The sequence below is a fragment of the Bradyrhizobium sp. Arg816 genome (assembly GCF_029989365.1).
GTDB lineage: Bacteria > Pseudomonadota > Alphaproteobacteria > Rhizobiales > Xanthobacteraceae > Bradyrhizobium.
The window spans coordinates 1-55928 of record NZ_JAPRAQ010000025.1 but is presented as its reverse complement, the minus strand read 5'-3'; the positions used below and the strand labels follow the sequence as shown (position 1 = coordinate 55928).

The window sequence follows — 55928 nt, the reverse complement described above, 5'->3', positions numbered from 1 at the left end:
TCGCGCCGATCGTTCCCTATATGCTGCTGGTGCTCATTCTGATCGTTCGCCCCATGGGCCTGATGGGGACGCGCGAGTCATGACCGCCAAACCGATTTCGACATCGAAGCCCGCCGGCGACGGCCTGCGCTTCTACGGCGTCTGGCTGATCGGCATCGCCGCGCTGATCGTCCTGCCGCTGATCTTCTCCTCCGGCGGCTCGCTGACGTCCTTCAGCCTGATCGGCATCGCGATCGTCTTCGCGCTCTCCTACAACATCCTGCTCGGCCAGACCGGCCTGCTGTCGTTCGGTCACGCCGTTCACTATGGTCTTGGCGGTTTCGCGGCCTGCCACATGATGAATGCGGTGGTGTCGCACGGCTGGCCGATCCCGCTGCCGTTCATTCCGCTGTTCGGCGGGATCGGCGGTCTCGTCTTCGCGATCATCATCGGCTGGGTCATGACCAAGCGCGCCGGCACCGTGTTCGCGATGATCTCGCTCGGCATCGGCGAATTGGTGGCGTCGTCCTCGCTGATCCTGCGCTCGGTGTTCGGCGGCGAAGCCGGCATCACAACGGATCGCACGGCGTTGCCCAAGATGTTCGGCTGGTCGTTCGGGCCGCAGGTTCAGGTCTATTACGTCATCGCGTTCTGGCTGGTGCTGTCGGCGATTGCGATGTACGCGCTGACGCGGACGCCGCTGGGGCGGATCAGCAATGCCGTCCGCGACAATCCCGAGCGTGTCCAGTTCATCGGCTACGATCCTCACGTCGTGCGCTATCTCGCTTATTGCTTTGCCGGGTTCTTCGCGGGCGTCGCCGGCGGACTGACCGCGATCAATTTCGAGATCGCGAACTCCGCGCTGCTCGGTGCGATCCAGTCCGGTCTGGTGCTGTTCTCCACCTTCATCGGCGGCATCGCCTATTTCTTCGGGCCGATCCTCGGCGCGATCCTGGTAACCTATCTCCAGCTCGGGCTGACAGGCCTCACCAGTGTCTGGCAGCTCTATTTCGGCATCATCTTCATCGGCATCGTGATGTTCGCGCCGGGCGGTATCGCCGGCCTGTTGATGATGCACCGGCCGCTGGTTCGCGCCGGAACGCTGTGGACGGTGATCCCGTCCTATCTCGTCGCTGTTGTGCCGACCGTGGCGCTCGCCTGCGGCGTCATCCTCACCATCGAGACGGTCGCGCGCTATTCCGGCGGCGACCCGATCAACCTGTTTGGCATTCCCTTCAATGCGAAATCCCCGGTGACGTGGGTTGCCGCAGCCGTCCTCGTCGTCGGCGGCGCGTTCGTCGCGCGGCTGACCTGGCGGAGGATCGCGGACGCGTGGGACAGGGCTGCGACGGTCGCCCGTGACCGGGGGTATCTGGCATGAGCGGAGCGGTATCTGGCATGAGCGGAGCGGTGCCCGGAAAAAGCGCAGCCATCGAAGTCCGCGCCGTCGAAAAACGCTTCGGCAATGTCGGCATCATCCGCGACCTCAACCTCAGCGTCGCGAAAGGCGAGCGTCACGCCGTCATCGGCCCGAACGGCGCAGGGAAATCCACGACGTTCAATCTGATCAGCGGCCACATCAAGCCGACCTCGGGCGAGGTGAAGCTGAACGGCGATGTGATCTCCGGCCTGCGGCCGTTCGAGATCAACCGGCGCGGCCTGTCGCGCTCGTTCCAGGTCACCAACGTGTTCGCCCGCATGTCGGTCTGGGAGAACGTCCGCTGTGCCGTGCTGTGGGCGACGGGGCATCGCTACGCCTTCTGGAAGAACGTCGACAGCCTGCCGGAAGTGCGCGAGCGCACGGCCCAGATCCTGGACGACATTCATCTCACCCATCGCCGCGATGTTCCGGCGGGCCTTCTCACCTACGCCGAGCAGCGCGAGCTCGAGATCGGCATCACCATCGCGAGCGGGGCCACGGTCGTCATGCTCGACGAGCCGACCGCCGGCATGAGCCACGCCGAAACCGACCGCGCGGTGTCGCTGATCCGGCGGCTGACCGAGGGCAAGACCCTGGTCATCGTCGAGCACGACATGAGCGTGGTGTTCGGCCTTGCCGATCGCATCTCCGTGCTGGTCTACGGCCACATCATCGCATCGGGCACGCCGGAAGAGATCCGGCGCGACCCGAAGGTCAAGGAAGCCTATCTCGGCGAGGAAGCGCACTGATGCTCGAGGTCAGGGATCTCCACGCCTATTACGGCAAGAGCCACATCCTCCAGGGCGTCGACCTCGATGTCGCCGCAGGTGAGGTCGTGAGCCTGCTCGGCCGCAACGGCGTCGGCCGCTCCACCACGGTCAAGGCGATCATGGGCGAGGTCGCGCCGCAGGGCACGATCCGCTTCAAGGGCAAGGACATCGCCGGCCTTCCGAGCCACAAGATCGCGCGCCTCGGCCTCGGCTATGTCCCTGAGCATCGCGATATCTTCCCGAGCCTGACGGTTCGCCAAAACCTCCTGCTCGGCGTCAAGGACACGCGCCGTCCCGGCAAATGGCGGCTCCAGGACATGCTCGACATGTTCCCCAATCTCGCCGCGCGCGCCGATACGGCCGCGGGCGTGCTTTCGGGCGGCGAGAAGCAGATGCTCACCACCTGCCGGACGCTGATGGGCGATCCGGACCTGATCATGATCGACGAGCCGACCGAAGGTCTCGCCCCGCTGATCGTGCAGCAGGTCGGCGATCTCATCGCCCGCATCGCGCAGGCCGGCGTCGCAATCCTGCTCGTCGAGCAGAAGCTCTCGATCGCGATGCGGATCTCGAAGCGCGTCTACATCATGGGCCACGGCCGCGTCGTGTTCGAGGGGACGCCGGACGAGCTCAAGGCCAATGCCGCCGTGCGCCAGGAATGGCTCGAGGTCTGACGCGTGGCTCGAAGTCTGACGCTCACATTGTCGTGTGACGCGCGCGCAAAATAGAACGGCTGCAAGCTGCGCATACGCATCTGAATTCTTCGCTACATCTCACGCTTCATAATCAAGGTATCGTCGCGCTCGCCGGCATCGCAATCGATACGGCCGATGATAACCAAGAAGAAAGTGGAGGGCGCCGGCGGCAGCCTGTGAGCTCGCGCGTCGATGCGTCTTGCCTGGGAAGGAGATGCCGAGCATGCCGGGAAGACAACTGGTCCGTGGAGTCATTGCTCTGCTTGGGGCGCTGGGCGCAGCTTCGGCCGCGACGGCCGGAAACTACGACACCGGCGCGACCGACACGTCGATCAAGCTCGGGCAGACCATGCCCTACTCGGGACCGGCTTCCGCCTATTCCGCGATTGGCCGCGCCGAGATCGCCTATTTCAAGATGCTCAACGACAAGGGCGGCATCAACGGCCGCAAGGTCGAGCTCCTCAGCATGGACGACGCCTATTCGCCGGCGAAGACGGTGGAGCAGGTGCGGCGCCTCGCCGAGAGTGACGAGGTGCTGGCGATGTTCTCGATGCTCGGCACCGGTCCCAACATCGCCGCGCAGAAATACCTCAACGCCAAGAAGATTCCGCAGCTGTTCCCGTCGAGCGGCGCCAGCCGCTGGAACGATCCGCAGCATTTTCCCTGGACCACCGGTTCGCAGCCGACCTACCGCACGGAAGGCCGCATCTATGCCAAGTGGATTGTTGCGAACAAGCCGAATGCCAAAATCGCCGTCATCACGCCGAACGAAGATCCCGGGCGCGACTATCTCGCCGGCTTCAAGGAAGGGTTAGGGGAGCACGTCAACCAGATCGTGTCGGAGGCCACCTACGAGACATCGGATCCGACGGTGGACTCCCAGATCGTCAAGTTCAAGGCTGCCGGCGCCGATGTTGTCTTCAACGAGTGCACGCCGAAATTCGCAGCGCAGGCGATCAAGAAGATCGCGGAGCTCGGCTGGAAGCCGCAGATCATTCTGCCGGCGGTCTCCAACTCGGTCGGCTCCGTGCTGGTGCCGGCCGGGCTCGATAATGCTGTCGGCATCGTCACCGGCGCCTTCCAGAAGGATCCCGGCGATCCGCGCTGGGCCGATGATCCCGGCATGAAGGCCTGGCGCGACTGGATGAAGACGTACAATTCGGGCGCTGATCCGGCCGACATCTTCAATGTCACCGGCTACACCATGGCGCAGATGATGGAGCTGGTGCTGCAGCGCGCCGGCAACGACCTCACGCGCGCCAATTTGATGAAGCAGACGCAGTCGTTCAGGGATGTCGAATTGCCGATGCTGCTGCCGGGCATCAAGCTCAACACCTCGGCCGAGCAGGTGACGCCTATCCGGCAGTTGCAGATGGCGCGCTTCAACGGCAAGTCCTGGGAGCTGTTCGGCGACGTGATCGGCGAATAGGATCGACGTCAATGTGACGGACGGGCTGGCACCAGCCTTGCCCGCCTGTCCTGCCCGCCTGTCTTGTCCCGCAGTTGCTTCCTCCAACCACAGTGAAACGACGATGACACCGACCGGCCCCCTCAGCGGTATCCGCGTTCTCGATCTGACGAGCGTGCTGTTCGGCCCCTACGCCGCGCAGATGCTCGGCGATTGGGGCGCCGATGTCATCAAGGTCGAGCCGCCCGCGGGCGATACCTGGCGCTACACCGGCGTGTTCCGGAACCGCGGCATGAGCGGCCAGTTCATGGCCGTCAACCGCAACAAGCGCAGCCTTGCGCTCGACCTGAAGCATCCCGACGGCAAGGCGGCGCTGGCGCGACTGATCCCGACGGTCGATGCGCTCGTCACCAATGTGCGACCCGCCGCGATGGCGCGGCTCGGCTTCGGTTATGAAGCCTGCGCAAAACTCAATCCGCGTTTAATTTACGCCGCGGCGACCGGCTTCGGGCAGGACGGGCCGTGGGCAGCGCGCCCTGCATTCGACGAAATCATCCAGGCGGCTTCAGGCCTTGCGTCATCGATCGGATCGGACGAGGAGCCGGAATTTGTTCCGAGCCTGATCGGCGACAAGATCTGTGCAATGGCGATGGTCGGTGCGGTGTCTGCGGCTCTGTTCCGGCGCGAGCGCAGCGGGCAGGGCCAGATGGTCGAGGTGCCGATGCTGGAAACGATCGCGGGCTTCAACAGTATCGAGATGCTGGGCGGGCACGCGTTCGATCCGCCGATCGGCCCGACCGGCTACAAGCGGATGAAGAACCGGCGCCCGGTGCAGACCAAGGACGGCTGGCTGACGATGCTGCCTTACTCCGGAGACAATTGGTGCGCCTTCTTCGAGGCTGTCGGCCGCCCCGAACTGATCGAGGAGCTCGGGGTGCGCGATCCCGTGCTTCGTTCCCAGAACATCGACAAAGTCTACGACCGCATGAGCGAGATCGGGCCGACCCGCACCACCGCGGAGTGGGAGGAGCTATTGCTGCGGCTGGACGTGCCGCACACCGCCTTCGCCCGGCTCACCGAGATCGGCGAGCAGCCGCATCTCGCCGCCGTCGCGCTGTTTGCGGATATCGATCATCCCTCGGAAGGCCGAATCCGGCAGGCGCGGCCCGCGACGAAATTCTCGGAAAGCCCGGCCGGCATCCATCGCATGGCGCCGCGCCTCGGCGAGCACTCGCGTGAGGTGCTGCGCGAGGCCGGCCTGAGCGATGCGGAAATCCAGGCCGCGGTCGACAGCAAGGCGGTCGGGGTCGCGTCTTGAGCCGGCCGGTGTTCAGGAACCGTCGCGCATCTCTGTGATGACGGTCACATCCTGCGGTCTCGGGCGGGCCTAGCGTAGGTCTGTTCATCTTCGCCCCGGATACGGTCATGACCGCCACCGACTTTGCTTTCGTTTTGCGCAAGCTGGGTCTTGCCGCTGCCCTCATCTGCGTCCTCCTGAGCGTTACCGTGTTCGCGGTCCTGCTGATCGTGGAGCACGAACCGGTCGGGCAGGCTGCCGCGCACGCTCTGCCGCTCATGGTGTATGCGCTGTTCGGCCTGTTCGGCGCTGCAATGACACGGCTGATCGGGCGCCGAACCCCCTAGCCGGACATTGTGCCGCAGCGATTCGTGACCAGCCCCGGGCCAGCCCCGGCCCCAGGCCACCTTCCGCCTGCGCGAGCCCTCGTATATGAGAGATTTGCCGCCTGATAGGTCCGAATATTGCCGGATACGGAACGCAAGGTGGCTGGGAATTCTTAATCCAAAGATCGCAATCTGACGTGATCGACGGAAGGCGCGGACTGGTACTGGACCGGGGAATGGCATGAAAGACCTGATGACGACGGCGCAATCCACCACGGCGATGCGGCGTTGGCGGCCCCCCGGACTTGCTGTGCTCGCAACGGCCGTTGCCCTGACGGCGCTGATCGGAAGCGCCGAGGCGGCCAAGCAGGCCCGCCAGCCGGCCGAGGCGGTGGCGCCGCGCGAGGCCGGCGAGCCGATCATGGCGATCGTGTCGATCAAGAGCCAGCAGGTCACTTTCTACGATTCCGACGGCTGGATCCTGCGCGCGCCGGTGTCCACCGGCACCACGGGACGCGAGACGCCGGCCGGCGTCTTCGCCGTCGTCGAGAAGGACAAGGACCACCGCTCGACCATGTATGACGATGCCTGGATGCCCAACATGCAGCGCATCACCTGGAATGGCATCGCGCTGCATGGCGGGCCGCTGCCGGGCTATGCCGCTTCGCACGGCTGCGTGCGGATGCCCTTCGGCTTTGCCGAGGGGCTGTTCGACAAGACCAACATCGGCATGCGCGTGATCATCTCGCCGAACGACGCGGCCCCGATCGATTTCACTCATCCCTCGCTGTTCGTGCCGAAGCGCGAGGCCATCGCGGCCGTGCCGGGCCGGGCCGACAAGCTCTCCGCTGAAGCCGAGGAGGCGGTCCAGGCTGCCGCCGAGGCCAAGAAGGCTGCGGCCGCGGCCGCGAAGGAGGCCGCGTCGCTTCCCGCGTCGCTGCGCAAGCTGGAACAGCAGAAGGCCAAGGCCGATTCCGAGCTCGCCTTCGCCGACAAGAAGATCGCGGCCGCCAAGACCGATCAGGCGCGGGCGCAGGCCGAGGAGCTGAAGCAGAAGGTTGCGACCAAGGCCGCCGACGCTGCGTCGGCGCTCGATGCCGCCAAGGCCGCCGCGCAGCCGAAGCGCGACGCCGTTGCTGTCACCAAGGAGGCCGCAAAGGTCGCGGCAAGCAGGAAGGCCGACGCCGTGACGGCTGCAACCGACGCCAAGCTCGCCCTCGAGCCGGTGTCCGTTTACATCAGCCGCGCGACGCAGAAGCTCTACGTGCGGCGGAACACGCACAAGCCGGCGCCGGATGGCGGCGGCGAAGTGTTCGACACCAGCATCGAGGTGCCCGTCACCATCCGCAATCCCGACCAGCCGCTCGGCACGCACATCTTCACCGCGATGGCGAAGACCGATACCAGCCTGCGCTGGAGCGTGGTCACGATCGAGGACAGCGACAACGCCAAGGACGCGCTCGACCGCATCACCATTCCGCAGGACGTCTGGGATCGCGTCGGGCCGACGGCATTGCCGCGTTCGTCGATCATCATCTCCGACGAGCCGCTGAGCGCCGAGACCAACTACCGCACCGAGTTCGTCGCGGTGCTGAGCAATCATCCGCAGGGTGGCTTCATCACCCGCAAGCCGACCGCGCCGCCCCCGATGGAAATGGCAAGCGACGAGGGCTGGGGCAATGGCGGCAACGGCTTCGGCTTCTTCTTCCAGCAGCCGAACCCGCAGCCCGTGAATCCGCGCCGCCGCGGCCAGTATCAGTATTATCAGCCGGCGCAGCCGATGCAGCGGGGCTTTTGGTAGGACGCCGCACGCGTTGGGCCGCCGTCGTCGCCTGAGCTGAACATAGCTGTCGTCGGCGACCGCAGCGGCGCCGACGACGGGCATTCCGGCTGTCTACTGTGGACCCGTCGACATGCCCTGCAACTGCCGAAGCGGATTGAGCGGGCCAAGCGGGATCAGCTCGAAGCTCATGAGATGAGCCTGGCCCAGGGGCAGCTTTTCGAGCATGTCATGAGCGGCCGCGATATCCGTGACGTTCAGGATGAACGCGACGCCGACACGATTTTGCAGCGAGTACCACTGGTCGATTTTGCCATCGAGATAGAGCTTCACCGTCTCGCGCACTTCCGTCGGCAGGATGGCGCGCGCGGCCGCGGCATCGGCGCCGGGGTTGATCGTGCCGATTGCAAGAATGCGAGTGGTCGGTGTCGGTGGCGTGGGTGACTGCGCGCGTCCGGGGACGGCGTAGGTCAGGCACAGGGCGAATGCCAGGAGACCGGCAGCGAGTGTAAGCTTCATTTGAAATCCTCCATGTCACGAGGTTTACGCTCTTCATTTAGTCATGCTTCGCCGGCAGCGATTTGCCGCACGTTGCATCGCCGCCGTGGAACGGCGGCGATGCGGGCCGGTTCGGAAGGTTGATGGAAGCGTCGCGTGTCGGCCCGACGCGCGGTCACTTGCCCTGGATGAGCATGCCCAGCGGCGCGAGCGGACCCACCTGCATCAGCTCGTAGGTGGCGAAGCCGTCGGTGACGAGCGGCAATGCTTCCACGGTCGCCTTGGCCTGTTCGATGGATTCGACGTTCATCAGGAAGACCACGCCTGGCTTGTCCTGGCGAAACCAGAACTGCTCGATCTTCCCGTCGAGATACAGCTTGAGCGTGGCCGGCACTTCCCTCGGCATGATCTGCTGCCGCTGCTCCGGTGTCGGTGCCTTGCCGATGGTGCCGATGGCGATGACTTTCATGTGGGCTCCTTTGGATTGCTGGTTGTCAGTGGACGGCATCGGATCAAAAGGACCTCTCGCAATGTTGGCAGAAACGCCATTTTTAGAGGCGTTTGCGCCATAGCTTCCTAGAGCGCGCATCTGGAATAGCGTTGTTTATTCAGATGATTGCTTCTATCTATCGATCGCTATGAAGGAATTCGTTCCGGTTGCCGTTGCATCGCAAGCTAGGCTTGCTTCCGTTCGAACGGTATTGTCGTAAACGACAACTTTGAGAGCGTTTCCGCCATGCGCATTCAATTGCTCGCCCTGGAGGGATTTTGGGACACCGGGCTGACCGTGACGCTCGATGCGTTCACGATCGCCAACAATTTCGCAGCCGCCCAAACGGGCGGAGCGCCCCATTTCGATGTCTCAATTGTCGGCGTGCGGAAGAAGGTCCGATCCGGGCAGGGCTTTGCGATCCCCGTCAAATCGGTAACGTCCGATCTGAAGCCGGACTGGGTCATCGTGCCGGCGTTGAATACCAGCCGGCCGGAACAGCTGATTCCGGCGCTCGACCGGCGCGATGTCAGAGAGGCAGTGAAACAGCTCCAGTCCTGGTACGCCGAGGGCGCGCGCATCGCCGCGTCCTGCATCGGTACCTTCGTGCTGGCGGAGGCGGCGCTGCTTGATGGACGGGACGCGACCACAACGTGGTGGCTGTCCCCCTTGTTTCGCCAACGCTACCCCAATGTTCGTCTCGATGAGACACGCATGCTGGTGACATCGGACCGCGTCGTCACGGCGGGCGCTGCGATGGGGCATCTCGATCTTGCGCTGTGGTTCATACGCCAGGCGAGCCCCGAGCTCGCGGCCGTCGTGTCGCGTTATCTGCTCGCCGACCTGCGCTCCCTGCAGGCGCCCTTCATCATTCCCAATCACCTCGCGCAGGCCGATCCGCTCATCCAGCGTTTCGAGCGCTGGGCGCGCGAGCATCTCAAGCAAGGGTTTTCGCTGCAGGACGCTGCCAGTGCGCTCGCGACGAGCGCACGCACCTTGCAGCGCCGGTGCGAGTCGGTGCTCGGTAAGTCTCCGCTCTCCTACTTTCAGGATCTGCGAGTCGAGCGCGCGCAGTCGCTGCTGCATGGCAGTGGTCTCGACGTCGATGCGATCGCCGCCGAGGTCGGCTATGAGGACGGCGCGACGCTCCGGACGCTCTTGCGGGAACGGCTTGGACGCGGCGTGCGCGAGCTTCGCGCAAACCTGCGCTGAGGGCCCGCACCTACTACCGCGCCTCGATCACGATCGCCTGAATTTTGCCTTCGACCGCTCCGGACCCATGGCGCGATCGGAGCGCCTCGGCGACGAGGTCGGTTGCTGCCTGAAGCTTGCTGGCATCCCTGGCCTCGATCTCGTTTCGAAGCGGCGTTCCCTGGCAGTATGCGAACGCCACATACTCGGCCGACGGCGCGCGGCTCACCGCAGCAAGCGTTTCGATCGAGATGTGGCGGAAGCCCGCTTGTTCCAGGTCGACTCTGATAATGGCCTTGTCGTGATAGCCATGCGGCGTTCGCACCATGAAACGGGGCGGATCATCGGGAAACAGTTTTCCGAGCGCGGCGGTGGCGTCATCAGCGAACACGTTCTCCTCGATGCGGTCCCAGACGTTGAATACGAACGTGCCTTCCGGCCGCAATACCCGCTTTGCCTCGGCATAGCCTTTGACACGGTCGGGAAAGAACATGACGCCGAACTGGCAGCAGACCGCGTCGAACGCGGCGTCGCCAAAGGGCAGGGCGGTGGCATCCGCCTGACGCCATGTCATGCGCGGGTCCTCACCCTGGCGCTGCGCCGCGATCGCGAGCATCGGCTCGTTGAGATCGGTTGCGACGTAACGGATGCCGGGAGGCCGCGCCGCGGTCACAGCCCGCGTAAGGGCGCCGGTACCTGCCGCGGTTTCCAGTATCGTCGACGGGGAAAGAGCCGCGATACGCTTCGCGATGTCGGCGGCGTAGTGGGCAAAGATCAGCGGGACGAGATACTCGTCGTAGATTTTCGGAATCGAGCCGGCAAAAACCTTGTCAGTGTCGGACATGCTTGCCTCGCTGAAGGTTCGGACACGAGCTTCATGCTACCATGGATGTGGTCTCACTACACCAGCAGCCTCTTCCTGGCGCAAGCCGGCGATCGGAGCTACGATTTCGCTCCGCCGACCTCGCGGATCGCCCGCGTTCCGTCCCAGGTCATGGCTGCCTGCCGGACCTTCTCGAAGAACGGCCCCTTGGTGCCGCTGATGTCGGAGATCTCGATCACCGTGCCCGGGTGGGCCTGCGTGTCGAAATAGGCAAAGCGCCCCCTGTCGCCGCCGATCTGGCCCTCATGGCCGACCTTGTAGCCGAGCCCGATCGCCTTGTCGTAGAGCGCCCGGTAGTCATGGCTCCAGTAGGACATGTGCTGCAGGCCTTCGTGGCCGGCGTCGAGGAACTCCCTGTACAGCGAGGGGGCGTCGTTGCGCTGCTGGATCAGCTCGATCTGAAGATCGCCGGAATTGGCCAGCGCAATGCTCATCTCGACCGCGGAATCCCGGCCGCGATGGCGGAACCAGTCGGTCTTGACGCGGTCCATGTAGTACCAGGGACCGACGCCCATCACCTCGATCCAGTGCTTCATCGCGGCGTGAATATCCCGCACCACATATCCGTTCTGGCGCACCGCGCCGAAGATGCGGCTCATGCCCGCGCTCCTGTTGTCGTGTTGCTCACTTGACTTCGATCCCCGCATCCTTGGCAACCTGCTTCCAGGCCGCGATGTCGCGGGCGTTGATGTCGCGCTGCTCGTCGCCCGGCACGAATTGAGGCGTGATGCCGAGCCCCAGAAGCTTCTCCTTCACCTCGGTATCGCCGAGCGCGTCCTTCAGCGCCACCGACAATTTCTGTGCGATCGGCGACGCGAGACCCGCAGGCGCATACATCGCCCAGGACAGGCTGCGGTCGAACGGTACGCCCTGTTCTTTGTAGCTCGCGATATCGGGCAGGCTTGGCGAGCGCTCGCCACAGGCGGCCAGCGCCTTGATCGAACCGTCCTTCACCAGCGGCGTTGCGGTCGCCACGTCGAGTGTCGCCAGCGAGATGTGGCCGCCGAGCAGGTCGCCGGCGAGCTTTGCGATGCCGTTGAACGGCACGTGCTCCATCTTGATGCCGGTCTGCTGCATCAGGATTTCCGCGCAGAACTGCCCGGTCGACCCGATGCCCCAGCTGCCATACTGGATCGCCTCGCCCTTCTTGGCCAGTGCGATCAGGCCCTTGATGTCATTGGCGGCAAAACCCTTGGTCGCCACCAGAATGATCGAGGAGACGCCGACGCGCCCGATCGTCGTAAAATCCTTGATCGAATCGTAGGGCAGTTTCGGATAGATCGCCGGCGCCAGCACATGCGTGGTCATGCCGCCGACGGTGATGGTGTAGCCGTCATTCGCAGAAGTCGCGACCATTTGCGTGCCGAGCGTGCCGGCAGCGCCGGTGTGGTTCTCGATATAGATGCTCTGTCCGAGCGTCTTGCCCATCTTGTCGGCGAGCAGCCGGCCGACGACGTCGCCGCCGCCGCCGGCCGCGTAGGGCAATAGCATCCTGATCTTGCGTGTCGGGTAGACGGCGGGATCTTCGGCGTGCGATGGCAGCGCCATCGACAGCAATGCGAGAAACGAAAGCGTGACGGTGCGCTGCATCATGATGGCATTCCCCTAATCCTCGAAACGAAATCTGTAGGCATGGCCGTGCCGGATCACGCGCCCGGCGGTCGGCGCTGGAAAATGGCCGGTGAGGAGATAGCTCGGCGTGTCCGCGAGCTCTTCCAGCAGCGCCATCCGCGTCGCGACCGCGGCGGCCGGATCGACGTCGGCGGCGTTCGACAGCCACGGCGCGGCGCACTGGATGGGATGGTGGATGACGTCGCCCGACATCACCGCATGATCGTGGCTGCCATTGAGGTGGATCTGCATGTTGCCGGCGGTGTGGCCGGGTGCTGGGGCGAAGCGCAGGGCGGCGTCGCGATCGTCGAACAGGCGATGGTCGGTCTCGACCAATTCGGCGAGGCCGGCGGCGACCACCGGCAACACGGAATCCTCGAACGAGCCGTGGTTCACGGGGTTCTTCGGCGCGGCATTGTGCGCTGCCTCGAAGTGACGATATTCGGCGCGTGCCATCAGATAGCGCGCCCTGGGGAAGGTCGGTACCCAGCGGCCGTCCACGAGGCGCGTGTTCCAGCCGACGTGGTCGACATGCAGATGCGTGCACATCACGAAGTCGACCTCTTCAGGGGCGACGCCGAGCGCCCGCATGTTTGCGAGGTAAGGCTGGTTGAGGTTGTTCCACACAGGAACGCGCGGCCGGGGCTTGTGATTGCCGCAGCAGGTGTCGACGATGGCGGTCCAGCGCGGCGTGCGGACGAGATAGGAGTGGTGGCTGAGGATGAAGCGGCCGGTCTCCGGCTCGATATAGCGATGATCGAGCCAGCTCCGGTTCTCCGCGATCACGGCGTCGGTGACGTTGGCGAACAGCCAAGTCTTGTCGAAGGCAAGCGAAGGGATCTCGCTGACGAGATCCACCCGCATGCTGCCGATCTTGACCTGCCGCATGCTTTAGTTCTTCAGGAGGTCGCCGAACGGCACCCAGCGCGTGCCGTCGAAGCGGATGAGCTGAAGGCTCGTCATCGGCGTGTAATGCTCGGGCGAATTGTTGACCGCTGTGCCGTTGATCAGCATCGGCAGGCGCACGTTTTTGAGCGTCGTCGCCTGCTTCATCACATTCGCGCGGGTGAGGTCGTTTCCTGAGGCCTTCAGCACTGTCACCAGCGTCTGCGCGATGGTGTAGCCATAGACATTCAGCCAGTCGCTCTTGTTGGCGTCGGGCAGGTACTTGTCCATGAACGCCAGCCATTCCTTATAACCGGCATCGTCCTTCGATGCGGGATCGGTGGCGTCTTTCAGGTACTGGCTGGAGATCACGCCGGTGGAATTGTCCTTGCCGGCCGGCTCCAGCACGCCGCTGATCGAGGCCGAGACGTTGGAGATGATGGTCGTGGGCTTCCAGCCGATCTCGCCGATCTTGCGGATCGCCTGCGCGGCAAATTTCGGCGTCGCCGCCACCAGCACGACCTCCGCGCCGGCAGTCTTCAGTTGCAGGATTTGGGTGTCGACGGTCGGTGCCGAGGTCTCGTAGGCCGCGCGCGCGACAATGGCCTCGCCGCTGCCGAGCCCTTCCTCCAACGCCTTCAGATAATCCTTGCCGAGATCGTCGTTCTGGTAGAGCACGCCGATCTTCGCATTGGCATGGCTCGCCTTGATGTATTTGGCGTAGGCGATCGCCTCGTCGCGATAGGTCGGCTGCCAGCCGACGGTCCACGGAAAGTTCTTGGGATCGTCCCATTTCGCGGCGCCAGAGCCCAGGAAGAGCTGCGGCACCTTGCGGTCGTTGAGATATTTGTGCACGGCGCTGTTGGTCGGCGTGCCAACGCCGCCGAAGATCAGCAGCACCTCCTCGCTCTCGACCAGCCGTCGCGTCTGCTCCACCGTCTTCGGCGGGCTGTAGGCATCATCGGCGATGATCATCTGGATGCGGCGCCCGTTGACGCCGCCGTCGTCGTTCACCTTGCGGAAATAGGCCTCCGCCGATTTCGCGATCTGCGCGAAGGCCGAGACCGGTCCGCTCAGCGGCGCCGTGGTGCCGATCTTGATCGTCTTGTCGTCGGCGCCGGGATCGTACTTGCTTTGGGCAGAGGCGGTGCCGGCTGCGAGCAGCGGCAACAGGATGCAGGCCGCACGAAGGCAAAGGCGGGCAAAGCGCGCCATGAGGTCGTCTCCCCAAAATCGCTCTCCGCCTCTCATTGGAGCGGAGTTGAAACGCGAGAACAGCGCCCGAAGCGGACTTGCGGGCCGCGATCGTTGCCGCCAGACTGGCGAAACGAACGATCGTTCGTACGGTTGACTAGCGAACGATCGTTCGTTAGTCAAGCCATATGGCTGTCCACACCTCCAGCGCGGCGGAAGCGGCTGCGCCCACGACCCGCGAGCGCATCCTCTCCGAAGCGCTCAATCTGTTCGCGCAGAGCGGCTATGGCGGCGCCTCGATGCGCGAGCTTGCACGGCGCGTCGGTATCCGCGAGAGCAGCCTCTACAATCATTTCTCCGGCAAGGCCGCGATCCTCGAAGCGATCGTGGCCGAGCACGGCCCCGCCAGTTCGGCGAGCCGATTGGAAGAGCCGCGCTACAAGCAGCTCGCGCGCCAGCCCGCTGCGTTTTGCCGCCAGTTCGCGCTTGATCTCGTCGAGCAATGGTCCGACCCGCGCGAGCATCAGTTCCAGAAAGTCATCACGGCCGAGCGTAACCGCGTGCCGGGTATCCGCGCCAAATTCGCCGACCATTTCTACGCGCGCGAGCAGAGCATGATGACCGATTACTTCCGCGGCTTTGCGCTTGCGGGCTTGGTCAAGACGCCCGATCCCCGTGAGACCGCGCGGTTGTTCGCGGCCGGCCTGATTTATATCCGCCTCGAGCATTACGTGATGGGCGCGACGCCCTCGCCACGGCCGAATGTGATCGAGGCGATCGACCGCTATCTCGCCTTCTTCCTGTCGCTGATTGCGGCGGGCAACGACGAAGACAACAAGAAACGAAAACCCAAGGGAGAGACGCGTGGCAAGGCTGCCCCTGATTGATCCGGAGACGACGGGCGGCGACATCCGCGCCTCGTTCGACCGCATGCCGGTCAAGCTCAACATCTTTCGCATGATGGCCCATGCCGAGGCCAACATGATCCCGGCGATGCGGCTCGGCAATTCGATCCTGCACAAGCAGAAGCTTTCAGCGGTCAACCGCGAGCTGCTGATCCTCCAGGCGGCGCAGCTCGAAGGCGGCGCCTATGAATGGCGCCAGCACGTGCCGATCGCGCTCGGCGTCGGCTGCACGCAAGGCCAGATCGATGCCGTCGAGCGCAGCGACTACGATGCCGCCGCGCTAAGCGAGGCTGAGCGTGCCTTGCTGAAGTTCGGCCGAGAGGTGGTGGAGAATGTTCGCGTGCCCGAGGCGACCTTCACTGTCGCGCGAAAACATTTCAGCGACCAGGAGATCGTCGAATCCATCGTCGCACTCGGCTTCTACATGATGATGGCGCGCCTCACCGAGGCGACCGAGACCGATCTCGATCCCGCGGCCGGCATGAAGGTCTATGACGGCGGCAGGAAGTAGGGCGGCTGAGATGGCGGAAATCGAGAGCAAGCCGGAACGCTACGTCCGTCCGCCGAGCGCGGAGTCATTGGGCGAGGCGCCGGGCAGGGAGCGCCTGAAAGGGCGCCGCATCCTGATCGTCGGCGGCGGCCAGCGCGTGTTCGATGCGGCCACCGATCCGATCGGCAATGGCCGCGCCATGAGCATCTTGTGCGCACGCGAGGGCGCGAAGGTGGCGGTGGCCGACCTTAACCACACCTCTGCCCGGCAGACCGTCAAGCACATCACCGACGAAGGCGGCGAGGGTTTTGCCATTGCGGCCGACGTGACGTCGGAGGCCGACGTCCAGGGCATGATCGAGGAGGCTCATCGCGCCATGGGCGGCCTCGACGGCATGGTGCTGAACATCGGCACCTTCGGCAAGACTGGGCTCGACGCCGTTAGTCCCGAGGAGTGGAACAGGATCTACGACGTCAACGTCCGCGGTCCCATGCTCTGTTGCCGCGCGGCGATGCCGAAATTCGACAATGGCGGCGCCATCGTCTTCATCTCCTCGATCGCCGCGCTGAAAGCGGGATCGCAGATGGCGGTGTACGACTCTTCAAAAGCCGCGCTCGGCGGCCTGATGCGCAACATCGCCCATCTCGGATCGCGCCGCGGCATCCGCGCCAATCTCGTCTATCCCGGCCTCGTCGATACCCCCAACGGCCGCGAAGCCGGCGCCGGCCGCCCCTCGCGCGGCAAGGGCCACGTCCCCTTCGGCCGCCAGGCGACTGCATGGGAGATCGCCTATGCCGTACTGTTCTTCCTGTCGGATGAAAGCGTCTACGTCACCGCGCAAACGCTCGCGGTCGATAGCGGCCTGAGCGGGATGTGAGACGCCAGCGCAATCCGGCGCCGCGGGATTCGATGCCCCGACGAAGCAGAACTTTTGCTTTATTGCGGTGAGTCCGCATTCGTCGGAGTTTGCGATGCGCTCATCTGCTCGAGTGCTTCCAGGAGGGCCTCGCAGGCCCGCTCGGCCTCGGCGAAGGTACTGAAGGGGGAGCCGCCAAGCTTGATCGCGGACTTGTTTTCTTCGACGGGTCGCCATGAGGCAACCAGGCCCGGCTTTCCATGAAGGCCAGGACCGGTGCGGCTTTCGTTACTGATCACAAACGAAAATCCGCTGCTGCACGCCATCCAGATTTCAAGTGCGTTCACCGGAGTCTCGACGCGAGTAAAATGCAGGGCCATGTCTCTCTCCAGAGTTTGCTCCGCAGAATTGGCCACGGGTGCAAGCCATCAGTGCCTACCTGTGCGAATCCCGGGCAGCCGCAAGATCCGAGTTCTCTGATCCCTCGGCTCGCCATGCCGTCAAATCGCCCGGGAGCAGAATGGGATCGCTCTCAACCCGCTTGTTGCGGCTGACCCCTAAGCCAATGAGTCCGCCCAATACCAACGCGGAGCCTGCAATCATCAACCAGTACGGCAAGTTGAACACGGGCATTGCAATTCTCCCACTCAGAGGAGCGCGTTACGCAATTGCCTGGCCGAAGCGCGAGCCGAATACCTTCAGGTAAGTGTCTGGATTATGCGGCACTCCAAGCTTCGTGCAAGGTACCCAAAAGGGGTAGATTTCTGACCTAAATTGCCGCCGGCGGGGGCAAGGGGAAGCGGCCGCTCAGTTGGCCGACGCCAGCTTCCATAATCCGGGAGCACAACCTCATCGCGCGAGCTGCCCCGAGATCGCGTTGCGCTCCATCCGGGACGAACTCAGGCGCGAGCGCCGCACAATCGCGCGACGGGATGAAACTGCCGGGCAATTTTTGCAGCGTTGTGCGAAGTCCGCGCGCTACGACAAGGAAAGCCGACGGAAATCAACTGCGCTTTCGCTGGCACAAGAATTGCTGAATGCTTCCGCGCAATGATCACAGGAACGAAGCCGTGACCAACGTCAGGTACACCGTCCCGCCGAACTGGACCGCAGGCTCCGACAAGACAGGCGCGAGCAAGAACAAGAATCCGAACGATCCGAACATGCTGACGACGGGCGCCTATGGCAACGCGTTCGAGCTGTTGCTCGACAATCGGACCAACAGCGACGGCACCACCACGGAGACGCTGACCTACAAGAGCTACAGCGGCAAGACCAACGGCAGCTTCTCCGCCACCGCCGAGACGGGGACGGGAGCCGATCTCGGCAGTGCCTACCAGGCGCTGCTCGCCACGCTTCAGGCCAATGGCGAGATGGACGACAAGACCGCCGCGCAGCTCGACGACGCCATGGGCCAGCTCGACACCAAATCCGAGAGCGGCGCCAAGGATGCCGAAGTGTCCGGCGGCGGCCTGCTGGTGCAGTCCGGCGGCCCGGTCTATTTCAACGGCATCTCCGCCTATCAGAACCAGTTCGTGGATTCGCTCGTCAACGAGCTGAGCACCAGGCTGAACCTCGACGCCAAGGCGTGACGGCAATTCATCGCTGGTGAAACCGGTTGGCAAAGCCGGCCCAACCCGCGCATGATGCGCGGGCGATCTCGGCCACATGCCTTCCCGGATAAACTCAAGACATGAAAACCACGCTGCTGAAGTCCGAAGACTACACCCGCTCGCCCTGGAAGAACGGTGGCGGCATCTTCACCGATATCGCGGATGCGCATCGCGCCGACGCGCCGGCGAAGGATTGGGACAGCCTGCTCTGGCGCTTTGCGTCCACGCCGATCGTGGCGCCCGGTCCCTTCTCCTACATGCCCGGCATCGACCGGCTGCAAATGGTCGTCGGCGGGCACGGGCTCGTGCTGAAGTCGCCCAGCCAGGACTTCGACGAGCGCGAACCTTTTACGACGGTGCGCTTCCCGGGCGAGCTCGAGATCGTGACCGCACTCGAGGCGGGTCCCGTCGAGGTCGTCAACCTGATGGCCCGACGCGGCGCGGCGGAGATCGAGCTGCTGGCACTCAGGGAACCCGGCGAGCGGCCTTTGTCCGCCGGCACGCATCTGGTTTACGCGGTTTCCGGCGATTGCAGCATTCGTCTCAATAGCGAAGATATTGTCATCCCCACCGGCTGCACGCTGAAGGTCGAGCTGACCGAGGCGTCCAGGTTGGGACTCGTCTCGGGGCTGGCGGTGCTGGGCTCGATTCAGCTCGTCGGCTAGATCGCAACCGCCGGGCGAATGCGCATAATCCATGCACCTGGCTAGGTTGACGCCGCGGCGCCGGAACACGATATCTGCCCTGATCATGCGGACCGCCGCGCAAGCCACGATATGAACGGGCAGGATATGACCGCGCCAGACCAAAATCGCCCCACCACGCTGTCCGACGGCGTCGTCGACTGGCTGACCAACGGCACGCGCGACGAGCGCTTCATCGACAACATCTTTGCCGAGATGTGCATCCGCCTCCAGCAGGCGGGCATTCCGCTCAAGCGGTCGACGATGCACGTCCGGATCCAGCATCCACAATGGCTCGGCGCCGCCTTCATGTGGTTGGATGGCATGCGCGAGGCGAAGATCTCGCGGGTCGACTTCGACGTGCTCGAGCGATCCGAGTTCATCGGCAGCCCTGTCAGCGAAATGCTGGACGGTGCGAGCGAACTCCGCGAGAACCTCGAAGGCGATCCGTCGCTCGGCCGCAGGCACGCGGTCTATGACGAGATGCGCGCGAAAGGTCTGACCGACTACGTCGCCTGGCCGCTCCATCACACACTCGGCAAGCGCCATCTCGTCACCTTCGCGACCGATCGCCCCGGCGGCTTCGACGACGCGCATCTAGTTGCGCTCAAGAACCTGCTGCCGGTGCTGGCGCTGGTCAGCGAGATCCGCATCAAGAACCGTCTGGCGCGCACGCTGCTGGAGACCTATGTCGGGTCGCATGCCGGCGAGCTGATCCTGGCCGGCGCGACCCGGCGCGGCACCGGCACCACCGTGCGTGCCGCGATCATGATCTGCGACCTCCGCGATTTCACGAAGATCTCCGACAACTGGCCGCGCGATGACGTCATCGATCTGCTCAACGACTATTTCGACGCGATGTCGGAGCCGATCGTGCGGCACGGCGGCGAAATCCTGAAATTCATCGGCGATGGCCTGCTCGCCATTTTCCCGCTCAGCGAGCCCAGCGCCTGCGCAAATCTGCTTCGCGCCGTGACTGAAGCCCGGCAGGCCATGGCTGCGCTGAACGAACGGAACAACGGGACCGGCCGCGCGCCGCTGAATTACGGCATCGGCGTCCACGTCGGCGACGTCATGTACGGCAATATCGGATCGTCCAGCCGGCTCGATTTCACCGTCATCGGTCCCGCCGTCAACATGGCCTCCCGTCTCGAAGCCCTGACCAAGCAGCTGGGACGACCGGTGCTGCTCTCGCGCGCGTTCGCCGAGCTGGTCGAGCGGGAGTTCGAGCTCGAGCATGTCGGCAAATACGAGGTGCGCGGTTTCAGCGATCCGATCGAGCTGTTTGCGTTTCACGGTTGAGGCGGGATGCTCGTCGCCGCCGGATCGTTGAAATCTCGCTGACGCAAGATCGTTGATGACCCGCGCGCCGCCAATTGCGCGGCGTGCGGAGAAATCCCGCCCCTCATTGGCAACGCCGAGCTTGCCATCGTCCCGCACACGCCGGCGGTCCCCGAACGGTCGCCATCGCTGCCCGTCATGGCCTCGATGTGCCGTGATTGACGGTGCATGCGTCCGTCGCTGTGACGTCGATCCTGTTCCGGAATCGGGCGATCGCGCAAAACGCACAATTGCCGGGGTACGTCCGCTGCACGCGACACAAGTCGTGCTTATGGGCAATTCGGACGCGTTGTTGAAAGATATGTTCGCGCAGGACGGCTAGGTTGGCTTCACTGGCGGCGTTGCGATTGGTGCCGCAAGATTTGGTCGAGGACAGTCGATGCGGCTGCCTCGATGCAACAGAAAAGGTGATCGACACATCGGACGCGACCACAAGAGGAGACGCCAATGCCAAACTGTTCCCAAGTTTCTGGAAGTCGAACCGCTCGCTGTGCCGCGTGCGACGGCAAGTTTGGCCTGGTCCGCTACTACTCTTGGCGAAAGCCCCTTTGCTCGAAAAAGTGCGTCGAACGTTTGGCGGCACGCCGGCAGGGTGAGCGCGACTGGTTTGGTCGATTTCCGTCAGTTGTCGACATGTTCTCAGAAAACCGCGCGAGGCGCCTATGACCATGCAGATGTCACAACGAGGAAAGGAATATCTCGAGACGGCGCAGAGCCTGCTGCGCGCGGCCCGGACCATGACGGACATCGCGGTCGCGGCCCGACTCGAGATGCTGGCCAATGACTATCAGCGGCGCGCCGAAAAGGCATCAAGCGTCGATGCGGCGAGGTCATCGGCGCGTTCGGCCGGCACGCGATACGAATCGTACCCGTGATTGCGGGTTGCGCGGCGAGCCGGTCGCCCAACCAGGGCAGGGCCGTCTGGTCAGTTTCCTCTCTTGCCACCCGTGGAGCCGATATGGGCGAAGTTGTTCGACTGGTCACAAGGGCCGAGCGCGAGCGTGCGCGGCTGATCCGCGAAGCACGCGCCATTTATGACGCCGTGTTTCCGCCGGCCGATCCCGACGGCGAGCGGCCCGTCGAGCCGCGGTCGACCACTCGGGCGGCGACGCAGAGCCCGAGCACGTCGAAGGAGCTCTTGTGACATGATCAAGATCATTGCCGTGCTCTGCAGCCTCGCGTCGCCGACGGATTGCCGCGAGCAGATCGTCACGACCTCGGATTTCGCTGACGTGACGATGCAGTCCTGTCTGATGGGAGCGCCACAGCTTGCCGAATGGATGACGCAGCACCCAGCCGAACGTCTTGCGGCGTGGCGCTGCTCGATCGGCAAGCAGGAGGCGCGCAGGGGAGCGTAGGGTGCGAGGAGCCCTGTTGCCAATATAGGAATGTGCGAATACGTTGGTCCCAGGTCCGCCCAAACGTTCCTTCGACTGGCCGCGCGTTCATGCCAAAATTCCTTCGCATCGGAGTCCATCAGTCGAACGTATCGGGATACACGTCGAAGGCGTGGTGTGTCAGGCGCGTCGGCTCGGCGGTTTTCCTGAAGTGGGGCGCCGTGGAGGTCCAAGGCACCGGCGCCGGGCGCAAGGTCTACTGGACGCGCACGCCGCAGGAGAAGACGATTCGGTGCGGCACGGCGCAACGTGCCCAGGATTACGCAAAGGCCGCGATCGGGCGGCGACGTAGCCATCGCTATGAGCCGCTGGCCGGAGTTATCGCGCTCCAGCGCCGATCCGCCGAGCGCGGCACCGATCTCAAGCAGGCGCTCGCCACCATCCTGATCGTGGATATCGTCGGCTCCACCGCAAAGGCCGCGAAGCTCGGCGATGCGCGCTGGACCAAGGTGATGGGCCACTATTACGCAGCCGTCCGCAAGGAGCTGAAGAGCTCGCGCGGAAAGGAAGTCGTGACGACGGGCGACGGCGTGCTGGCGACGTTCAAGGCGCCGGCTGCCGGGATCAGCTGCGCGACCGCGATCCAGAAGGCCGTGCGCACGCTGGGGCTAGAGATCAGGGTCGGCCTGCATGCGGGCGAGTACACGATCAGCGGCGGCGAAATGGTCGGTCTCGCCTTCCATATCGGCACCCGCGTCGCCGCGAAAGCGCGGGCCGGCGAAGTGTTGGTCTCGAGCGCGGTCAAGGATTTGCTGAAGGCGCAATCGACGATCAGCTTCAGGGATCACGGCATGCACCAGCTCAAGGGCGTGCCGGAGCGGTGGAGGCTGTATCGGGTAGAGGCTTGAGGCGTCCGGCAAGGGTGGACACCGGTCCGCCGTCGTGCTGCGCCGGCACGGCTTCAATGATGCGGCAGAATTTCGCCGAGGAATTTTTTGGTGCGCTCGTGCTGCGGGGCCTTGAAGAAGATTTCCGGCTCCGCCTCCTCGACGATCCGTCCCTCCGCCATGAAGATCACGCGGTCGGCGACCTGCCGGGCGAAGCCCATTTCATGGGTGACGCAGATCATGGTCATGCCGTCGGTCGCAAGCCCGATCATGGTGTCGAGCACCTCCTTGACCATTTCGGGGTCGAGCGCCGAGGTCGGCTCGTCGAACAGCATCACTTTGGGCTCCATGCACAGCGCCCGGGCGATCGCCGCGCGCTGCTGCTGGCCGCCGGACAATTGCGCCGGGTATTTGTCCGCCTGGTTGAGGATTTTCACACGGTCGAGCAGCCGCCGCGCGGTCTCCTCCGCCGCCGGGCGCGGAATGCCGCGAGAGCGGATCGGCGCCAGCGTGCAGTTCTCCAGCACCGTCATGTGCGGGAACAGGTTGAATTGCTGGAACACCATGCCGACCTCGCGGCGCACCGCATCGACGGCCTTGCCTTGGCTGCCCAGATGGACGCCGTCGACGACGATCTCGCCCTTCTGGTAACTCTCCAGCGCATTGATGCAGCGGATCAGGGTGGATTTGCCTGACCCGGACGGCCCGCACAGCACGATCTTCTCGCTTGCACGGACCGCCAGGTTGATGTCGGTCAGCACCTGGTACGTGCCGTACCATTTGTTGACACCGCGCATCGCGATCATCGTGTCCGCCGTGATTGCGACCGACTTGGCTGCGACCGACATGGCACTCTCCCTTAGCTGACGGTGAAGGGGATTCCGGGAATGCTGTCGGGAAAGGCCGGCAGCGGGTTGTTCATCCACTTCGGATAGATCCTGGCCCATTCACCGCTGGCGATGATATTGTCGATGAAGCCGTTGACGAAGGCGTTGATCTCCTTCTCGCCGAGCCGCGTGCAGGCGCCGTTATAGAGTTTGGTGAATTCGAGCTTGTTCTCGTAAGTGCCGGGTTTGGATTCGTTGAGGCGTGGAACGTAGAAGATGTTGCCGCCCACCGCCTGCACCTGCCCGGACAGCAGCGCCTGCATGGTCGGCGCATCGCCGTCGAAGCGGCGGATGGTGGTGCCGGGCGGCGCTGCCTTGGTCACGTCGGTGTCCTGCACGCTGCCGCGCGCGACGCCGATGACGTATTTGCCCATGTCGGCCGGCGATTTGATCTCCATCTCCTTCGGCGCGATGAAGGTGATGATGTTGGCGCCATAGGGCTTCGAGAACTGCACCGCCTTGGCGCGCTCGGGCAGCATCGCCATGGTCGCAAACAGGATGTCGACGCGTCCCGACGTCAGCGCCGGGATGCGATTGGCGACGGCCAGCGGTGTGAATTCTGTGGCTACGCCGAGCTCTTTTGCGAACAGCTCGGACAGGTCGGCATCGAGGCCCTCCTGCTTGCCCGAGGAATTGACGAACCCCCAGGGCGGATTGTCGCCCTGGATCCCGATCAGCACCTTGCCGCGCGCCTTGATCTCCGAAGGCGTCACCGCGTAGGCGGCGCGCGACAACACGAACGGCGAGGCGATCGCGGCGGCGCCGAGCGCCAGCATGTGGCGGCGATTGAACCGGGTTGTCCTGCTCTTGGTCATCATTCCCTCCTCTGTGTTGAATTCCTCATCGTGCGGCGGTGACGAGCCGCCGCTCCAGCCACGCGCCATAGAGCGAAAGCGGCCAGCACAGCGCGAAATAGAGCGCGCAGACCAGGCCGAGCACGAGCAGCGGCTTGAAGTTCTGGTTGGAGACGATGGTCCCGGCGCGCATCAGCTCGGTGAAGCCGATGATGGCGGCAAGCGAGGTGCCCTTGATCAGCTGCACCAGGAACCCGATCGTCGCGGGCAGCGAGATGCGGATCGCCTGCGGCAGCACGACATCCTTCATCCGGTCGAGATAGCCGAGGCTGAGCGCCTTGGCGGCCTCGACCTGGCCGCGCGGCACCGCTTCGATCGAGCCGCGCCAGATCTCGCCGAGAAAGGCGCCGGCATGCAGGGTGAAGCCGATCGAGACGGAGACCCAGGGATCGAGCTTCAGCCCGGCGAGCGCGAGCCCGTAATAGACGACGAACAGCTGCATCAGCAGCGGCGTGCCCTGGAACAGCGCGATGTAGGCGGCCGCGCCGCGTTCGAGCCAGCGCCGGCCCGACGTACGTGCCAGCGCGACGCCGAGGCCGGCGACCGAGCCGAGCGCGAAGCCGATCGCGGACAGCGCCAGCGTCCATTTCAGGCCGCTGAGCAGGAACAGGAACTGGTTCTTGTCCATGCGCCGTCCTCACTTCACGGGATAGAGCAGGAAGCGCGCGTTGATCCGCGCGAACATCTGCATCAGCATCCACGACATCGCGAGATAGAGCAGCGTGACGACGCCATAGACCTCGAAGCTGCGGAACGTATTTGTCTCGATCGCCTGTCCGACCGAGGTCAGCTCATAGGCCGAGATCGCCGATGCGATGCTCGTCGTCAGCGTCAGCATGATGAACTGGCTGGTCAGCGAGGGGAAAATCGCGCGCAGCGCCGGCTTCAGCACGATCAGGCGAAAGATCAGCGTCCGGCTCAGGCCGAGTGCCAGTCCCGCCTCGACCTGCCCCTTGTTGATCGACTGCACGCCGCCGCGAATGATCTCGATCGCATAGGCGCCGCCGTTGACGCCGAGCGCGATGATCGCGGTCAGCGTCGGATCGAGGCGGATGCCGACCATCGGCAGCGCGAAGAAGACGAAGTAGATCTGGCCGAGGAATGGCGTGTTGCGGATCGCCTCGACGAAGGCGATGACGAGCCAGCGCAGCGGCGCGAGCCGGGAATCGCGCAGCAGCACGCCGCCGATCCCGATGATCAGCGCCAGCACCATGCCCGACAGCGCCAGGCCGAGCGTGCCGGCACAGCCCCAGAGTAGCTCCGGCAGGCCCTCGATCACGGGTCCGAAATCGAACTTGTAGTTCACCTCGCTCCTCCCTCCGGGCCGCCCTCTTGGCGTGGCCGGGCCGCCCTCTTGGCGTGGCTTGGCCCGTTCGCGTCTGTCCGACTAGGTCGTTGCCTGCTCGCCTTGCCCGAGCGCCGCGTAGCGCTCGCGCAGGTCGATGCGCCGTCGCGCAGTCGCGGCCTCTGCGATCGCGAGCGTCACCAGCAGGCTTCGTGCGCCGTCCTCGACCGGTTGCAGCGATGGCGTCACGCCGCGCACCACGTCGCGGAAATGATCGAGCTGCGCGACGTAAGGATCGATCGACGCCGCATGATTGGCCTGCGCCCGGATCGGCCTGTTCCAGTCCTGCGCGCCGCCTTCCTGTGTCCATTGATCGAGACTTGGGAATTCGATCGCGCCGCGGCGGCCCATCAGGCGGTAGCTGCTCTGGCCGCTGAACGGAAACTCCGGCGCCTCGCCGAGACCCTGTTCCATCGTCCATGGCGTCACCGCGCAGTCGCTGAGGAAGAACGTCCCGAGCGCGCCGTTCTCGAACTCGAGCAGTGCGGCGGCGGTGTCCTCGACCGCGAAGCCGCGCTGCCGGTTCGCGGCGATGGCCTCCACGGCGACGATCTCGCCGACCGCAAAGCGCAGGAAGTCGATCTCGTGGATCAGATTGATCAGGATCGGCCCGCCACCGGCTTGCGACCGCCAGGGCGCCGCCTTGAAATAGTCGGCCGGCTTGTGCGTGGCCCAGATCGCCGAGACGCCGACGACATCTCCGATACGGCCCTCGCCAAGCAGCGCCTTGAGCGCCTTCACCTGCCTATGATGGCGACGGTGATGCCCGACCAGCGACCGGATGCCGGCTTTGCGGACCTCCGCGATCAGGCCGGCGGCGGTCTCGAGCGTATCGGTGACCGGCTTTTCGATCAGGATATGGATGCCGGCCCGCGCGCATGCGATGCCGTTCTCGGCGTGGAGCTGATTGGGCGATGCGATGATCACGGCCTCGGGCCGCGCCTCGTCGAGCAGCTTCCGGTAATCCGCGAAGACGCGTGCGCCGGGCTGCTCGGCTGCGACCTGCTCGGCGTTGACATCGGCGATGCCGGCGAGCTCGTAATCGCCGTGCTCGGCCAGCTTGCGCAGATGCTTGCGCCCGATCAATCCCGCGCCGATCACGCCAATCCTGATTTTTGTCATCTCGTGCATTCCGTTGGGTTTAGGCCCAGCCGTGACAGTCGCGGCGTCTGGCGCCGCGAGCGTGGCCTTCGAGCAGGTTCCTGGTTGCATTGAACGCCGTGGCGATCCGCTCTCTTGCGTCGAGCGCCGGCAACGGCATCTCGACGCTGAGAGCGGCATCAGTGGGCAGTGCCTCCAGCAGTGCGCCGAGGGGCAGAGCACCGTCGCCGGGCGGTAGCCGTCCCGCGCGCGCCTCGGCGATGACGGCCGCGTCCGTTGCCGGCGCTTCGGCGGCGGCATCACAGAGTTGCGCGGCGCGAAGCCAATGGTCGGGAAGCGGGATCAGATCGGCGGCGCGGCCGCCGGAGCGCGCCAGGTGCAACGCGTCGACCAGGATGGAGCCGTTGGTCTGCCCTGCGTCGCGGATGACCGCCGCGGCCTGCGCCAAATTGCCGATCGCGCGCCAGCGCATGAATTCGAGGTCGACGCGCAAGCCGAAGGAGCCGGCGAGTTGACAGAGCTCGGCGAAACGCGCGCTGAGCCGGGACCGATCCGGATCGTCGCCCGAAGCGATGATCGCGGTGGCGCCGAGATCGGCGCCGGCTTCGAGACAGGCTGCGAGCGAGGAGATGTCGATGGCGGGCTTGAGCTGGACCAGCTCGATGTCGCTGACCCGCACGCCCTCGCCGTCAAGCACGCGCTTCAGCGCGCGGTGGGCCTCGGTGCCGACCTGCGTCGGATAGGCCGGCCCGTCGATGGTTGCCGGGATGAAGCGTAGCGCGACGGCGGCAAACCCGGCCCGCGCCGCCTCGGCAACCAGCGCCGTGGGCGCAAGCTCCAACGCGGTGAGGTGGGCAAGGCCGAGCGCGGTCATGGCCTGCGTCCCTGCACGGGCATTCCCGGCAGTCGCTGCTGTCGGGAGCTGGCGCGGCGGTCGCCGATCAAGCGCATGTGTCTCCTCCCTCCTAATTAATCCATAGGTTAATTGATAATTATCCAATCGGATAATTGATGTCAAGTGCCCGCGATTGCGCTATGGAGGAAGGGCGAGGCCGCGACAGGCCGCCGCGAAGGACCAAAGGGCCAGATGCCAGGTGTGAAGAAGCAGCCCGTCCGGGCGGCGAAGCCGGTGCCGATCAAGCGGCGTGACCGCGAGCGGACGCGGCAGGAGATCCTCGACATCGCCTTCGAGGAGTTCGCCGAGAACGGCTTGTCCGGCGGCAACACCGACGCCATCGCCGCCCGCGCCAACATCACCAAGCGGCTGATCTTCTACTACTTCAACTCGAAGGAAGAGCTGTTCACCGCGGTGCTGGAGATGGCCTATGCGGAGATGCGCGCCGCCGAGGAGGATCTGCATCTCGAGGCGCTCGAGCCGGAGGCTGCGATCCGCCGGCTTGCCGAGTTCACCTTCGATTTCCACCAGGACCATCCGCAATTCGTCCGCCTCGTCAGCATCGAGAACATCCATCGCGGACGGCACATGGCCATCAGCCGCAGGCTCAAGGAGATGACGCAGCCGAGCATCAGCCAGATTGCCAAGGTGCTGGAGCGCGGCGCGGCCTGCGGTGCGATCCGGCCCGGCATCGATCCGGTCGAGCTGCACATGACGCTGAATGCGCTGAGCTTCTTCGCGGTCGCCAACCGTCACACCTTCGAGGCGCAATTCGCCTTCGACATGTCCTCGCCGAAGGCGAGGGCGCAGCGCCGCGCCGAGATCGCCGATCTGCTGTGGCGTTGTGTGCGGGGGGATTGAACGGCGGGAGCGGGCAGGGCCGCCCGGCGTGCCTTCAAAGCTCCCGTCCAATCAAGCGGTCCGCGGAAAATCGCCCGCCGCCTCGAAACGACATGTGCAGGGCAACGAGGCCCATCAGGAACGGGTACTCCATGCCGCGATCGATCCAGGCCCATTTGGGGTAATGGATCAGGCAGATCATCGCCATCTGCACGGCGACCATCGGCGCGACGAGGCGAGTGAACAGCCCCGCGGCGAGCATGATGGCCCCGATGGTTTCCAGCAGCATCACGAAATAGCCGAACGCCACCGGGGCCGGAAAATGCAATGAATTGGTGATGAAATTGATGGAGCTCGCGAACGGATTGGCCATGGCGCCGTGGGACTCGCCGAGCAGTTTCGGCAAGCCGTGCGTGAACAGGATCAATCCGAAGGCAACGCGCAGAACCGCATAGGAAACGGGATTGGCGATCTCGTAGACATTGCGCAAGCCAGGCAACAGCAGGACGCGGGGCTGCGCCGCGGAGCCCCGCCCGTGATCGCATCGCTCATGGTCATGATCTCCAGACGATGCGGCTTCAGATGATGCCGCCATTGGCGCGCAGGATCTGGCCGTTGATCCAGCCGCCGTCGGGCCCGACCAGGAACGAGATCGCGCGCGCGATGTCGTCGGGTTCGCCGAGACGATGGAGAGGCGTCCGGTCGATGATCGGCGAGATGTTGTGCTGGTTGGCGTTGTGGAACAGCTCGGTGTTGACGGGGCCCGGCGCGATCGCGTTGACGGTGATGCGCCTCGGCCCCAATTCCTTCGACAGGATGTGGGTGATTGCCTCGATGCCGGCCTTGGTCGCGGCGTAAGCTGCATAGGTCGGCTGATAGAGGCCGACCACGCTGGTCGAGAAATTGACGATCCGGCCGCCCTCGCGCAGCCGCTTCGCCGCTTCACGCAGCGCATAGAAGGTGCCGGTGAGGTTGATCGCGATGGTCTGGTCCCATACCTCGTCGGAGGTCTGGGCCAATGGGGCGACCTTCATGATCCCGGCATTGTTGACGAGCACGTCGACGCCGCCGAACGCCGTCTCGGCCGCGTCGAACAGCGCGCGCACGTCAGCCAGCTTGCTGATGTCGGCCTTGACCGCAATCGCCGCCCCGCCGGCGGCCTTGATCTTCGCCACCAGCGCCTCGGCCGGCGCAGCGCCGCTTGCATAGTTGACGACGACAGCGAGGCCGTCCCGCGCCAGCCGCTCGGCGACCGCGGCGCCAATGCCCTTCGAACTGCCGGTGACGATGGCCGTGCGTGGGTGTTGGATGGTCATGGTGGGTCTCCCTGTCTGGTGAGGGAGATAATAGGCGGGCAGTATGGTTGGATAATCTCTCCGGAATTGGCTTCACTGTTCGATTAGGGCGAACAGTGAATGGTGCGGTATCCGCCGCTGTGCGCGTCACGCATCTTGCTGCGCGGCTGCGCTGGCGATCCGTCGCCGTGCCGGCAGGAAAAGCCCCGCAATCGCGCCGGCCAGCGACAGCGTTGCGGCGAGGCTCATCGCGGCGGCAAATCCGCGCTCGAAATGCGCGGCCGAATCGACTCCGCCGTTGGCCGAGAAGCTCGCCACCAGTGCAGCGATGCCGAACATGCCGCCGAGGAAGCGGCCCATGTTGAAGATGCCGGACACTTTGCCCATTTCTGCCACCGCGACCGAGCTCAGGACGGCGTTCTGCGCCGCCGGCATCGCCATCGAGACGCCGACGCCGGCCAGCACTAGCGGAGCGACGAGAGCGGAGTAGGCAACCGCGGGGCCCACGATCGCCGCGATCCAGCCAAGACCGATCGCCTGCATCAGCAATCCCGTCACCACCAGCGGCCGCTCGCCGAACCTGTTGACGACCGCGCCGGCGATCGGGGCGGTGACGAACAGCGTCGCGGTCCAGGGCAGCAGGCGAAGTCCGGCGCCGAAGGCGTCGAAGCCCAGCGCGGTCTGCAGGAACTGCGGCAGCAGGAACAAGACGCCATACATCGCGGCGTAGAACAGGACGCTGGCGGACATGCCGGAGGCAAGCGCCCGCGATGCGAACAGCCGCATCGGCACCATCGGCGCGGCCGCGCGCAATTCCCAGAGCACGAAGCCGGCGGTGAACACCAGGCCTGACATCAGCGTGCCCATGACTTTGGCGCTCGCCCACCCCACGGCGTTGCCGCGCAACAGGCTCCAGACCAGCGCGAGCGCCGCGAGGGCGACGAGCGACAGTCCGGGGATGTCCAATGCGGCAGCCGGTCCGAAGCTTTCGCGCAAGCGTGCCAGCACGAGGGCGATCGCGATCAGGCCGATCGGCAGGTTGATCCAGAACACCCAGCGCCAGCCGAAATGTTCGGTGATGAAGCCGCCGATGGCGGGGCCGATGATCAGCGCGCAGCCGGTGATACTGGCGAAAATGCCGAGCGCGCGGGCGCGCTCCTCGCGACCGAACGTGCCGCTCAGGATCGCCATCGCCAGCGGCATCACCAGCGCGGCGCCGGCGCCCTGCAGCGCGCGGGCGGCGATCAGCGCGGTGGCGTTGCCGGCGAGCGCACAGGCCGCCGATGCAACGACGAACAGGGCGATCCCGGCCGCGAACATGCGGCGGCGACCGAAGCGGTCGCCGAGCGCGGCGCCGGTCAGGAGCAGCACGGCAAAGGTCAGGTTGAAGGCGTTGACGGTCCATTGCAGCGTCTCGACCGGGCTGCCGAATTCGGCGCGGATGGTCGCGAATGCCGTCGTAATGATCATGGCGTCCAGCGCCATCATGAAGGATGCCAGCGCCGTGACGCCAAGCACCCAGTTCTTCTCGGCGCGATTGGTCGGGGTCTGCATCGCCCTCTCTCCGTGTGTTGCGCCACCCTGTCGCGGCGCGTTCTGCCGGCTAGACGAGGCCGGAGGGGCAAAGGATGCGCCCCGAAATATTTTTTTCCGGGCCGCATCCTTCGCCGGCCGCCAAACGTCCTTGGGGATGACGCGGCCATTGACGCGAGCTTGATCCGGAAAAGCGGGGCACCGGTTGTCTGGGAAAGCCATGCGGGAGGTCGCGACATGAGCAGGGAGCGCGCGATGAAAAGGACGTTGATCAGGTACAAGGCCAAGCCGGAGCTGGCCGACAGGAACGCCGAGCTAGTTTCGGCCGTATTTGCCGAATTGAAGGCGGCCGGGCCGGACGGCGTGCGCTATCTGACGCTGCGGCTGGAGGACGACACCTTCATCCATCTGGTCGAGGCCGCGGCCGAGGACGGCTCGAGCCCGATCCCGAAACTGAGGGCGTTTCAGGCGTTCCAGGACGGCATCCGCGACCGCTGCGCCGAGCCGCCGCTGGTTCGTGATGTGAGGATCGTCGGCAACTACCGTATGCTGGACGAGTCCTGACCAGGCGAGTCGGAGGAACAATGGCGCCAGAGCCACTGGCCACCATCGATATCGAGGCGCTGCTGGCGCGGATGCGGCCGAAGCTGCATCGCTACTGCGCGCGCATGGTCGGCTCGGTCATCGACGGTGAGGACGTGCTGCAGGATGCGCTGATCAAGGCGATGGGAGCGCTGCAATCGGTCACGCCCGCCGTCAATACGGAGGGCTGGCTGTTCCGCATCGCGCACAACACCGCGCTGGATTTCCTGCGCCGCCGCAACCGGCAGGAGGCGCTGCATTCGGCTGAGGAGGTGGAGATGATTGCCGACCAGCTCGATGACGTGGAAAGCCGCCAGATCGCTGCGACCAGCCTGCGCACCTTCATGCGGCTGCCGGTGGCGCAGCGGTCCAGCGTAATCCTGATGGACGTGCTCGGCTGCTCGCTTGCCGAGGTCTGCGACATCATGGATTTCAGCCTGCCGGCGGTGAAGGCCGCGCTGCATCGTGGGCGCACGCAGCTGCGTGAGTTCGCCGGGGAGCCGGACGACGCGCCGCAGCCGGGCCTGTCGGAGGCCGACCGCACGCGGCTCAACGCCTATGTCGGCCGTTTCAATGCCCGCGACTTCGACGCGATCCGCGCCATGATCGCCGATGACGTCAGGCTCGAGCTCGTCAACCGCACCAGGCTGAATGGCAAGGCCGAGGTGTCGCGCTATTTCGGCAATTATTCGAAGATCAGCGACTGGCACCTGGTGACGGGGCAGGTCGACGGACGTCCCGCGATCCTGGTGTTCGATCCGAACGAGCCGAGTGGGCGGCCGAAATATTTCATGCTGTTGAACTGGTCCGCCGACAAGCTCGCCACCATCAGGGATTTTCGTCACGCAGCCTACGTTATCGATGATGCGGAGTGCGTGGTGGATGGAGGTTGAGTGTACGTGGCCGGCAGCGTGGTCTGCGCTTCAGTTTCAATGACCGCTGAGCGGGAAGGGGGCATCGACCTGCCCAGTGGCCTCGCCGCTTGTTGGTGAGGCTAGCAGGTGCTATTGGTCTCCACCACCTCTTCGCTTCCATTCAGTCCGGGCGGAACATCTATGGCGCGCGTTGCTCGAGTGGATTTGCCCCAACATTCGGTGCTCGAGCCGCTCTACGCCAATGCGGGCTTCGCTGACGCATTCGCGATCGATCTGCCGAGCCATGCGACGGGCGATGCCGAGCGCCTCGCCACCCATATGCTGATGGGTCAGCCGCGGTGGGTTGGCTGGCTAGTGGCTCTAAGGGACACTTTGGTTGCGGGGTTTGGTCTCAAGACATCGTCTGAGTTGCGCGATGACGTTGCGACCGACAGGATCGATTTCTTTCGGGTCTACGATCGGCGTCGTCATGAGATTATTCTTGGTGAGGACGATCGCCATCTCGACTTCCGTTTGTCCGTTCTGGTTGAAGAGTCCGCTTTGTGCCGCCGACTGGTCGCCACAACGGTCGTGACCTTCAATCATTTGGGAGGGCGGGCCTATATCGCGGGAATCGCGCCATTCCATCGCCTGATCGTAAAGTCGTCCTTGCGTCGAGCCGAGCGATCGGGCTGGCCGCCTGAGCTGTAAGATCGCGCGCCGGCCGGCTGGACCAAATTCGGTACGTGCTGGGTCGGCGACAAGCCCGCCACCATCAGGGATTTTCGTCACGCACCCTGCGTTATCGATGGTGCGGAGTGCGTGGTGGAGCGGAGCACGGGCGTGCCGCCCCTGTGGCACATAACAGCGATTTAATCTCTCCGCCTGCGAAGCATTCGAGATCTGAAGCGTTAGCTCACGAGAGTTCTCGCATCCAGCGAGCGCTACACAGGAGTTCCCCATGCATCGTCATCTTGCCATCGCCGTCCTTGCGGCCGTTTCCGCCCTGACCGTCGCGGCATCCTCTACCGCCGCGTCCGCAACCGAGGTGCAAGACAATTATTGCCTGCAGGGCCGCCAATCGGGCTACCCCGGCAATTGCGAGTTCTCCACCTATGAGCAGTGCCGTGCCACCGCGAGCGGCACCAACGAGAGCTGCGGTATCAACCCGATGCGGGCCTATGCCCCGCAGCAGCAACGGCACGTGCTGCATCGCAGCCGGGATTGAGCGGCAAGCGATGAAGGGCGCCGGCGACGGCGCCCTTGTTCGATGTGGCTGCTCCATCGAAAAAATCCGCAATGCGTCGGGACGCGCGGGCGGCCCGTCGATGGCAAGCAATCCAGCGTTGTCCTCATCATCTCCCGAAATCGCGAAAGACTCGATGCGGCCCTCGATAGCAGACATCGGGACGGCCGCAATCGCGGTGACCGGATTATGCGAGTAACCTCGCGATCGGAGAGGCGAGCGTGATCATGTCCAGGTTCCTGCAATGGTTCTTTCGGAATCGCGAAACCGGTGACATCACGATCGCCCAGGTCCCCAACCTCGTTCTCTGGGTCGTCATCGTGGCCGGTGTCCTGCGCTGGGTCTGGCAGCCGCCGGGCACTGCCGCTATTGCCCTGGACATCGTGTTCAAAGGCGGCCTCATCATTTGGGCCCTCGACGAGATTTTCCGCGGGGTGAACCCATGGCGGCGCTGTCTTGGCGGAGCCGTGCTGGCTTATGAGCTCACGACCTTTCTGTGATGGATCGCCCAGAATACTGCACGAGGCTTGATATTGCCGGCCGGAATACCAGTGGCTTCATGGTGCGGGCTATTACGGTGACAGTGCTTGACTGCACCCCGTAAGATATTTGACCTTGTGAAAGATAGAGCTGGTTAGGACAGCCGACCGAAAACGAGAGCCATCCAACGATGACGACCTACGTGGCCCTGCTTTACAGTGTGGTTCTGCCGCTCGGCCGGCGATTGGCGATGGCCGAGCTGCGTGCCATGGCGCAAGGACTCGGCCTCCACGACCCCAGAACCATCGGTGCAACGGGAAATCTGACGTTTGAGAGCGACAAGGCGTCGATTTCCGAGTTGGAGAAAAATCTCGAAGTCGCCTTCAACGCGCGGTTCGGCAAGCATGTCGCAATTATCGTTCGCAACGCTGAAAGGTGGCGACGCCTGCTGCGCGCAAACCCGTTTCGTGCCGAAGCGACCGCCGATCCGCAAAGGGTCGCCGTTCGCGTGATGCGCAGTCCAATCCCGAAAGGCGGCGAAAACGCCCTGGCGCACTATGTCAGCGATGAACGAATTGCCGTCGCCGGCGGCGATCTCTGGATCCATTTTAGGGGCGATCCATCGCGATCGCGTTTGCTTTCGGCGTTAGGCGCGGGGCGCCTGAAAGGCGTCGGCACCTTGCGCAACGCCAATACGCTAAGGCGAATTGGTGACGCCGTGACCTTGGCCCGATCCAGCTTCGCAGATCGAAAATAAAATCGATCGCTGGCGAAGTGGACCGTCATCGCAATCCCCCGGTCATGGAGCGGTGATCAACTCGATATCACCGCACCCCCGTGCCTTTGCAGCGCTGGCACTTCACCACCTTGTCGCCCTTCTTGAGTAAGCCTTTGCCTTCACAATTCTTGCATTTCTGCTTCTTCTTGATGTTCGGGCCTTTTTCACTGACCATCAAATTCTCCTGCCGCCAGAGAGCGGCCATCGTTTCTTGTACAGTAGCTCAGCGAAACAGCCAGGCGGCGCCGGGTAAGTCCCTATGCCGGCTTCGGCACGACCAACACCGGAATACTTCCGTACACCAGGACCTCGGATGTCTGGCTGCCCAAAAACAGCTTCCTGAGGCCGCGACGCCCATGAGAGGCCATGACGATCAAGTCGCAGCCTCTCGACTCTGCTGCTTCAATGATCGCAGTCGCCGGGTGCGCATTCGGAACGTGCAGGAGTTCCGCAGGCGTGCCGATCTGCTCCGACATGGCGCGCGCCTCATCGAGCACTTTACCCGCTCGGGCTTTGCAGGCTGCGTTGAAGCTGTCAACCTCCTCCTGGGTCGGAATCCATCCAGAGGCGTGTCCGCTCCCATAGTCGACCGGCAGCGCCTCCGTCACCGTGATGATCGTCAGCCTGGCGTTCAAGGCCTTCGCCAGGGCAATGCCATGCTCAACGCCTTTTCGCGCGAGGTCCGACCCATCCGTGCTCAAGAGAATGTTGGCGTACATTCGATCAATCCCTTGCTCTTCGAACAAAGTGATGCCTGGGTAATATGGTCTTATACGCGCTGTGGGTCCATGCGCTTTTTCGGTCTCGCCGTCACGGCCTCGAAAGGCTCGCCTCGCACTGCGTGGACACGCCTGGTTCTCGGTCAGCTAAACTTTTATTCACGTTCGATGCAGGCAACCCAATCTGGCGTGGAGCTCTGTCTCGTGTCCGAGAAGATTGTACGCGCCTCGGAAACTACTTTGTGAGTTGGGAATAAGGACGCGGCAACGCACGTCTATGAGTGGTGGATCGGATCTCTTGCCTCGCGGGAGATCACCAAATCGAAAGGAACCGCCACCATGACTACATTCAAAAAAAATCCCATCGGGTCAGTCCTGTCCAAGGCCTTGTTGACCGGACTGGTCGTCACCGCAATCTTCAGCACGCCGCTCCAGGCGCGTGAGCACCGCACCAGCGATCGACACACCGAACAGAGCGTGGGGTCGAGCTCTCGCATCGAGCGCGAGCGATCAGTCGCTGCGCCGGCCTACCACGCATTTGCGGCAGTGCCCTCGGATCAACCGGGTGGAGTTTGCGACCACGGGGATAACCCGATGATATGTTGAGCATCCGACCTTGCCGGCGTTACGGTGACAGTGCACGTAGCGCGCGCACGTCCGCCGCCGTCACGTCGCCTTTCTGCCCACCGAAGGTGACGCGCAGATAGTTCGCCAACTCGGCCGCCTCGCTATCGCTCAGCTTGTCGGAAAATCCCGGCATCGCCTCCATGCTCTCGGAATGCGGGAAATTATTCCGTCCGACACCGTCCAGCATGGCAACGATCAGATTGCGCGGATCAGCAAGGCGCGGCGTGCTGTTGTTGCGTATCGCGACCACCGTATTGGGTACGCCGTTGCCGTCGAGGCCGTGGCAGCCGGCGCACAATGCCACGTAGCTCAGTCGCCCCGCACCAGTTGCTGCCGCGCGGACTTGCGCCGGATCGATGGCCGGCGGTCGGACTGGCAGCGGGTCGTCGCCGAGCAGATAGGTTGTGACGGCATCGAGATCCTCGGCCGTCATGTTCCTGGTGCTGAGCGCGACCACCGTACGCATGTCCGCGAAGGCCCAGCTTTGCTGCGCGGTCCCGCGCATGAGAAATGCACGCAAACCCGCAGCGGTCCAGCCGCGGGCCGCCAACGCTGCCGGAGTGATGTCTGGCGCAGCGACGCGGCCGAGCGCAAACCCGGTCAATGACTGCGACAGCTTCATCTCACCTGCGATGCCGCGCGGTGTATGGCATTCGCCGCAATGCCCCAGTACGTTCACCAGGTATCGCCCGCGCTGCCATGCCGGGGACCGACCGGTGGATACCGCAGGTAGCTTGTCGCTCAGGAACAGCAAGTTCCAGCCGACCATGCCGAGGCGCAGGTTGAAGGGAAATCTCAACTCTGTTTTTGGGCCCGCCACCTTCATCGGGCGCAGCTGCATCACATAGGCATAGATTGCGTCCGAATCCGCGCGCGTCATGTCGCGGTAGGACGTGTACGGCATGGCGGGATAGAGCTGCCGCCCGTCGCGCCTGACGCCGCTGTGCAGAGCATGCCAGAAATCCTCCGCGCTCCAGCGGCCGATCCCCACATCGGGATCAGGTGTGATGTTGGTCGCGTAAATCGTGCCGAAGCCGCTCTGCATGGGCAGACCGCCCGCAAACGGTGCGCCGCCCGGGGCCGTGTGGCAGGCGGCGCAGTCCGCCGCCGCGGCCAGATATTTTCCGCGCGTGACGGCGTCGGCAGAGGCGTTGGCGACCTGCACAGGGCCGCCGATCTTTCCCGCCAGCAGGTTCTGCAACGCAAACGCGGCAGTGGCGATAACCGCGATCAGGATCACCGCGGCGATGACCAAGGCCCAGCGGCCGGGGCGGTGGAGGGTCATCCCACGTCCCGTGTCAGGCCGGGCGTCGCCAGGATCACGTCGCGCACCGCCTGATAGTAGCGAACGTATCCGGTGCAGCGGCAGATGTGCGCCTCCAGCGCCGCGGCCACCGTCGCCTCGACCTGGCCACGGGGCACCGGCGTGCGCGCGAGCCGTTCGATCAGCACGGTGGCCGCCATGACGAAGCCCGGCGTGCAGTAGCCGCACTGGAAGCTGAACTGGTCGAGGAAGGCCTGCTGCACCGGGGAGAGTGAGAGGATCTCGCCCTTGTCGTTGTGCCGGGCGATGCCCTCGATGGTGCGGATGCGCTTTCCGTCGAAGAATCCGGCGCCGGTGATGCAGGTCCGCACCTCTTCGCTGGTGCCATCGTCCCGGTCCCAGATCACGACGCAGGCATGACAGATGCCGATGCCGCAGCCCAGGCGAGACCCGGTGAGGTCGAGTATTTCGTGCAGCAGATCGATCATCATCAAGCCGTCCGGCACATCGATGGGGCCGCGTTGCCGGCCGTCGATGGTTACCGTCAGCGGGCGGGTCGGCAGGCTCATCCCAGCACCGCCAGAATCTGGTCCGGCGTGACCGGCAATGTGCGGAAACGATGGCCGATGGCATGCGCGATGCCGTTCACGATCGCTGACATGATCGGTATCACCGTCGCTTCGGCCATGCCCTTCGGCGGCTCGCTTTCTGACAGCGGCTGCAAGATCTCAGCGGTCTGCGTCCATGCCGCCACATCGCTGCCGCGCGGGAGGTGATAGCGATTGAAATTCCAGGTGCCGTTGCCGGGACCGTCCTCGTAGAGCGGCATGTGCTCATGCAATGCGAGGCCGATGCCGGTGGCGGTGCCACCCTGGATCTGGCCCGACACCAGGTCCGGCACCAGCATTGTGCCGCAGTCCAGGATCGTGTGGTGCGAGAGCAGCGTCACTTTTCCGCTGGCCGCGTCCACCACGAGCTCGGCCAGCGTGCCGGCCGCGGTGCAGTAGCCAACCATCGCGTGGTAGTTCTGGGTCGGCGGAAAGATCACGGCCTGGCGGTCGAGCACGTGATAGCGACCTTGTAGGGCACCCGGCTTTGACACGTCCCCGCCCTCGCCATACCGCACCGACAGCGCGTCCACGGGCGCGTGTACCGCGACGTTGTTCACAACGAAGTCGGCTTCGGCCCATCGCCAGCGGTTGAAGCCGTGCACCGCTGCGCCGACCACGAGACCGCGCGCATGCGCCTCCCGCACCAGCCGGACCAGTGGCAGCGGCTCCAGGCCCTCGACCGTCAGTGATCCATCGCGCCAGCGCGCATCCTCGATCGATGGCACGCGCGATCCCGCCGGTGCGTCGCGTGTCCAGATCGCCAACGCGGCTGGCAACAGCCCGTGGACATAAACGATACGCGCCGCCTCGCGGGTCGTATGCGAGAGGTAGTAGGATGAGTTGCTGGCACTGGACGCCGACGCGTAGGCGGGGCTCCAGCGCGGGTTCTCCGCCAGGCGGTCCTGATCTGCCTGACTCATCGCTCGCGGATCGCCGCTCGTTTCTACCGGCAGATCGGACCAGTCAGTGACGGCAAGCTCGACCGCATCGGCCGGCCGGCCCAGCCAGCGCACGCAGGCCACGGCCTGTCCCGACGACAAGCCTGTGCCGATCTCGGCACCGCTGTTGGAAACCATGATGCGTCCATCGGGCGCGAGCTCGACCTTGGCGAGACTGGCTTCCGCCCCATTTCCAAAGCGCCACTGGATGCAGCCGAAGCCGACCCCGTAGTATTTTCCGGGATGGTCGGCGTCGAAGGCCTGCTTGCGCGCGCCGCGGCCGCTCCACAGCGCGTGGGCGCGGGCTTTTTCCAGCACCGCCTCGGCGCGCAGAACGCCGGTCGGGATCGCACCCTGGGTGTTTCTCATTCCTGTCTTCAGTACGTTTCGCAGGCGGAACTCGATGGGATCAAGACCAAGTTCGCCAGCGATATCGTCCATCATCAGTTCGGTCGCCGTCATGGTTTCAAGAGCGCCGTAGCCGCGCGCCGAGCCGGCATCGACGGCGCGCGACGCAATGGCGGTCGCGGTAACATCGGTCTTCGGGAAATAGTAGGCCGACCCAAGCGATGTCGCGCCTACCTTGATGAGAAGGTCTGAGACATTCTTGCGGCCCCCGCCATTTGCGACGATCCCGGCCCGCAATGACTGCAGCAAACCGGTGCGGCGCTCGATCGCCACGGTATAGTCCATGCTGAGCTGGTGCCGTTTGAGACCAGCCTGGAATTGCTCGAACCGATCGTTGGCGAGGCGCACCGGCCGACTGCCGCCGTAGACGGCGGCGATGAGGCCGTAATACGGCATGCTGCAACTGTCCTTCGCGCCATAGCCGACTGTGAAGCAGGGATACAGGAACAGCCGCTTCAACCCGATGCGACTGCTTTGCAGCATGGTCGCCGCGCCTTTCGCCACCTCCTGCGGCGACTGCGTCGGCACGACCAGGTGCAGTTCCTGCTTGTCGCTATCGTACCAGCCATTGGCGTTGTCGGGCTCGAGTGCCGCGGTGTCGCCCGACTGCGTCGCGTAGCGGCGCTTCAGGACAACCCATTCGGCGGGTGGTTGCGCCAGCTCGTCGCCGATGGCCGTGGCGTGGTACATGCCCCGCGCTCCAAGTTCGCCGTCGCGCGCCGGCGCGGGCCAGACGGGCTCATGCTTTTCGTAGCCGGGGGAAATCGGCCCGTCCTTGAGGCAGGAAAACACGTCATCGTCGTAGGGCGTGTTGCCGCCCACCCGCACGAAACGGGACGTGCCCCATGGATCGCGCTGCAGTGGCCCGGTGCTCGCGCCGTAGCGAATGACGGCGTCGTTGAACTGCAACTTTTCCTTGGCGAAGCGGAAGCGGACGAAATCATGAAAGACCAGAATCGCGACGGCCTGGCCCAGATAGGCCGGCGTCTTGCCTTCCGGCAGCAGAGTGTCCTCGCCGTAGAAGTCAGGGAATGCGAGCCCGTCGCGCGTCAAATCCGCTGCTGTCACCACGCGGTCGGGCTTGAGGTCGTCGCCGAGCAGCGACAGGTCGAAGCCGGCGTAGATGCGATCGGCTCTGGTCGTGCGGAGCACCAGGGCGTGAGACTGCTGCTGCGGCCAATGCGGCATGTCCCGTGCGCGAAGGTCGCGTGCGAACACCTTCGCTCCAATGACCTTCGAGGTGCCGTCGATTCGATATTTCAGGACGCCATCAGTGGCACCCCAGTCCGGTCGCGTCAGCAGCCGTTGTTCGAATAGCGACGCAAAGGCCTGGCTGCCCAGCGGGGCCACGTACACGGCAATGCCGCCGATCAGGCTCGCGCGCAGCACCTGCCGGCGCGACGGCCGCGAGCCGGCTCCCGGAGTGGAGCGCATATCCAGTGAAGGCGTTCGCACGACGATTGCCCCGACTCGATCACGTCAGCGATTCGAGGGACCGATCCGGCGATCCATCCGCTCGTCCGCATCCGCATGATGGCATAAAATGCCGAATCGGGCAAAGCAGGCCTCCCGACGATCCGCTCTCGTCACGCGTTTGCCGAACTCTTCAAAAGTCAATCGGCCGGGTCTGACTGTTGCAGACACAAGAAAATAGTCGACGACCGTCGACGGGCCGTTCGATTGCGGAAGCGCAGCCCTCACGATGCGTGCCGGGGCGGATTGGGTCAATGGCGTGCACTGTCGGGCCGCGAAGGCAGAGAGGTCATTGCTTCCAGCTGCGCTGTTCGCGTTGCCAACATGGCGAGCAAGCTCTTGTGCAGCCGATCCCCGGGTTCGAAATTTTGCGCGAGCCTTCGGACGGTCTCGACAAAACGCATGCGATACGTCGTCGCCCTGTCGACGTCGCCGTACTTCGCGAAGATCTCGGCGGCCGTGCGGTACACCCGCCAGGAGGCAATCGGGAAGTCGGCACCGTCGACGATCTCCAGCGCGCGGGACAGCTGCAACTGAGCCTCCGCTGAATTGCCCAAGGCAAGCGCGGTACGCGCGAGCAGTCCGTGGGCCTGGGCCAGGTGATTGAGATCCGGAGCCGTGGCCACATAGTCGTGGAGCTGGCGAGCACAGCTCTGGGCCTGCGTAAGGTCGTCAACCTGCAAGTAATATTCGCCGAGACAATGATACACCTGCGTCGCGGCGGTAAATTCGATGTCGATGCCTTCTTCATGCCTGCGGCGCTCGATGTCGTCAAATTGCCTGCGAGCTCCCGACGGGTCGTTCAGCCCGACATAGGCCTTGGCCAGGACGGCCCGCTTGTGGAAGTACGTCGACTGATCGCCGACCAGAAGACTATCGTCGACGCTTTCGCAGAGCTCACGGGCGCCATCAAAGTCCATCGCTTCGACGTGCAACCACGCAAGTGTCAGCCGGCACAATGCGCTGCTGGGGCCGTTCGCGTTCCTGACGGCTAGTTCGAGGCCGGCCGTGATTTCACGTCGCAATTCGCGCCATTCGCCCAGATGAATGAGCGCGATCGATTCAAGAACGTTGAACAGAACAAAAGTGTAGACGTCGCCGGCCAGACGCGCCAACCGCTTGCCTTCCGTGCCGGCGCGGCGGCACTCCTGGTACCGCGACCTCCAGCAATCAACGATACCGGATATTCCATTGCGCCTGATCAGGATGCCATAATTCGTGGCATTCGCGCTCAGCTCGATCGCCCTGTCGCAAAGCGTGGCGTCCTGTTTGCGCCAGCCGTTGAGGAACAGGTTGACGCTCGCACTGCTGCCCTGGACCAGAGCCTTGAATGTGTCGTCCGCCAGCGCCTGGCTTCGCGACAGCACATCCTCAGCGGCCTCAAGGCAGGCGTGGCGATCCACGCGCAAGCAGAGGCTGCTCACAGCCGTGAGGCCGTTGAGCTGTTGCTTGATCTCGCCCGCTTGTTCGGCGCAGGCAATCATGTCTCGCAGATCGCGGATGGAGCCGGCGAGGTCGCCGCACGAGCGAAGAGCCCAGCTTCGCTCCCGCAAAAGAGCGACGCGGGTTGAGAATTTGTCGGCAGCATCGAAACGATCGAGTATACCAAGCGCGCGGGTCAGATAGCTTGCGGCCTCCGCATGGCCGAGGCGCTTCGTCGAGTTCTTCGCTGCTTCCCGGAGGTAACGCAACGCGCTCGGAAAGTCGCGACCCTGCTCGAAGTGAAGTGCGAGCGCGGGCGCTATTTCGGAGGTGCGGCCGGCATAGGCCTCCTCCAGCCTGTTGCCCAGGCGCTTGTGCGTTTGTGCGCGGCGCCCGGGCGGCAGATTCTGGTAAATGATGTTCTGATAGAGAATGTGACGGAAAGCGTAGGAGCCCGAATATGTGCCATCGGGCCACTCGGAAACCCCCGAACGCACCAGGATTTGATCCTTCCGGATCGACGCTTCGATGTCGCTTTCAACGTCGATCGCATCGTCGGACAGACCGGCCGCAACGAGGGCCGCAGAAAATTCCTCGCCGGCAACGCTGGCGACATCGAGCAGACGGCGCTCGTTGTCGGTGAGGCGATCGAGCTCGTGGCCGATCATGTTCACGAGGCTGTCTGGAATGCGGTCCTGCGCAAATGCTGCCTGTGAGGACAGGCGCCATCCGTCGTCCATTTCGACGATCGATTCCTGGTCGATCAAGTGTTTGAGCAGCGTGGCAACGAACAAGGGATGTCCCAGCGTTCGCTCGAATATCGGCCTTGACAGGCTGGAGGCAAGTTCCTCGTCGTCGAAGCGCAATGCCAGGTAACGCTCGACCTCCGAGCGCGACAACCGATCCAGGCGCAATTCGCTGCAATATCCGTGAATCTCGAGATCCCGGTGCAGGCGAGGGATGGGATGCCCGCCGACGGAGCTGTCGGCCGGACGATAGGAGCAGAGGACCAGCACGCGCGCCTTGCCGTTCCCGCGCGCGAAGCGAGACAGTACGTCGAGTGTCGCGAAGTCGCTCCAGTGCAGATCTTCGAGAACAAGAACCCAGGGGCGGTCGATGCTCAGCGCTTCCAGAAGATCGCAAAATTCGCGCAGCATCCGCTCGCGCGTTGCGCCGAACACTTCATCCTGGAAAGCCGCGCGTTCCGACGCGTCGATGACGCCTGGCAATTGCAGGATCCAGGTGGGTGCGTGGGCGCGAACGGCCGAAATCAATTCCGGACCGTTTGCGCGATAACGGCTCACCAGCGCATCGATGAGTGGAAGAAAGACTTCGTCTGTCCCGAACCGTTCGGTGCAGCGCCCATAGAGCTGATCGAAGCCCTGTTCCGTCAGCTGCTCGGTCGCCTTGGCGATGAAGGCCGTCTTGCCGATCCCGGCTTCTCCGGTGACGAAAGCCATCTGCCGTTTGCCGGACAAGACGTGCCGCGTCATCTGGTCGATCGTCCCGAAGGAGGGGGTCCGGCCGACCACCAGGGTGGAGATTTCGGTTTTCAGAGGTACGACCGCGTTCTCGACCTCCCTGGCCGCTTCCCGCACCGTGCCGATAAAGCGGACGCCTTTGCGCGGCAAAGTCTTGATCAGCCGCTGCGCCTCGCCGGAATCGCCTATTCCGGTACGGGCTGCGTTGATGCGGGTGGTGAGCGCCGACTCCGAGACGATGCGCCCGCCCCAGATCGCACTGATCAGATCGTCCTTGGTCACCACCCGGGTGCGGTGGCGGATCAGATATTCGAGGACGTCAAAAACCTGGGGCTGCAACGGGATCGTACGTCCGTCGCGGCGCAATTCCCGCCGATCGGTGTCGAGGACAAACTCGTCAAATAGGTACAGCAAAACAATGCCTTCGGAGGTGCGCGAGGCGGATATTCAACCGGTACGCGGGCCCGAAAGCAAGCACACCCTTCAGAATCAAGGAAACGATAAGAACAAATTAAGCCCGCCTTAAAGCGTGGCGCGGCGTCCCGCCCGATACTTCCAGCCGTATCCAGTCACTCACACAAGGTGCTCGTGTCATGCGCTTGGAAGAAAAGGCGCGGCGTCTCACCCGCGTATTCTATGGGTTGCTGCTTCAAAAGATGTTTCAGTCGATCGCGGCATCCACCGTACCATGGTTCGACAGCAGAGCTTCAACCGGAAGCGATGCGTTGTTGTCAGCGAGCTCGTTTGTCGCCTCCACGGGGTCTTCCCGAAAGGAAGGCTGGTTTGGGCGTCTCCTTCAGGCGCTCCACCATTCGCGACGGCTGCAGGCAGAGCGCACCCTTCGACAGAATCGTCACCTGACCGACAATGGGTGGCCCCGGTTTGCCTCTCGGTCAGATGTTGGAGGGCGTGACAATGCCGGTCAGTGAAAAGCCGTCCGAACGCAAGCTTCGGATTTCGGCACCGGGCGAGAATGTGCTGCTCGCAACGATCGCCATCTGCGTTGTCATTTTTCACATCCTTGCAGCCACGATGCTGACGTCGACCCGCCAGAGCGATGCCGGGGCACCGCCCGAGCCGTCCGGACTGTCGTCCGGGGACTGATCGCCAGCTCGCTATTCCAGGATTTGACAGACAAGAAGGGTTAGCTCATGGGCGACATGGCGTCGTTTTGCCTGCTCAGCATCGCTGTGTTTTGTGGCGCTTTCGTCTCGGGCCTCGCGGGCTTTGCCTTTTCGGCGGTGGCCGGCGCGATTCTCCTTCACGTTCTCCCACCACGGGAGGCGGTCCCGCTGATGATGGCCTGCAGCATCACCGTGCAAGCCGCGGGTCTTTGGTCCCTGAGAAAAAGCATCTGCTGGAAGCAGAGCTCGGGACTGGTCGTCGGCGGATTGCTCGGCGTTCCGATCGCCGTGTGGTTGTTGCAAGCTGCAGACGCCCGGATCTTCAGGGAGAGCTTTGGCCTCGCCGTCGCCTGCTACGCGGCCTACACGTTGTTCCGGCCGGCGCTTTCTCATCGCTTGCAGATGAATGCGGGACGTAATGCATTGGTCGGCTTCAGCGGAGGCTTTGTCGGCGGGTTGACGGCAATGCCGGGTGCAATACCGACCATATGGTGTGACATCCACGGCGTGCCAAAAACCGAACAGCGTGGAATGGTTCAACCCTTCATCGCCGCCATGCAGATATTCGCACTTGTTCTCATGCTGATCCGAGGAGATCTGTCGACAAAGGTCCTGGCTGACTTCGCCGTCGGCATCCCGGCGCTCGTTGCAGGAACGGCGCTCGGGATTTTTGTCTTTCGCTGCGTCAATGACGCGCTGTTCCGGCGAATTATTCTCGGCATCTTGCTGGTTTCGGGACTGTTACTGGTATTGTAGTTACGCCGGTCGCGCCTCCGGGTGAGAGTGACGAGGTCCTGCAGGCGGGTGCCTATGTCATCCGCCCGCCAGACCGTCATGAGCGGCCGGCTCTAACCATTGAGCTACAGGCCCCGCCGCGTGACGGTGGGCCGTGCGGCTGCCCCAGCCGAGGTAATCTTTCGCTTGCCAGAGGCTGCTGCTGGTCCCAACGCGTGACCTCGCGGGTGCAGCTACGTTGGGCGGGTCGTTGACGGCGTCCGCTTTCTCCAAGTCAGGCAATCCCTAAAATTCGATCGATCTGATTAGGCGGACCTTATTCCCGATCCAAGGCGGCGGGAATGATTTTACCGCGTGTTCAGGTCTGGGTGGTGTCATCGCCCATTCCTTTGAAATCCCGCTTTTGTCGTTCGATCATTTTCAAACTGCGAGCGCATCAATGGCTGCTATCACGTCATTCCTGGCCGAGTTGGACGAAGCAGTTGCGAGAGGAAATCCCGAGAGTTGTCTGCGGGCGCTCTGGCATGCGGCAGACATCCTGATCGCCGGCACTTACTCCGAGGAGCAGATCTGGACCTTCGGTGAGGTCATCGGTCGTCTAGCGCAGGAGATTGAAGCGAGCGCACGGGCGAAGCTCGCGGGAAAGCTCGCATGCAGCCAAAACGCGCCCTATGCGTTGACCCGGCAGATGGCAAGCGACGACTGCATCGATGTCGCATGGCCGGTTCTCAGCCAGTCGCAGCGCCTCGACACCGAGACATTGATTGCGTGCGCCAAGAACAAGAGCCAGCAACATTTGCTTGCAATCTCCAGGCGACAAACGGTCCCGGAAGCGGTCACCGATGTCCTGGTGGTGCGGGGTTCTCCCGAGGTCGTAACCTCGGTCGCGTCGAATGCCGGGGCTAGTCTCTCCAAATCCGGATTTCTGCACCTGGTGCGGCGGTCGGAAGGGGATTCGATCCTCGCTGAATCGGTGGGACTTCGAAAGGACATTCCCCGACATCTCTTCCACCAGTTGATCGCCAAAGCCTCTGAAGAGGTGCGGCAAAAGCTGAAGAGGGAGCGTCCGGACATCGAAAATCAGGTCCATCGTGCCGTCGTCGATGTCACCGGGGCCATTCACGCCAGGTTTGGCCCGGCGTCGAAGGACTACTTCACGGCGAAACGCACGGTGGCAAAACTGCACGAGAGAGGCGAATTGACGGAAGACAAGGTCTTCGAGCTTGCTCACTCTCTCAAGTTCAACGAGACCACCGTTGCCCTGTCGTTGCTCTGTCGGCTCCCAATAGACGTCGCGGAGCGGGCATTGATCGAGAAGGATCGCGAGCCGGTGTTGATCCTGGCCAAGTCTCTCGATTTCTCATGGCCCACCACGATGGCGCTGCTGTTCCTGGGCGCGGCCAACTACCGGATAACCGCTGGCGAGCTGGATCAATTGAAGACCGATTTCCACCGGTTGAATGTCAAAGCGTGCCGGGAGGTCGTCACCATCTACCGAACGCGAAAGGAGGAGGCTTTCGGCGACTCGTTTCAACAGCCTCGGCGCATGACCTAGGATCGCAACTGCGGTGACAATGCACTTCCTTCATGAGCCTTCGGCCTCGCGAAACGGCCGGAGTCGTCGAGTGCACTGTCACCGTAATCCCCCACTTTGCAACGCAAAATTGATCCGTGTGCTAGTGCTCAATTGGGAAGTTGTCTCTGCCTTGGTCCGCGTTGCGACTGTAATATGCCATGAAGGTTCAGAACGTCTAACCACCACGGCTCTTGAAAATGAATATCGTTGGACAGATTGTCGACCGGTTCCATTACCTGCGAGAGCTTGCGAGGCCACGTACTGTCTTTCGCTATCGGGTGATCAATGATTATACGGTCTCCGAACTTGCCACTCAGTCGCTCTATTTTTCAGCTTATCCAGATTTGAACGATCCAAACGAAGGTACGTACGAATACGAACCGACGTGGAATGATCGTGATGCCCGGTTGTTTATCCAAGCAGTGCGTAAGCGTGGAGCGGGCGCAGAGGGATTCCGCGCGCTCTTTCCAGATGTTGAAATTGATGCGCTGGCGGCAGCTTGGGAGTCGATGTCGGATGAACAGGTTTTGACGGCAATCCGTGACCGTGTTGAGAAGAACCTTGCTTCTCCGGAAATCCGTACGCGGATTAACGACGCTCTGCGCGACCTCGACGACATGTCCATAGGAGTATGTTGTTTCAGCGCGGCTGGTCGATCACCCTACATGTCTTGGTTCTATGGCGCGCAGCACAAGGGTGTTTGTTTCGAGTATTCGACGGCTCAGTACCCCTTCAATCGCATCATGCCTGTAAGGTACACGAGCAGTATCCCAAAGCTAATTACGGGGCGTAATTTCGTCTTGGCAAAAATGTTGACAAAGTCCGTCGAGTGGAAAGGTGAGAAAGAATGGCGAATCGTCCAGCATTTGATTAAGCGTGGCCGCTTCGCCAAATTCGATGCTAACGCGCTTTTGTCTGTTCATCTTGGCCCAAAGGCTAGCCACGACGATATCAAACGAATCGTCGACGCCATTCGTCAGAGACAGTCTGCGACAGGTCACTTGCCATCCGTTTATCAATTTCGACGCGCGAAGAGTACCTTTGCTTTTGAGCTTAAGAAGATCGACATTGACTGAGTCGGCGTCGCGAGTGTGAACGAGATGGCGCATAGCCAAGATCGGCGATGCGCGCATGCCACCTGAAGTACAGGGTATCGTTGCGCCACACGGCGGCGACTTGGCTTAAGCAGAGGGGCGCGGATCCATGGCAGGCCGCTGTCAGCGTAATCCCGACATCAGACATACGTGGATGCGGGTGCGGGTCACGCAACGGTGAGCGAGCCGTTTTGCCGTTCGCGCAGCTGTGATTTTCCACGGCGTGTCTATTCTCAAGCGCATACCTACCTAATCCCTAACCAAGAAAGTTCGAAGGAGACGCTTTCAACAGAGCAGCCGATTCCGGCCAGCGAGAACGCTCCGCACGAGAACAGCAACCGTTCGGAGTACGATTATGATTGGATTCAGGACTTTCATTATTGCAGCGATGATGTCGATTGGCGCGATAAGCTCTGCAAGTGCCCAGTGCCCGACATGGGCGACTCAAAATCCAGCTTCGTTTCAGGCGCAGTATCCCAACAGGGATATATTGAACGACTGCGAGTTGACGCCAGCAGGCAGAATGGGCCTCGAACTCCCCGGCGGCGCGGCTCCCTGGTTTGGGTCCAACAGGGCTTATGGGGCAATGCCTGGCGTTGCTCAACACCACAGCTTTCAGCACCGATCGTGGTGAGTATCTGAAGATATATCCGGATGGTCGGATTCTGGCCCGTCGATCGCGATATCGAGATGTTCGAGGTCGCCGCGATCATTCTTCACTTGGTTGATCAGCATCCCGAGGCCGGCGTGGCGCCTTGAGCGCCATTGGAACGCACTCGGCATCGAGCAAGAACGTAGGATTGGTTGTTTCGTTGGTTGACGGAAGCGCCAAACGGGAAGGGCGGCGCCAACCCCTGAAAGCACTGGCGGGCCCGGCAGGACTCGAACCTGCAACCAGACCGTTATGAGCGGCCGGCGGCCCTCCAGCTCTCATTTCGCGTTTGAGAAAACATCCGCTGCGTAGACGACCTTGCCGCCCACGACCGTCAGCAGGGACGCCGTCGCGCCAATTTGCTCGACGGGGACGGTCATGAAATCCCGGTCGAGAACCGCGAAGTCGGCGAGCTTGCCGTTTTCGAGCGTGCCGCGCCGCGTCTCGTCGAAGCAGAACCAGGCGCTTCCCACGGTGTAGAGGCGCAAGGCATCTTCGCGGTTGGGTGTTTCGTCCGGGCCGCGCGTCGATAGTCCGCCGACGGTCTTGCCGTCGAGCATCCATTGCAGCGCTACGAACGGATTGTAGGATGCGACCCGATGCGCATCCGTGCCGGCCCCGACATGGACGCCCGTGCGCAACGCCGTGACGATGGGCGGCATCTGGCGCGCAGCTTCGCCGGCCTGCGCCACGATACGGTCGCCTCCGAGGTACATGGCGTCCTGCATGGTCCAGCCGACGCCAAGGGCCTTCATCCGCGCTAGCGTTTCGGGCGAGGTGTTGTCGAGATGGGCGATGGACCAGCGCAGCGGCGCGATCGGCGTCTCCTTGTTGACCTCTTCATAGAGGTCGAGGAGCTGATGGACGGATTTGTCTTCCTGCCAATGGATGGTGACCGTCAGTCCTTGTTTGGCCGCCCAGCGAATGATCTCGAGGAACTTGTCCTTGGCGGCCGCGTCGGGCGCGTTGTTGTTGTACATGGCGCCGGTGATCCGCTCGCCGATTCCGTTGAATCGCAGCATGTCGTCGCCGAATCCCATCGGCAGGAACGGCGTGAGGTTCTTGTACTCCTCGAATTCCGCGCCGACATTCTGGGCGAACAGGCTGTAGGCGACACGCACCGAAAGTGATTTTTCACGCCAGAGCTTTTGCAGGGCGGCGTAGTGGCTGGGATAGATGCTGAAGCCGCCGGGATCCACGATCCCGGTAATTCCGAGACGATTGAGCTCCGTGAAGAACTGCCGGGTCCCGGCGACATTCTCTTCGAAATTGGGCCTCGGCAGGCGATCGAACAGCGCAGAGATACTGACGATGGAGCCGTTGAACCAGCCCGTGGTTTCGCCCGATGTGGCGCGCTCAGACGTGATACCGGCCGGCAACTGCTCCGCGGACATCCCGAGGGCCTGCTGCGCTTTCGGCGTCATCAGCACCCCCGAATAGAACAGCTGGATATAAGCCGGATTGTCGGGAACGGCCGACATCACCTCGGCCAGGGTTGGCCGCCGCTTCTCCGCAAATTGCAATTCGCTCCAGCCACCGGCCACGATGATCCAGGACGCCGGGCGCGCTTTTGCCGCCTGGCGCAGGCGTTCCATGGCCTCGCCAATGGTCTTTGCGCCGATCCAGTTGACTTCGGTTGCGTAGGTGAGGCCGGCGCGCACGGCGTGAATATGGGAATCGATCAAGCCCGGAATGATCGTGCGTCCGCCGGCGTCGACGCGGCGTGTCGCGGGCCCGATCAGGCCTTCCATGGCATCGTTGCCGCCAACTGCAACGATCTTGCCTTCGCGGACTGCGAGAGCCTGCGCGATCGTCGATGCGGGATCCAGCGTCACGATCTTTGCGTTCGTGACAATGAGGTCGGCCTTTTGTGCGTAAGCCGAAGTGGCCCAGCACGAGATCACCAAAATCGCCAGAAGCTTGCGCATGTTCAGTCCCGGAATGAGAGAGGCAGGAACGAGAGAGGCAGGAACGGCGCCACACATCCGCCGCTGGATGCGCTCGCGGGCATCGCGTGTCGCAACGGGGAGTGTCGCGATCTTGATCATGTCTGGCTCCAACAAAATCAGCCGGTCCACCGGAAAATTCGGTCAAGGCCCAAATCATTGAGCCCGCCTTCGCCCGTCGGGCTTCGGCGCGGCAGCCTTCGCCCGCTTCGCTTGCCATTTGTGGCACCGGCTTGCCTAGCCGAAGCTCGCGAAGCGAGCGAAGGCTGGTGGGCCCGGCAGGACTCGAACCTGCAACCAGACCGTTATGAGCGGCAGACTATCGATCAGGTTTGTTGATTTCGCTGCGTTTTCGTTTGAATTTGATCGCGTTCGTCGTGGTTTGTTAACGTCGTTTCTGGTGCGAAACTGGTGCGGTCAGTGAGTTTTGAGGTAGGCACTTCACTCCACTATTCTGCACGGCAGGGCAACGGTCTGTCCCATGATGGATTGGACGGACACATCCAAAAAAGCAAAGTCAGATCAGTAGCTAAGCATCGTTCGCAAACACTCGTGTAGTACCATAGGCAGTACCGCCTTCTCGCCGTAGTCCAATTGGCCCGACGTGCACGTCCCTCTAATGGCGCGCGAGATTGCTCGATCGCTTGTCTAGTACGGTGCTCGTTCGTCGCGGTTATCGAGTGGCAATGAGCCGCTATTTGACTTCGACAATCTTCACTCCCGCGTCTAGCGAGAGCTGATAGAGGGTAGCGGTTGCGCGGGGCGTTCCGCGCTGGGCGCATTACGTAAGAACGACACGTTACTTCGCCCGCGTGAAAGCGACAAAGACCCCGGAGGTGGCCTCAATCTAAGTAGTCACCGGAAGCAATCGTCGTGCCTTACTCTAACGCCGATTGATGGAGAAACTCTACCTCCAAGACTAGTGTAACGTTGGTTGTTGGCCCATCGCGTACATATTGAACTGTCTGCGCTTGGTCCGCTTCTTGGGGCCGAGCGGACGATCACGCTGCCGTCCTATCTTCTCTTCCCTCTCGGCCCGGCGCGCGCATCCACACATCCAGCTTCATCGGCGGTTAGGATGACCGGCATCGCTCGGGCGGGACGGATGGCTCGACCACCGCATTAGTCGCGTGTGTGCTTGTATCCAAATTCCCACACTTGCGACCAAAAGCATCCGTTTGTCGGCTTTCGAACAGACGGGCCAAATCCACTCCGTTTCAACTCCACGGTTGAAAGCAGTCATCGGTTGGGGAGACGGAATGGAACGTTCCCCGTTAATTGAACTGGCGCGCGACAAATATGTCGAGCGCTGCAAGCAACGGGCCTTCGATCACCTCGACCGAGGCGATCGTAAGAACGCGGTCGCTTCGTTTGTCGGCAATATGAACGCGCGTCCCGATTGCGAGTTGCCACACTACTTGGCAACGCTCGGCGCTTCGCTGGTAACGGCGAAGGATGCACTCGGCTGGAGGGCGCTCGTTGAAGGATTGAGGTGATGATACCGTGATCAGCGCGCGAAGGGATAGACATCAAGCGCGCGCTCCGGAGCCTAAAGTTCCGTGGTTTCCCTTTGTATGAATGAGAGTATTGTTTTTTTGACCTTTGGGGGGCGGGGTGGCGCACTACCGAGCTTACCTTTTGGATCAGCACCGCCACGTTATAAGCGTGGCCAATTTGCAGTGTGCCGACGAGCGGGAGCGCGAGAACGTGCTGAGCAGCTAGTTGATATCAACGATATCGAGCTATGGCGATCTCGATCGCCGGATTGCGGTGTTTGAGGCCGCCATAACCCGTACCTCGCAAGCGGCGGAACAGGGAAGCCTTCAGCGGGCGCAGCGCCCTACGGACAAATGAGGCGTAGATGAAAACTCAGCGCGGTACTAACATCTCGGTCCCGGCTTCCGTGTTGCGGATCACTGGCGCCGGATAATCGGGGAAGATGCCAGGCATCGGCACCAGGTTGCCGACATAGCGATTGAATATCCTGAGCGGAAGAGCGCCAGAATGCGGCCGGGTTGGTGGTGATGCCGTAGAGGGTACACGTGTGCCGCGCTGACTAGCGTTTCCTAAAATCCTTTAGCTTGCGCATGTAGTAGCCTTGCGCCAGAACAGCGAGCCTAATTTCCTCGCTAACGGAAGCGACTTTTCTCTTCTTCTTACGCCATTTGCCTGACACGTCAGGACGTGGATGATAAACCGTTGCGCACGACGAGCAGATCGCTCCTGTCGTTCAAATACACATCGAACATTGTGAGGCCCCCAGCCGAGCATTAGATTATCGCCGGGAGCAGAAATACACCAGAGCAGGTGCGACTTAGACCGCGCAGCAATTCAATGGAGGACTGGCTCATTGCCCTGACGTGTTGGTCACTATACATTCAATCCGTGGTATTCCGGAATCTCTAGAACCCGATTCGGTAGTGTATTGTTTAGAGGGCCGCCTTGGCCCGCGATAGGAGAATAACGGCTCTGGCTGTGTTGGCGCCAAAGGTATTTCGCTTTACCGATCTCGATCAGTATCGAACAGCCGTGCGAAATCTGAAGGTCGAATTTACGCCTCTCGCACGGAAAATCTCTGCCGAGCAAGTCATCCTTAATCTTCCGGGATGTGACATCAATTTTGCCAAGTCTTTCCCGCGCATCGCCGATGGTCAGCTTGCCGACAATTGCACAGCTGTCGGGTTCTCGATGGATGACGGTTTTCCCATTCGCTTCAACGGGGTCGAAAGAGATCACTCAGCTATCGCGATCGGCGGCAGCGGTGCTGCATATTCCACGGTCGAACGAGCCGAGCGGCAATTCACTTCGATTATTTTCACGCCAGCGATACAGGATCGTGGCTGGCCCCAGGCCGGTCCCAACTGGAAAGCGTTCGAAACGAGCACCGCTGCGCAGCATTGGCTGCGCGAGCTCGTGAGGCAGATCCTGTCAACTTCCGCGACATTCGATGTCTGCGAGGCGGGCGACGCCTCGTCCGCAATCCGGGAGTCCCTACTAGCTGGAATTGATGCCGCATTCGCCCATGTTGTTGACGCACGATGGGCGTTTCATGCGAATTACCTCGGGCATTTCAGGAGTTTCCGAGATATTCAGGAAGTATTGTCCGGCAACATCGGGCGTCCGATCTACAGCGAAGAACTTGCGCGAGAAGTTGGCGCCTCGGTGCGAACCATGCACGAGGCGGTCAAGCGATACCGAGGAATGAGCCTCCATCGATATTTGCGCCTGAGGCGTCTCTGGCTCGTGCGGCAGCGACTGCTGGCCGGAGCGGATAGCGTAAAGGCGTGTGCGCTCGCTTTCGGATTTTGGCACTTAGGTGATTTCGCGAGGAATTATCGTCTTCAATTCGGCGAACGACCCTCGGACACTCTGGTGAAATCGCGCCTCCAGTGATGCGGCTTTTTAGAATTGCCGGTCGTGGGCTCCCCCTTGCCGCGGAGAGCCAAGAGAAGATCATCCTAGGGGCCACGGGTTGGCGTCGGGTGACGAGGGGCATCGGATCGGTCACTAAAACTGTTCGGGACACTACCGTCGGCGATTTGCATCCTAGTTGCTTCGCTGCGCGGTCCAGTATCCCGAGCAGCGCCCACTTCCCGAGTGACCGCTCCAGATTCCGCGGCCGGCATCCCGCGTCAGCCTCCCCGACCCTGCTGCGTATTTGTCGTGGACCGTCACCGACGCGCGAACCGCGCCCGATCTTCCGACATACCCAGTGAACTTCACGAGATTGGGGTGAGAAACAACGCCGTCGTTTATGTTTACCGAGAAATTGTAGGTCGGATCGCAGCTTCCGCGTTGCGTAACGAAGACGAGATTCCAGGGGCCGTCGTAAGAGGTTCGGGCTTCGGCAGCCGTCGTCAAGATAAGGCAGGCACAGCCAATGACATTCGCGAGCAGTCGCTTCTTCATGATCTTCTCTCCAGAGGAATGGGTTGATGTTCGGTAAGGCAGCAGTTGTGGGCGTTGGGCATTCGTCGTCTTCTTGGTCTATCGTAATCGTTCGTCGACCCTTACGATTACCCACATTTTTTGAGGCTCGGCCCAACCGAAAACTTGAGTCGCCGGAATCACTTATGATTCTTTGATGAGCACCTGATTCGAGAAGAGGTGCTCTATGGGACTGACTTCGCGCGCCCGGGATGAGAAGGCGCATCCGTTGGCGTCTGACGCGGTGACCTGGTTCGATCGTGAAGCTGCGCTGTGCGAATTCCAGGACGCTCGACTTGGCGAGAGATTTCGCATGCTGCTGAAGCAGATTGGTGGAGACTTCGGACAGAGCATTCCGATGGTTTGCCAGGACCGGGCGAATACCAAGGCGGCCTATCGTTTCTTCTCCAATGAACGAGTAAGCGAGGCCGACATCCTATCTGGTCATTTTAAATCGACGCGCAAACGTATCGCGGCTGCGAAAGGACCTGTTCTTGTCCTGCATGATACGACCGAATTCACCTATCAAAGGGAGCGCCCGGATCTAGTCGGGATGATTAAGCGCATCCCCAAAGGCAACTCTCGAAGATTGGACGGAAAACCCCAAACGTACACGACATGCGGAATATTGATGCATTCGAGCCTTGCGGTGACCCTTGAGGGGCTTCCACTGGGGCTCAGCGCCGTGAAGTTCTGGACCAG

The 55928-nt window shown here is 63.0% G+C and carries 59 protein-coding genes (1 of these 59 running past the window's edge); 34 read left to right on the top strand and 25 right to left on the bottom strand.

From position 1 onward, the window contains the following. From OWC48_RS37610 to OWC48_RS37575, 8 genes are all read left to right on the top strand, one after another. Positions 1-83, top strand: partial view of a branched-chain amino acid ABC transporter permease gene (locus tag OWC48_RS37610; RefSeq protein WP_282524518.1) — the final stretch only. It extends 865 nt beyond the left edge of the window; only the last 83 of its 948 coding nucleotides appear in the window; the start codon falls outside the window, past its left edge; it ends in the stop codon at positions 81-83. Next, positions 80-1360: a branched-chain amino acid ABC transporter permease gene (locus OWC48_RS37605; protein WP_282524517.1), complete on the top strand. Its 1281-nt coding sequence runs from the start codon at positions 80-82 to the stop codon at positions 1358-1360. The genes OWC48_RS37610 and OWC48_RS37605 overlap by 4 nt, the downstream gene beginning before the upstream one ends. Before the next feature lie 17 nt (positions 1361-1377). Beyond that, positions 1378-2148, top strand: a complete 771-nt coding sequence (locus OWC48_RS37600; RefSeq protein ID WP_063985356.1) for an ABC transporter ATP-binding protein — start codon at positions 1378-1380, stop codon at positions 2146-2148. Beyond that, positions 2148-2843, top strand: coding sequence for an ABC transporter ATP-binding protein (locus tag OWC48_RS37595; RefSeq protein ID WP_282524516.1), 696 nt, complete (start codon positions 2148-2150; stop codon positions 2841-2843). Before OWC48_RS37600 ends, OWC48_RS37595 begins: the two co-directional genes overlap by 1 nt. A 235-nt stretch (positions 2844-3078) precedes the next feature. Then, positions 3079-4293, top strand: coding sequence for an ABC transporter substrate-binding protein (locus OWC48_RS37590; RefSeq protein WP_404979863.1), 1215 nt, complete (start codon positions 3079-3081; stop codon positions 4291-4293). 103 nt (positions 4294-4396) lie between these two features. Then, a complete protein-coding gene (locus tag OWC48_RS37585) occupies positions 4397-5590 on the top strand; it encodes a CaiB/BaiF CoA-transferase family protein (protein ID WP_028158959.1) in 1194 nt (397 codons plus the stop codon). Between the two features lie 107 nt (positions 5591-5697). After that, a complete protein-coding gene (locus OWC48_RS37580; RefSeq protein WP_282524514.1) occupies positions 5698-5916 on the top strand; it encodes a hypothetical protein in 219 nt (72 codons plus the stop codon). Positions 5917-6136: 220 nt separating this feature from the next. Next, positions 6137-7696 carry a L,D-transpeptidase gene (locus OWC48_RS37575; RefSeq protein ID WP_282524513.1) on the top strand — a complete coding sequence of 520 codons (1560 nt, stop codon included), beginning with the start codon at positions 6137-6139 and terminating at the stop codon, positions 7694-7696. 93 nt (positions 7697-7789) lie between these two features. Here OWC48_RS37575 and OWC48_RS37570 read toward each other — a convergent pair whose 3' ends face one another. Both OWC48_RS37570 and OWC48_RS37565 read right to left on the bottom strand, forming a co-directional pair. Next, entirely contained in the window at positions 7790-8194 is a 405-nt protein-coding gene (locus tag OWC48_RS37570) for a hypothetical protein (protein ID WP_282524512.1), read from the bottom strand. A gap of 154 nt (positions 8195-8348) precedes the next feature. Beyond that, positions 8349-8642: a hypothetical protein gene (locus tag OWC48_RS37565; RefSeq protein ID WP_282524511.1), complete on the bottom strand. Its 294-nt coding sequence runs from the start codon at positions 8640-8642 to the stop codon at positions 8349-8351. Between the two features lie 267 nt (positions 8643-8909). On the opposite strand from OWC48_RS37565, the gene OWC48_RS37560 reads away from it, so the two are divergent. Beyond that, positions 8910-9875, top strand: coding sequence for a GlxA family transcriptional regulator (locus tag OWC48_RS37560; protein ID WP_282524510.1), 966 nt, complete (start codon positions 8910-8912; stop codon positions 9873-9875). Between the two features lie 13 nt (positions 9876-9888). Here OWC48_RS37560 and OWC48_RS37555 read toward each other — a convergent pair whose 3' ends face one another. The 5 genes from OWC48_RS37555 to OWC48_RS37535 all read right to left on the bottom strand — a co-directional run bounded on the left by OWC48_RS37555 (position 9889) and on the right by OWC48_RS37535 (position 14448). Beyond that, entirely contained in the window at positions 9889-10698 is an 810-nt protein-coding gene (locus OWC48_RS37555) for a class I SAM-dependent methyltransferase (protein ID WP_282524509.1), read from the bottom strand. Positions 10699-10796: 98 nt separating this feature from the next. Next, the gene (locus tag OWC48_RS37550) at positions 10797-11336 is read right to left on the bottom strand and encodes a VOC family protein (protein ID WP_282524508.1); all 540 of its coding nucleotides are present in this window, start codon (positions 11334-11336) and stop codon (positions 10797-10799) included. Positions 11337-11361: 25 nt separating this feature from the next. Continuing rightward, entirely contained in the window at positions 11362-12330 is a 969-nt protein-coding gene (locus tag OWC48_RS37545; protein WP_282524507.1) for a tripartite tricarboxylate transporter substrate binding protein, read from the bottom strand. A gap of 12 nt (positions 12331-12342) precedes the next feature. Next, on the bottom strand, positions 12343-13236 hold the full coding sequence (locus OWC48_RS37540) for an MBL fold metallo-hydrolase (RefSeq protein ID WP_282524506.1): 894 nt from the start codon (positions 13234-13236) through the stop codon (positions 12343-12345). Positions 13237-13239: 3 nt separating this feature from the next. After that, positions 13240-14448 carry an ABC transporter substrate-binding protein gene (locus OWC48_RS37535; RefSeq protein WP_282524505.1) on the bottom strand — a complete coding sequence of 403 codons (1209 nt, stop codon included), beginning with the start codon at positions 14446-14448 and terminating at the stop codon, positions 13240-13242. A gap of 167 nt (positions 14449-14615) precedes the next feature. Between OWC48_RS37535 and OWC48_RS37530 the strand changes: the two genes are divergently transcribed. From OWC48_RS37530 to OWC48_RS37520, 3 genes are read left to right on the top strand one after another with little or no spacing between them, the layout of a single operon-like run. Further along, positions 14616-15314: a TetR/AcrR family transcriptional regulator gene (locus tag OWC48_RS37530; RefSeq protein ID WP_282524504.1), complete on the top strand. Its 699-nt coding sequence runs from the start codon at positions 14616-14618 to the stop codon at positions 15312-15314. Then, entirely contained in the window at positions 15292-15843 is a 552-nt protein-coding gene (locus OWC48_RS37525) for a carboxymuconolactone decarboxylase family protein (protein WP_282524503.1), read from the top strand. The genes OWC48_RS37530 and OWC48_RS37525 overlap by 23 nt, the downstream gene beginning before the upstream one ends. Next, the gene (locus OWC48_RS37520; RefSeq protein ID WP_404979862.1) at positions 15824-16699 is read left to right on the top strand and encodes an SDR family NAD(P)-dependent oxidoreductase; all 876 of its coding nucleotides are present in this window, start codon (positions 15824-15826) and stop codon (positions 16697-16699) included. Before OWC48_RS37525 ends, OWC48_RS37520 begins: the two co-directional genes overlap by 20 nt. Before the next feature lie 59 nt (positions 16700-16758). On the opposite strand, the gene OWC48_RS37515 is transcribed toward OWC48_RS37520, so the two are convergent. Beyond that, a complete protein-coding gene (locus OWC48_RS37515; protein ID WP_282524501.1) occupies positions 16759-17058 on the bottom strand; it encodes a hypothetical protein in 300 nt (99 codons plus the stop codon). 431 nt (positions 17059-17489) lie between these two features. Here OWC48_RS37515 and OWC48_RS37510 point away from each other — a divergent pair, with 431 nt between their 5' ends. From OWC48_RS37510 to OWC48_RS37475, 8 genes are all read left to right on the top strand, one after another. After that, positions 17490-17732 (top strand): hypothetical protein, encoded by a 243-nt coding sequence (locus OWC48_RS37510; RefSeq protein WP_282524500.1) that lies wholly within the window; start codon positions 17490-17492, stop codon positions 17730-17732. Between the two features lie 16 nt (positions 17733-17748). Further along, positions 17749-18270, top strand: a complete 522-nt coding sequence (locus tag OWC48_RS37505; protein WP_282524499.1) for a hypothetical protein — start codon at positions 17749-17751, stop codon at positions 18268-18270. Between the two features lie 101 nt (positions 18271-18371). Continuing rightward, on the top strand, positions 18372-18956 hold the full coding sequence (locus OWC48_RS37500; RefSeq protein WP_282524498.1) for a HutD family protein: 585 nt from the start codon (positions 18372-18374) through the stop codon (positions 18954-18956). Between the two features lie 126 nt (positions 18957-19082). After that, positions 19083-20276 (top strand): adenylate/guanylate cyclase domain-containing protein, encoded by a 1194-nt coding sequence (locus OWC48_RS37495; protein WP_282524497.1) that lies wholly within the window; start codon positions 19083-19085, stop codon positions 20274-20276. A 701-nt stretch (positions 20277-20977) separates the two neighbouring features. Then, entirely contained in the window at positions 20978-21190 is a 213-nt protein-coding gene (locus tag OWC48_RS37490) for a hypothetical protein (protein ID WP_282524496.1), read from the top strand. Between the two features lie 83 nt (positions 21191-21273). Further along, the gene (locus OWC48_RS37485) at positions 21274-21459 is read left to right on the top strand and encodes a hypothetical protein (RefSeq protein ID WP_282524495.1); all 186 of its coding nucleotides are present in this window, start codon (positions 21274-21276) and stop codon (positions 21457-21459) included. Position 21460: 1 nt separating this feature from the next. Beyond that, the gene (locus OWC48_RS37480; protein WP_282524494.1) at positions 21461-21673 is read left to right on the top strand and encodes a hypothetical protein; all 213 of its coding nucleotides are present in this window, start codon (positions 21461-21463) and stop codon (positions 21671-21673) included. A gap of 89 nt (positions 21674-21762) precedes the next feature. After that, positions 21763-22560 carry an adenylate/guanylate cyclase domain-containing protein gene (locus OWC48_RS37475; RefSeq protein WP_282524493.1) on the top strand — a complete coding sequence of 266 codons (798 nt, stop codon included), beginning with the start codon at positions 21763-21765 and terminating at the stop codon, positions 22558-22560. Positions 22561-22613: 53 nt separating this feature from the next. Here OWC48_RS37475 and OWC48_RS37470 read toward each other — a convergent pair whose 3' ends face one another. The 6 genes from OWC48_RS37470 to OWC48_RS37445 all read right to left on the bottom strand — a co-directional run bounded on the left by OWC48_RS37470 (position 22614) and on the right by OWC48_RS37445 (position 27600). Then, a complete protein-coding gene (locus OWC48_RS37470; protein ID WP_282524492.1) occupies positions 22614-23387 on the bottom strand; it encodes an amino acid ABC transporter ATP-binding protein in 774 nt (257 codons plus the stop codon). Between the two features lie 11 nt (positions 23388-23398). After that, positions 23399-24241 (bottom strand): transporter substrate-binding domain-containing protein, encoded by an 843-nt coding sequence (locus tag OWC48_RS37465; protein WP_282524491.1) that lies wholly within the window; start codon positions 24239-24241, stop codon positions 23399-23401. A gap of 25 nt (positions 24242-24266) precedes the next feature. Then, positions 24267-24908 (bottom strand): amino acid ABC transporter permease, encoded by a 642-nt coding sequence (locus tag OWC48_RS37460; RefSeq protein WP_282524490.1) that lies wholly within the window; start codon positions 24906-24908, stop codon positions 24267-24269. Between the two features lie 9 nt (positions 24909-24917). Then, complete coding sequence (locus OWC48_RS37455; protein ID WP_166082181.1) at positions 24918-25586, bottom strand: amino acid ABC transporter permease; 669 nt, start codon at positions 25584-25586, stop codon at positions 24918-24920. Between the two features lie 81 nt (positions 25587-25667). After that, positions 25668-26747, bottom strand: a complete 1080-nt coding sequence (locus OWC48_RS37450; RefSeq protein ID WP_282524489.1) for a Gfo/Idh/MocA family protein — start codon at positions 26745-26747, stop codon at positions 25668-25670. 19 nt (positions 26748-26766) lie between these two features. Further along, positions 26767-27600 (bottom strand): sugar phosphate isomerase/epimerase, encoded by an 834-nt coding sequence (locus tag OWC48_RS37445; RefSeq protein WP_282524488.1) that lies wholly within the window; start codon positions 27598-27600, stop codon positions 26767-26769. 213 nt (positions 27601-27813) lie between these two features. Between OWC48_RS37445 and OWC48_RS37440 the strand changes: the two genes are divergently transcribed. Then, the gene (locus tag OWC48_RS37440; protein WP_282524487.1) at positions 27814-28482 is read left to right on the top strand and encodes a TetR family transcriptional regulator; all 669 of its coding nucleotides are present in this window, start codon (positions 27814-27816) and stop codon (positions 28480-28482) included. Positions 28483-28516: 34 nt separating this feature from the next. On the opposite strand, the gene OWC48_RS37435 is transcribed toward OWC48_RS37440, so the two are convergent. The 3 genes from OWC48_RS37435 to OWC48_RS37425 all read right to left on the bottom strand — a co-directional run bounded on the left by OWC48_RS37435 (position 28517) and on the right by OWC48_RS37425 (position 31310). Beyond that, complete coding sequence (locus OWC48_RS37435; protein WP_282524486.1) at positions 28517-28960, bottom strand: DoxX family protein; 444 nt, start codon at positions 28958-28960, stop codon at positions 28517-28519. A 79-nt stretch (positions 28961-29039) separates the two neighbouring features. Further along, positions 29040-29777 (bottom strand): SDR family oxidoreductase, encoded by a 738-nt coding sequence (locus OWC48_RS37430; RefSeq protein ID WP_282524485.1) that lies wholly within the window; start codon positions 29775-29777, stop codon positions 29040-29042. Between the two features lie 126 nt (positions 29778-29903). Then, positions 29904-31310 (bottom strand): DHA2 family efflux MFS transporter permease subunit, encoded by a 1407-nt coding sequence (locus OWC48_RS37425; RefSeq protein WP_282524484.1) that lies wholly within the window; start codon positions 31308-31310, stop codon positions 29904-29906. 234 nt (positions 31311-31544) lie between these two features. Here OWC48_RS37425 and OWC48_RS37420 point away from each other — a divergent pair, with 234 nt between their 5' ends. The 6 genes from OWC48_RS37420 to OWC48_RS37395 all read left to right on the top strand — a co-directional run bounded on the left by OWC48_RS37420 (position 31545) and on the right by OWC48_RS37395 (position 35208). After that, on the top strand, positions 31545-31853 hold the full coding sequence (locus tag OWC48_RS37420) for a hypothetical protein (RefSeq protein ID WP_063986663.1): 309 nt from the start codon (positions 31545-31547) through the stop codon (positions 31851-31853). 20 nt (positions 31854-31873) lie between these two features. Next, positions 31874-32764: a sigma-70 family RNA polymerase sigma factor gene (locus tag OWC48_RS37415; RefSeq protein WP_282524483.1), complete on the top strand. Its 891-nt coding sequence runs from the start codon at positions 31874-31876 to the stop codon at positions 32762-32764. Between the two features lie 162 nt (positions 32765-32926). After that, on the top strand, positions 32927-33436 hold the full coding sequence (locus OWC48_RS37410; RefSeq protein ID WP_282524482.1) for a DUF2867 domain-containing protein: 510 nt from the start codon (positions 32927-32929) through the stop codon (positions 33434-33436). Positions 33437-33686: 250 nt separating this feature from the next. Next, a complete protein-coding gene (locus tag OWC48_RS37405) occupies positions 33687-33953 on the top strand; it encodes a DUF3551 domain-containing protein (protein ID WP_282524481.1) in 267 nt (88 codons plus the stop codon). A gap of 245 nt (positions 33954-34198) precedes the next feature. After that, on the top strand, positions 34199-34471 hold the full coding sequence (locus tag OWC48_RS37400; protein ID WP_282524480.1) for a hypothetical protein: 273 nt from the start codon (positions 34199-34201) through the stop codon (positions 34469-34471). 170 nt (positions 34472-34641) lie between these two features. Next, positions 34642-35208, top strand: a complete 567-nt coding sequence (locus tag OWC48_RS37395) for a DUF1697 domain-containing protein (RefSeq protein WP_282524479.1) — start codon at positions 34642-34644, stop codon at positions 35206-35208. Positions 35209-35275: 67 nt separating this feature from the next. Here OWC48_RS37395 and OWC48_RS37390 read toward each other — a convergent pair whose 3' ends face one another. From OWC48_RS37390 to OWC48_RS37365, 6 genes are all read right to left on the bottom strand, one after another. Continuing rightward, positions 35276-35434 carry a hypothetical protein gene (locus OWC48_RS37390; RefSeq protein WP_282524577.1) on the bottom strand — a complete coding sequence of 53 codons (159 nt, stop codon included), beginning with the start codon at positions 35432-35434 and terminating at the stop codon, positions 35276-35278. 52 nt (positions 35435-35486) lie between these two features. Next, a complete protein-coding gene (locus tag OWC48_RS37385) occupies positions 35487-35948 on the bottom strand; it encodes a universal stress protein (RefSeq protein WP_282524478.1) in 462 nt (153 codons plus the stop codon). Positions 35949-36573: 625 nt separating this feature from the next. Further along, positions 36574-37860: a cytochrome c gene (locus tag OWC48_RS37380; RefSeq protein ID WP_282524477.1), complete on the bottom strand. Its 1287-nt coding sequence runs from the start codon at positions 37858-37860 to the stop codon at positions 36574-36576. Beyond that, positions 37857-38408, bottom strand: a complete 552-nt coding sequence (locus OWC48_RS37375; protein ID WP_282524476.1) for a (2Fe-2S)-binding protein — start codon at positions 38406-38408, stop codon at positions 37857-37859. The genes OWC48_RS37380 and OWC48_RS37375 overlap by 4 nt, the downstream gene beginning before the upstream one ends. Continuing rightward, positions 38405-41185 (bottom strand): molybdopterin cofactor-binding domain-containing protein, encoded by a 2781-nt coding sequence (locus OWC48_RS37370; protein WP_282524475.1) that lies wholly within the window; start codon positions 41183-41185, stop codon positions 38405-38407. Before OWC48_RS37370 ends, OWC48_RS37375 begins: the two co-directional genes overlap by 4 nt. 335 nt (positions 41186-41520) lie before the next feature. Then, entirely contained in the window at positions 41521-44586 is a 3066-nt protein-coding gene (locus OWC48_RS37365; protein ID WP_306664646.1) for an AAA family ATPase, read from the bottom strand. Between the two features lie 501 nt (positions 44587-45087). Between OWC48_RS37365 and OWC48_RS37355 the strand changes: the two genes are divergently transcribed. The 4 genes from OWC48_RS37355 (at position 45088) to OWC48_RS37340 (ending at position 48683) form a co-directional block, all read left to right on the top strand. After that, the gene (locus OWC48_RS37355) at positions 45088-45276 is read left to right on the top strand and encodes a hypothetical protein (protein WP_282524474.1); all 189 of its coding nucleotides are present in this window, start codon (positions 45088-45090) and stop codon (positions 45274-45276) included. Between the two features lie 47 nt (positions 45277-45323). Continuing rightward, a complete protein-coding gene (locus OWC48_RS37350; protein WP_282524473.1) occupies positions 45324-46052 on the top strand; it encodes a sulfite exporter TauE/SafE family protein in 729 nt (242 codons plus the stop codon). 418 nt (positions 46053-46470) lie between these two features. Beyond that, positions 46471-47586 carry a DUF2336 domain-containing protein gene (locus tag OWC48_RS37345; RefSeq protein WP_282524472.1) on the top strand — a complete coding sequence of 372 codons (1116 nt, stop codon included), beginning with the start codon at positions 46471-46473 and terminating at the stop codon, positions 47584-47586. 218 nt (positions 47587-47804) lie between these two features. Further along, positions 47805-48683, top strand: coding sequence for a DUF2971 domain-containing protein (locus OWC48_RS37340; protein ID WP_282524471.1), 879 nt, complete (start codon positions 47805-47807; stop codon positions 48681-48683). A gap of 948 nt (positions 48684-49631) precedes the next feature. On the opposite strand, the gene OWC48_RS37335 is transcribed toward OWC48_RS37340, so the two are convergent. Continuing rightward, positions 49632-51401: an amidohydrolase gene (locus tag OWC48_RS37335; protein ID WP_282524470.1), complete on the bottom strand. Its 1770-nt coding sequence runs from the start codon at positions 51399-51401 to the stop codon at positions 49632-49634. Between the two features lie 1157 nt (positions 51402-52558). On the opposite strand from OWC48_RS37335, the gene OWC48_RS37330 reads away from it, so the two are divergent. After that, the gene (locus OWC48_RS37330; RefSeq protein ID WP_282524469.1) at positions 52559-52795 is read left to right on the top strand and encodes a hypothetical protein; all 237 of its coding nucleotides are present in this window, start codon (positions 52559-52561) and stop codon (positions 52793-52795) included. A gap of 946 nt (positions 52796-53741) precedes the next feature. After that, entirely contained in the window at positions 53742-54692 is a 951-nt protein-coding gene (locus OWC48_RS37315; protein ID WP_282524468.1) for a helix-turn-helix domain-containing protein, read from the top strand. A 153-nt stretch (positions 54693-54845) separates the two neighbouring features. On the opposite strand, the gene OWC48_RS37310 is transcribed toward OWC48_RS37315, so the two are convergent. Then, on the bottom strand, positions 54846-55208 hold the full coding sequence (locus OWC48_RS37310) for a hypothetical protein (RefSeq protein WP_282524467.1): 363 nt from the start codon (positions 55206-55208) through the stop codon (positions 54846-54848). Between the two features lie 205 nt (positions 55209-55413). On the opposite strand from OWC48_RS37310, the gene OWC48_RS37305 reads away from it, so the two are divergent. After that, on the top strand, positions 55414-55928 hold a 515-nt coding region (locus OWC48_RS37305; protein WP_282524466.1), incomplete at its 3' end, for a transposase DNA-binding-containing protein.

Bases quoted from the DNA above. Each gene is read 5' to 3' on its own strand.
- OWC48_RS37605 (WP_282524517.1), top strand. From the start codon at position 80: ATGACCGCCAAACCGATTTCGACATCGAAGCCCGCCGGCGACGGCCTG.
- OWC48_RS37600 (WP_063985356.1), top strand. From the start codon at position 1,378: ATGAGCGGAGCGGTGCCCGGAAAAAGCGCAGCCATCGAAGTCCGCGCC.
- OWC48_RS37595 (WP_282524516.1), top strand. From the start codon at position 2,148: ATGCTCGAGGTCAGGGATCTCCACGCCTATTACGGCAAGAGCCACATC.
- OWC48_RS37590 (WP_404979863.1), top strand. From the start codon at position 3,079: ATGCCGAGCATGCCGGGAAGACAACTGGTCCGTGGAGTCATTGCTCTG.
- OWC48_RS37585 (WP_028158959.1), top strand. From the start codon at position 4,397: ATGACACCGACCGGCCCCCTCAGCGGTATCCGCGTTCTCGATCTGACG.
- OWC48_RS37580 (WP_282524514.1), top strand. From the start codon at position 5,698: ATGACCGCCACCGACTTTGCTTTCGTTTTGCGCAAGCTGGGTCTTGCC.
- OWC48_RS37575 (WP_282524513.1), top strand. From the start codon at position 6,137: ATGAAAGACCTGATGACGACGGCGCAATCCACCACGGCGATGCGGCGT.
- OWC48_RS37570 (WP_282524512.1), bottom strand. From the start codon at position 8,194: ATGAAGCTTACACTCGCTGCCGGTCTCCTGGCATTCGCCCTGTGCCTG.
- OWC48_RS37565 (WP_282524511.1), bottom strand. From the start codon at position 8,642: ATGAAAGTCATCGCCATCGGCACCATCGGCAAGGCACCGACACCGGAG.
- OWC48_RS37560 (WP_282524510.1), top strand. From the start codon at position 8,910: ATGCGCATTCAATTGCTCGCCCTGGAGGGATTTTGGGACACCGGGCTG.
- OWC48_RS37555 (WP_282524509.1), bottom strand. From the start codon at position 10,698: ATGTCCGACACTGACAAGGTTTTTGCCGGCTCGATTCCGAAAATCTAC.
- OWC48_RS37550 (WP_282524508.1), bottom strand. From the start codon at position 11,336: ATGAGCCGCATCTTCGGCGCGGTGCGCCAGAACGGATATGTGGTGCGG.
- OWC48_RS37545 (WP_282524507.1), bottom strand. From the start codon at position 12,330: ATGATGCAGCGCACCGTCACGCTTTCGTTTCTCGCATTGCTGTCGATG.
- OWC48_RS37540 (WP_282524506.1), bottom strand. From the start codon at position 13,236: ATGCGGCAGGTCAAGATCGGCAGCATGCGGGTGGATCTCGTCAGCGAG.
- OWC48_RS37535 (WP_282524505.1), bottom strand. From the start codon at position 14,448: ATGGCGCGCTTTGCCCGCCTTTGCCTTCGTGCGGCCTGCATCCTGTTG.
- OWC48_RS37530 (WP_282524504.1), top strand. From the start codon at position 14,616: ATGGCTGTCCACACCTCCAGCGCGGCGGAAGCGGCTGCGCCCACGACC.
- OWC48_RS37520 (WP_404979862.1), top strand. From the start codon at position 15,824: ATGACGGCGGCAGGAAGTAGGGCGGCTGAGATGGCGGAAATCGAGAGC.
- OWC48_RS37515 (WP_282524501.1), bottom strand. From the start codon at position 17,058: ATGGCCCTGCATTTTACTCGCGTCGAGACTCCGGTGAACGCACTTGAA.
- OWC48_RS37500 (WP_282524498.1), top strand. From the start codon at position 18,372: ATGAAAACCACGCTGCTGAAGTCCGAAGACTACACCCGCTCGCCCTGG.
- OWC48_RS37495 (WP_282524497.1), top strand. From the start codon at position 19,083: ATGACCGCGCCAGACCAAAATCGCCCCACCACGCTGTCCGACGGCGTC.
- OWC48_RS37490 (WP_282524496.1), top strand. From the start codon at position 20,978: ATGACCATGCAGATGTCACAACGAGGAAAGGAATATCTCGAGACGGCG.
- OWC48_RS37485 (WP_282524495.1), top strand. From the start codon at position 21,274: ATGGGCGAAGTTGTTCGACTGGTCACAAGGGCCGAGCGCGAGCGTGCG.
- OWC48_RS37480 (WP_282524494.1), top strand. From the start codon at position 21,461: ATGATCAAGATCATTGCCGTGCTCTGCAGCCTCGCGTCGCCGACGGAT.
- OWC48_RS37475 (WP_282524493.1), top strand. From the start codon at position 21,763: ATGCCAAAATTCCTTCGCATCGGAGTCCATCAGTCGAACGTATCGGGA.
- OWC48_RS37470 (WP_282524492.1), bottom strand. From the start codon at position 23,387: ATGTCGGTCGCAGCCAAGTCGGTCGCAATCACGGCGGACACGATGATC.
- OWC48_RS37465 (WP_282524491.1), bottom strand. From the start codon at position 24,241: ATGACCAAGAGCAGGACAACCCGGTTCAATCGCCGCCACATGCTGGCG.
- OWC48_RS37460 (WP_282524490.1), bottom strand. From the start codon at position 24,908: ATGGACAAGAACCAGTTCCTGTTCCTGCTCAGCGGCCTGAAATGGACG.
- OWC48_RS37450 (WP_282524489.1), bottom strand. From the start codon at position 26,747: ATGACAAAAATCAGGATTGGCGTGATCGGCGCGGGATTGATCGGGCGC.
- OWC48_RS37445 (WP_282524488.1), bottom strand. From the start codon at position 27,600: ATGACCGCGCTCGGCCTTGCCCACCTCACCGCGTTGGAGCTTGCGCCC.
- OWC48_RS37440 (WP_282524487.1), top strand. From the start codon at position 27,814: ATGCCAGGTGTGAAGAAGCAGCCCGTCCGGGCGGCGAAGCCGGTGCCG.
- OWC48_RS37430 (WP_282524485.1), bottom strand. From the start codon at position 29,777: ATGACCATCCAACACCCACGCACGGCCATCGTCACCGGCAGTTCGAAG.
- OWC48_RS37425 (WP_282524484.1), bottom strand. From the start codon at position 31,310: ATGCAGACCCCGACCAATCGCGCCGAGAAGAACTGGGTGCTTGGCGTC.
- OWC48_RS37420 (WP_063986663.1), top strand. From the start codon at position 31,545: ATGAAAAGGACGTTGATCAGGTACAAGGCCAAGCCGGAGCTGGCCGAC.
- OWC48_RS37415 (WP_282524483.1), top strand. From the start codon at position 31,874: ATGGCGCCAGAGCCACTGGCCACCATCGATATCGAGGCGCTGCTGGCG.
- OWC48_RS37410 (WP_282524482.1), top strand. From the start codon at position 32,927: ATGGCGCGCGTTGCTCGAGTGGATTTGCCCCAACATTCGGTGCTCGAG.
- OWC48_RS37405 (WP_282524481.1), top strand. From the start codon at position 33,687: ATGCATCGTCATCTTGCCATCGCCGTCCTTGCGGCCGTTTCCGCCCTG.
- OWC48_RS37400 (WP_282524480.1), top strand. From the start codon at position 34,199: ATGTCCAGGTTCCTGCAATGGTTCTTTCGGAATCGCGAAACCGGTGAC.
- OWC48_RS37395 (WP_282524479.1), top strand. From the start codon at position 34,642: ATGACGACCTACGTGGCCCTGCTTTACAGTGTGGTTCTGCCGCTCGGC.
- OWC48_RS37390 (WP_282524577.1), bottom strand. From the start codon at position 35,434: ATGGCCGCTCTCTGGCGGCAGGAGAATTTGATGGTCAGTGAAAAAGGC.
- OWC48_RS37385 (WP_282524478.1), bottom strand. From the start codon at position 35,948: ATGTACGCCAACATTCTCTTGAGCACGGATGGGTCGGACCTCGCGCGA.
- OWC48_RS37380 (WP_282524477.1), bottom strand. From the start codon at position 37,860: ATGACCCTCCACCGCCCCGGCCGCTGGGCCTTGGTCATCGCCGCGGTG.
- OWC48_RS37375 (WP_282524476.1), bottom strand. From the start codon at position 38,408: ATGAGCCTGCCGACCCGCCCGCTGACGGTAACCATCGACGGCCGGCAA.
- OWC48_RS37355 (WP_282524474.1), top strand. From the start codon at position 45,088: ATGCCGGTCAGTGAAAAGCCGTCCGAACGCAAGCTTCGGATTTCGGCA.
- OWC48_RS37350 (WP_282524473.1), top strand. From the start codon at position 45,324: ATGGGCGACATGGCGTCGTTTTGCCTGCTCAGCATCGCTGTGTTTTGT.
- OWC48_RS37345 (WP_282524472.1), top strand. From the start codon at position 46,471: ATGGCTGCTATCACGTCATTCCTGGCCGAGTTGGACGAAGCAGTTGCG.
- OWC48_RS37340 (WP_282524471.1), top strand. From the start codon at position 47,805: ATGAATATCGTTGGACAGATTGTCGACCGGTTCCATTACCTGCGAGAG.
- OWC48_RS37335 (WP_282524470.1), bottom strand. From the start codon at position 51,401: ATGATCAAGATCGCGACACTCCCCGTTGCGACACGCGATGCCCGCGAG.
- OWC48_RS37330 (WP_282524469.1), top strand. From the start codon at position 52,559: ATGGAACGTTCCCCGTTAATTGAACTGGCGCGCGACAAATATGTCGAG.
- OWC48_RS37310 (WP_282524467.1), bottom strand. From the start codon at position 55,208: ATGAAGAAGCGACTGCTCGCGAATGTCATTGGCTGTGCCTGCCTTATC.